Source organism: Micromonospora sp. NPDC005710, from assembly GCF_040630995.1.
GTDB lineage: Bacteria > Actinomycetota > Actinomycetes > Mycobacteriales > Micromonosporaceae > Micromonospora.
Genome location: NZ_JBEXYP010000012.1, coordinates 112471 through 169583 on the forward strand (window position 1 = coordinate 112471; position 57113 = coordinate 169583).

Genomic DNA, 57113 nt, shown 5'->3' on the forward strand with positions numbered 1-57113 from the left:
GCGGCTCGTCGTTGATCAGCGACTTCGGTGGTGCCGGCAAGCTGGTCCCGGTGCTCGCCGGGGTGCTGTTCTTCGCCGGTCTCGCCTCGCTCGCGCTGCCCGGTACGGCGCCGTTCATCTCCGAGTTCCTGGTGCTGATCGGCACCTTCACCGTGAACAAGCCGGTCGCGGTCATCGCCACGCTCGGCATCATCCTGGCCGCCGCGTACGTGCTGTGGATGGTGCAGCGCACCACCCAGGGCACTCTCAACCCGGCGCTGACCGAGGTCGACGGCATGCGCCGGGACCTCAACCTGCGCGAGAAGGTAGTGGTCGCTCCCCTGATCGCGCTGATCGTGCTGCTCGGCTTCTTCCCGAAGCCGGTCACTGACGTGATCAACCCGGCCGTCCAGGCGACAATGGACGACATCGGCAGAACCGACCCGGCCCCGTCCGTGGGTGGCACCGTCCAGGAGGCAGCTCGGTGAGCGCGAGGAGTGAGCTTGCGAGCCCCGCAGTCGCGAACGAAAGGTCGGCATTGTGACCGAGCTGAACCTGCCGTCGATCAACTATTCGGCGATCAGTCCGATCCTGATCATGCTGGGCACCGCGCTGCTCGGCGTGCTGGTCGAGGCCCTGGTGCCCCGGCGCTGGCGGCACGTGGTGCAGTTGACGCTGGCGCTGCTCGCGGTGCTCGCGGCACTGACCATGGTGGTCCTCAACGCCGACGAGCGGATCATCACCGCCGGCCAGGCCCTCGCTATCGACGGCCCGACGCTGTTCCTCCAGGGCGCGATCCTGGTGCTGGCCGCGATGGCGCTGCTGCTGATCGGTGACCGTTCGGTCGAGCGGGGCGGGGCGTTCGTCGCTCAGGCCGCAGTGACCGCCGAGTCGGCCGACGACCGGCGGCAGGCCGAGGGGCGCAACGGTCTCACCGAGGTCTACCCGCTCACCACGTTCGCGATCGGCGGAATGCTGATCTTCGTGGCCGCGAACGACCTGCTCACCATGTTCATCGCGCTGGAGGTCTTCTCCCTGCCGCTCTACCTGCTCTGCGCGCTGGCCCGCCGCCGGCGTCTGCTGAGCCAGGAGGCGGCGATGAAGTACTTCCTGCTCGGCGCGTACGCCTCCGCGTTCTTCCTGTTCGGCGTGGCCCTGATCTACGGCTTCACCGCCGGCATCCCGGGTCGCTCGGCCGGCGTGGACTTCGCCACCATCCACGCGGCGGTGGGCGAGTCGCCGGCCAGTCCGGTGCTGCTCTTCGCCGGCATGGCGCTGCTCGCCATCGGTCTGCTCTTCAAGGCCGCGGCGGCCCCGTTCCACGTGTGGACCCCGGACGTCTACCAGGGCGCGCCGACCCCGGTCACCGCGTTCATGGCGGCCTGCACCAAGGTTGCCGCGTTCGGTGCCCTGCTGCGCGTCTTCCAGGTCGCCTTCGGGGACGCCAACTGGGACTTCACGCCGGTCCTCGGCGCGGTGGCGGTGCTGACGATGCTCATCGGTGCGGTGCTCGCCGTCACCCAGACCGACATCAAGCGGCTGCTCGCGTACTCCTCGATCGCCAACGCCGGCTACCTGCTGGTGGGCGTGCTGGCGCCGAGCCGCGAAGGGCTCGCCGGGACGATGTTCTACCTGGTGGCGTACGGCTTCTCGGTGCTTGCCGCGTTCGCCGTGGTGACGTTGGTGCGGGACGACGACGGCGAAGCCACCCACCTGTCCCGCTGGGCCGGGCTGGGCCGACGGTCGCCGTTCTTCGCCGCGCTGTTCACGTTCATCCTGCTCGCCTTCGCCGGTATCCCGCTGACCAGCGGGTTCACCAGCAAGTTCGCCATCTTCGGGCCGGCGCTCGACGGTGGCCAGGCCTGGCTGGTGATCGCCGGTGTGCTGACCAGCATGGTGCTCGCGTTCCCGTACCTGCGGGTCGTGGTGATGATGTGGCTCTCCGAGCCGGGCGAGTCCACTCCCACCGTCACGGTGCCCGGTGGGCTCACCTCCGCCGCGCTGATGATCGGTGTGTTGGCGACCCTGGTCCTGGGCGTCGCGCCGGCGCCGCTGCTCGATCTGGCTGCCGGAGCCGCTGAATTCGTAAGATGAACGACTGTTCCATCACCGGGGGTCGGCGCGTGTTCACGTGCCGGCCCCCGGTGCGTATCCCCGGGCCGGAGCAGGTCGAACGGGTGTGGCATGGTTGATAGCGTGGTGAATCCGGCGGGCGAGCGTTCAGGTGCCTCCGGCTCCGGCGGTCGGCGGGGTCGGGCGAGCACGAGTCAGTTCGGCGCGCTTGGCCTCAGCCTCGCTGATCCCCGCGTCGAGGCGTCCGTGCTGGGCCTGCTGGACACGGTCGAGGTCGAGTTGCGGGCCAGCGTGGCCAGCGCCGACCCGTTCGTCACCGAGGCTGCCCGGCACCTCGTCGAGGCCGGCGGCAAGCGTTTCCGGCCGTTGCTCGTGGCACTCGGCGCCCAGTTCGGTGATCCGACCGCCAAGATGGTCGTCCCGGCCGCCGTGGTGATGGAGCTCACTCACCTCGCCACCCTCTACCACGACGATGTGATGGACGAGGCCGCCGTCCGCCGGGGTGCGCCGAGCGCGAACTCCCGGTGGACCAACTCGGTCGCCATCCTGGTCGGCGACTACCTCTTCGCCCGCGCGGCGGACATCGCCGCCGATCTGGGCCCCGAGGCGGTCCGGTTGCAGGCGCGCACCTTCGCCCGGCTGGTGCACGGCCAGATCGCGGAGACTGTGGGGCCGCGCGCCGACGACGACCCGGTTGCCCACTACCTGCACGTCATCGCCGAGAAGACCGGCTCGCTGATCGCCACGTCGGCCCGCTTCGGCGGCATGTTCGGCGGCGCGGCTCCGGAGCACGTGGAGGCTCTCGCCGGCTACGGCGAGACGATCGGCGTCGCCTTCCAGCTCTCCGACGACCTGTTGGACATCGCCTCCGAGTCGGTGCAGTCGGGCAAGACCCCCGGCACCGACCTGCGTGAGGGTGTCCCGACGCTGCCGGTGCTCTACGCCCGGGAGGCGGACGACTCCGACGCCTCGTCCGTGCGACTGCGGGAGATCCTGGCTACCGGCCCATTGACCGACGACGCTCTGCACGCCGAGGCGTTGGGTCTGCTCCGGGAGAGCCCAGCGCTCAAGCGGGCCCGGGAGACAGTGCGTAGCTACGCCGAGGATGCCCGCGCGCAACTCGCCCTGCTGCCGCACGGCCCGTCCCGCAGCGCGCTCGAGTCGCTCTGCGACTACATCGCCGACCGCACCAGCTGATTTACACCCCGGCCCGCCGTGGCGGCGGCACGGGTCAGCAGGCGGCTGCCGACGAGCATGAGGGCGGCGGCGAGCAGCATCGCCACCGCCGCGGTGGTCCACATGACCGGATAGCCGAGGTGGGCGGCGAGCGGCCCCAGGCTCAGCGGGCCGAGACAGCCGCCCGCGTACACCCCGGTCTGGGTGATCGAGGTGGCGGCGGCCGGTGACTGTGGGTGCAGCCGGACCACGGCGAAGTTCATCAGGCCGGGCCACGCCCAGCCCAGGCCGAAGCCGAGCACCACGCCGACCATCAGCGGCACCGAGCCGGTGAACGCGAGCAGGCCCAACCCGAGCGCACCGACGAGCAGCATCGCGGCGATGAGGGCGACGTGGCCGCTCTCGCGGCGATCGGCCAACCAGCCGGCACCCACCCGAGCGACAACGCAGACCGCGCTGCCCAGGGTCAGGGTCAGGCCGGCGAGGCCCGGCGACAGCCCACGGGCCGCCGAGGAGTCCACCAGGAACGTGCCCAGCGCGTTGGCCGCGCCCGACGCCAACGTCGCCGCCGCGCCGATCACCACGAGCGCCGACGTCGCCCGCCCGGCACGGGCGGCACCGGCCCGGCGGGCCAGGCCGGGCACCTCCCGGGGTACGGCGGCCAGCGTCGTCAGCGCGGCCACGGCGGCGGCCACGAACGCCCAGCGCCAGCCGGCGGTGAGCGCGATGGTCGGCACCGCCACCCCGGCCAGCAGGGTGGAGACCGGGATGGCGGCCTGCTTGACACCGAACGACAGCCCCTGCCGCCGGGCCGGCACGTGCTGGGTCAGCGCGGTGTTGCTCGCCAACTGGCCGAGCGCGTTCGCTGCGGCGCTGAGCGCCAGCAGGCCGACCAGCACCGGGTACGACCGGGCGACGGCGGCCACGGCGAGCATCGACCCGGCGGCCAGCAGGATGCCGCAGCGTGCGACGACTGCCGGCCCGTACCGCTCGACGAGGCGGCCGGAAGGCACCGAGGCCAGCGCGCTGACCCCGAAGTAGACAGAGACGGCGAGGCCCAGCCCGGCCGGGGAGAAGCCGAGGTCGGTGCCCATCTGCACGGCGAGACCACCGAGCAGGAAGACGGGGAGTACGCAGGCGACAGTGGTGACGACTGCGCCGGCGCTGGCCCGGACCGGGCGGGGTCGGGCGATCGCCGGATCGGGGGTGTGGGAGGTGTCGGTCATCGTTCGGCAAACCTACGTGAACCCCGCTCAGAGCACTCCTGGTGACCGGCGGGGCACTGCCCGTGGATGGTGATCTGGCATCCTCGACCCGAACAGGCATTTCGCACCGGGCCTGTTTTTCATATGGTGTAAGTCCACGGCGGCGGAGGTGGTTGTGCGCGACCCCTTGGCAGAACCTTCGGACCTGATTCGCAGCGTGTCCCGAGCGCTACGGGTGCTGGAGTCGGTCGGTCGTGCCCCGAAGGGCCTGACCGTCAAACAGATCGCCCGGCGCTGCGAGCTGACCGTGGCCACCACCTACCATCTGGTCCGCACCCTCGCCTACGAGGGCTACGTGATCCGTCGCGAGGACGGCACGTACATCGTGGGGTTGGAGGTGGCCGACCGGTACCGGGAGTTGGTGACGGCGTTCCGCGGCCCGCCCGCTGTCGGTGAGACGCTGCGGCGGGCCGCCCTTGACAGCGGCTACAGCCACTTCCTCGGTCGGTTCGTCGGCGGTCAGGTGGCACTCACCGCGGTCGCCGAGGGGCACCGGTCGCCCTACCTGGAGGATCTGGTCCCCGGCTTCGACGAGGGGGCGCACGCGACAGCGCTCGGCAAGTCGCTGCTCGCCACCCTGACCACCGACCAGCGCTACCGCTACCTGCGGGAGTACGGCATGCGCCCGTTCACCACCGCCACGCTGACCACCACCGAGAGCTTCGAGGCCGACCTGGCCGCCGGCGACAGACGCGGCATGCAGTTGGAGATGGGGCAGTTCCGGCAGGGGGTGGCCTGTGCCGCGGTGCTCGTCGCACCGGACAAGGACATGGAACGCCGCGTCGTGCTCGCCTGCGCGTTGCCGGCCAGCGAGATGATGACCTCCGCCCGGGTGGTACGCGCCAAGCTGCTCACAGTGGCCCGCAGCGTGGCCGACGGCATCGCCTCCGACAACTGACCGCCGAGAGGCCCTCTCCCAGGCTGGGAGAGGGCCTCTCGGGGCGGTCCAGCGCCGGACCGCCAGAGCAACGTCAGCGGTCTCTCGGCCCCCGGTGGAACGTCAGCTACCCACCGGGCCGCCGTCGAGGCGCCAGGTGACCACCACGCCCGGCTTGGCGTAGTCACCGTCCGGCCAGTTCGAGGCCGGGTTCTCCACCGAGGCCCCGGTGATCTCGCCCGGGTGCTGCACCGCGACGAACACCGAGCGGTTGTCGCCGGTGATGAACGGGCCGCAGGTCTCCGCGCCGAGCGGCACTGTCAGGAACTGCTTGAGGTGACCCCGCTCCGGGCCCTCCACGGCGGTGGCGAACAGGCCGTCGTTGCTGCCCAGCGCATTGCCGTCGGTGGAGATCCAGAGGTTGCCGGTGGCGTCGAACGCGACGTTGTCGGGGCAGGAGATCGGGGAGACCTTGGTCTTGTCGTACCCGGCGAAGAAGGTCGACGCGTCGGTCGGATCGCCGCAGACGATCGGCAACGACCAGGCGAAGGTCTCCGAGGCGTTGTCGTTGCGGTCCTCGACCAGCTCCAGGATCTGCCCGTGCTTGTTCGCTATACGCGGGTTGGCCTCGTCCGCCTTCGGGTTGCTGCCGACACCGCGGTTGGTGTTGTTGGTGAGCGCCACGTACACCTTGCCGGTGAGCAGGCTCGGCTCGACGTCCTCGGGGCGGTCCATCTTGGTCGCCCCGACCTTGTCACCGGCGAGCCGGGTGAAGGTGAGCACGTCAGCGGCGGTCATCCCGTCGACGAACGACCGGTTGCCGCTGACCAGCTTGACCCAGCGACCCCGCCCGTTGAATGCGCCATCGGTGGGGAGCTTGCCGGAGCCGTCGATCTCGGCGGCGCTGGTCTGGTCGAGCTTCGCCACGTAGAGGGTGCCGGACTCCAGCAGGGTCAGGTTGTGCTTGCGGGCAGCCCAGGAGTTGCCCTTCATGAACTTCTTGTCCGAGACGAACTTGTAGAGGTAGTCGAACCGCTCGTCGTCGCCCATGTACGCGACCACGTGGCCGTCCTTCGCGACGATCACGTTGGCGCCCTCGTGCTTGAACCGGCCCATCGCGGTGTGTTTGCGCGGGCGGCTCTCCGGGTCGAACGGGTCGATCTCGACGACCCAGCCGAACCGGTGTGCCTCGTTGGGGTGCTTCGACAGGTCGAAGCGCTCGTCCGCGCGCTCCCACTTGCGGCTGCCGCTCGGGTACCGGCTGGCGGTGCTGATGCCATAGCGGTCCAACTTCGGCTTCAGCTCGGCCGGGGCGCCGTCGGCGCCGACGAAGTACTGGTTGAAGTTCTCCTCACCGGAGAGGACGGTGCCCCACGGGGTGACACCACCGGCGCAGTTGTTGAGCGTGCCGACGACGGTGCGGCCCTTGGGGTCGGCGGCGGTCTTCAGCCAGGCCGAGCCGGCGGCCGGGCCGGTCAGGTCGAACTTGGTGCTCAGCGCGGTGACCCGCCGGTTGTACGGGCGCGGGCCCTTGTCGACGGGCTTCCACTGCCCGGTGCCGGCGACCCGCTCCAGCTCCACCACAGACATGCCGTGCGCGGCCATGGCGGTGCGCAGCTGCTCCACCGACAGCCCGTCCAGGCCGGGGAAGCCCGGGAACATCAGGTCCTCGTTCGTGTACTCGTGGTTGACCACGAGCAGCGCCCGCCTGCCCTGCTTGTCCAGCGGCAGCACGCCCACGAAGTCGTTGTTGTAGCCGAACTGCTTGGACTGCGCGGCAGCGGTCTGGTGGTGCAGGTTGAACTCCGGCGCGCCCGGCAGCACCGGGTCACCCCACTTGATCACCACGGCGTGGTCGTAGCCGTTCGGCACGACGAGGGTGTCCAGCTTGTTCGGTGGGATCGGCTTGAAGGTCAGCGCGCCGCTGCCGACACCGGTCCCGGGACGGCCGAAACCGAAGGCCTCCGGCACGTCCGGGGTGGTCGGGGCCGCCATGGCCGGGGCCGCGCCGGCGAGCGCACCGGCCGCCGCACCGCCGAAACCGAGCACCAGCGCGCCCACCGCGCCGGCCCGGACCACGCCACGCCGCGACACCTCGGCGTTCACCACGTCACCGAAGTACGCGTTGTCGGAGGTGTTCGGCACCGGGTGGTCACACGCGTTTCCGCACCGGTACAGGCAGGTCATGGCGTCACGGGTGCCATGGCGGGTGGCGTTCAACAGGGGGAGCAGCCGGGGACGGTCGCTCATGGGAGTGGCCTCCAGGGAAGTCGGTGGCACGACAGGCGGCGTACCAGCCGGACGCTAGGAGGACGCGGTGAGCGCCCGTCGGCCACGATGTGAACCGGGCGTGAACACCTTTCCGGGTCGTGCCACCAGGCAACCGGGCTGACCTCGGTCTGAACCGATCGGCGTGACGGCACGTATTCCCGAGCGGACGCACCGCCGGACGCGCGCCGGAAGCGAGGAGACCACCATCAGCGACCACGACGCCCAACTGCTGCGCGCGCTGCACGACGAGCACGCGGAGGCGCTGTACGCCCATGCCCTGCGGCTGGTCAACGGGGACCGGCAGCGGGCCGAGGACCTGGTGCAGGAGACGCTGCTGCGGGCCTGGCGACATCCGGAGTCACTCGACCCGAGGCGTGGATCGGTGCGGTCCTGGCTGTTCACCACAGCCCGCAACCTGGCCATCGACGCCTGGCGGCGGCGGTCCACGCGGGTCGGCGAGGTGTTCACCGACGATCTGCCCGAACCGCCCGAGGTGATCGACGAGGCCGAACGGGCCGTGGAGGCGTGGACCGTCGCCGAGGCGCTCAACCGGCTCAGCCCGACCCACCGGGAAGTGCTCGTCGAGTGCTTCTACCAGGGGCGTTCGGTGGCCGAGGCGGCGTCCCGCCTGGGCGTACCACCGGGAACCGTGAAGTCCCGCACCCACTACGCGCTGCGGTCTCTACGGTTGGTCCTGGCCGAGATGGGGGTGACGGGATGACCCGGTGCGAGTTCGCGTACGACGACGGCGCGTACGTGCTGGGCGCCCTGGCCCCCGCCGAGCGGGCGGCCTACGAGCGGCACCTGGGCGGCTGCGCCTCGTGCCGGGAGGCGGTCGCCGAGATCGCCGTCCTGCCCGGGTTGCTCGGGCGCCTCGACCCGGCCGGGTTGGAGCAGATCCTGCCGCCGCCGGCCCCGCCCCGGGTGCCGGCGCTGCTCGACGAGGCCCGCCAGCGCCGGCGTCGGGAACGCGCCGCGGACCGGCGACGGTACGCACTGACCACACTCGCGGCAGCAGGGCTGGCGCTGCTGGTCGGCGTGGGCACCGCCGTGGCGCTGCCCAGACCTGTCGACCCGTCCGGGCCGCCCGGTGCGCAGGGCACTCCCGCCCCGCGGGTGTCGATGGTCGCCATGCGCCCGGTCGCCGCCGGGCCGGTGCACGCCGATCTCGGGCTCACCGGCACCAAGTGGGGCACCGAGGTGACGATGCGCTGCGGGTACGACGCGCGGACGAGCTACGGCAAGGCGTACCCGTTCCGGCTGGTGGCACGGGGCCCGAACGGCGCCACCGAGCAGATCGGCTCCTGGCTGGCTGCCCCCGGCGACGACCTCAGTTTCACCGGTGCCACCAGGTTCACCGACGCCGAGCTGGTGAGCGTCGAACTGCAGAAAGCCGACGGCACCCCCCTCCTCACCTACGCCGTCCCGTAACGAGCCCGCACCCGTCCCAAGGCCCCGAGGTCCTCCGCGATCTTGCACTTTCTGTCCGTCCATAACGGGCGTCGAGGACATATCGACAACAGAAACTGCAAGATCGCGGGGTCCGGGGGTGGATCGCGGGGTCGGGGTGGATTGCGGGGTCAGGGGGTGGGGAGGGGGGTGGGGATCGCCCTGGGTTGGCGGGTGCGGCGGGAGGCTCGGACGGCGTCCGCGGTGAAGACGATCAGGGCCAGCCAGACCAGCGCGAAGCCGGCCAGCCGGGCCGGCGGCATCGGCTCGTGGAAGATCAGCACCCCGCAGCCGAGCTGAAGGACAGGTGCCAGGTACTGGATCATGCCGAGGCTGCTCAGGGGCAGTCGGTTGGCCGCCCCGGCGAACAGCAGCAGCGGAATCGCCGTGGCCGCGCCGGCCAGCACCAGCAGAGTGGTGTGTCCCGCCGAGACGTGCCCGAAGGTCAGGTCGTCCTTCGCCGTCAGCCAGATCAGGTAGCCCAGAGCCGGCAACGCCAGCACCGCCGACTCGACGAAGAGCCCTTCCGCCGCCGGCAGCCCGAGCCGCTTCTTGACCAGGCTGTAGCCGGAGAAACTGATCGCCAGCGTCATCGCCAGCCACGGCAGCCGGCCGTAGTCCACAGTGAGCACCACGACAGCGGACGCGCCGATCCCCAGCGCCACCCACTGCGCCGGCCGCAACCGCTCGCGTAGCACCACCACTCCGATCAGCACCACTACCAGCGGGTTGATGAAGTAGCCGAGCGCCGTCTCCACCACCCGGTTGGAGTTGACCCCGTAGATGTAGGTGCCCCAGTTGACAGCGATGAACGCGGCGGCGGCGACGATCCCCGCCACCGCCCACGGCCGGCGCAGCATTGCCCGCAGGAAGCCGACGTTGCGCAACGCCGCCAGCAGCAACGCCACGAACACCACCGACCAGACGATCCGGTGGGCCAGGATCTCCAGCGGGCCGGCGGGTCGTAGCAGCTTCAGATAGAGCGGAAAGAAACCCCAGAGCAGGTACGCGCCGAGGCCGTACAGGTATCCCAGACGGAGTGGCGTCACGAGTCCACCGTAAGGGGCGTAGTGCTGCTCTGTTCCTTTCCGGTGATCGGGGTCACCGGGGGCCGCCGGTCCAGCTGCATCCACCGTTGCGGCGCGTCCAGCGGGGTGAAGCCGACCCCCGCGTACACCTGGTGGGCGTCGTTGGTGCAGAGCAGGATCCGGCGTACGCCCAGCTCGTCCAGGTGGTCGCGGACCGCGCCGGCCAGCCACCCGCCCAGCCCGCGACCCCGGGCGGCCCGGTCGACGTACACGTCGCAGAGCCAGGCGAAGGTGACGCCGTCGGTGACCACCCGGGCCACCGCGACCTGACGGCCGTCGTCCGGCCGGTAGATGCCGAACGGTAGTGAGCCGGCGAACGCCCGCTCGGTGGTCTCCCGGTCTCGGCCGAGCGCCCAGTACGCGTCGGTGGACAACCAGTGGTGCACCAGGTCCAGGTCGATCCTCGCCGGATCGGTGCTGAGAAGGTGGCCGTCGGAGTGCGTGAGCGAGAACATCACGCGACGCTAACCGTCGAGATGGGCGGTCAGGCCGCCGCATTCCCGAAGTCTGGTCATCGGCCCGCCCGGGGCCCCGGCTCAGGTCGGAGCCCCGGACGGGCCGGGTCGGTGCGGACCGGCGGCGGTCAGTCCCGGTCGAGAACGGCGCCGAGGATCCAGGTCACGATGCTCACGAAGAGGGCGCCGAGCACGGCTGCCGGCCAGAAACCGTCCACCGAGAACGGCAGCCCGGCCTGGTCGGCGATCCAACTGGTGAGCAGGAACAGCAGCCCGTTCACCACCAGGGCGATGAGACCCAGGGTCAGCAGGTAGAAGCCACAACCGACGGTCTTGATGATCGGCTGGAGAACCGCGTTGACCACGCCGAAGATCACCGCCACCAGGAGCAGCGTGGTCACCGTGTCGGTGGCGGAGTTCGAATCCAGGGAGATTCCCGGGATGAGAAGCGTGGCCAGCCAGAAAGCCAGAGCTGTGCTGGCCAGCCGAATCAGCAGACCTTTCAGAAAACCCATGGCGGGGATCGTGCCACGGACACCGCACCGACGTAACCCGCCGGCCGACCCATCCGGGCGGATCAGCCGCGCGTCGGCGGCCCGATCAGCTGCGCCTCGATCGGAGTGGGGGAAAGCAGTGCCCAGCGCAGCGCCCGCCGGTTGACCACCGCCACCATGTTCTCCCGCATCCGGGTCAGCCACTCGGCCGAGCCGCCCAGCCCCAGAGCGGCTCCGGCCACTGTCGCCTCGTCGGCGGTCAACGGCTGGAGCAACGCCAGGTCGGCGCGGCTCAACGCGTCCATGTCGGCCGGGGTCAGCTCGTCGCGTACCACGAGGGTGGCCCGCCACGGCGGGCCCGGCGCGGCCTCGGCCGTCACCGGCCCGGCGTCGACGATCAGCAGCAACGGACGCAGCGCGGTGCCCACCCCGTCGGCGACCGTCCGACCGGGCGGCAGCAACGGGATCGTGCCGCCCGGCGCGCCAACCCCCCTGATGAACGGTTCCCAGGCGCGCGGCCGGGCGGTCTGCACCACCACCAGGGCACCGAGCGCCAACGCGCGCAGGGCCACCAGTTGGGCCGCGCGCACCCCGCCGACCAGCAGCACGCGGGTGCTCTCCGGGCGGAAGAGTCGCACGGTGACGGCTCGGCCGTGCCGATTGGTGCCGACCATCAGGCCCGCGTCACCCAGCGACAGCTCCCAGTCGGTTACCCCAGGGCCGGGCTGCGCCCCCGGTGCCGGTGAGCGGGGTGGGGCCCCGGGTGCCAGCAGCGCCAACGGCAGGGTGGCGGCCAGCCCGCTCAGGTGGGCGCCGTCGAGTCGGCGCAGCTCTCCGCCGAGGTCGGTCACCAGGCGGATCAGCGCCTCGGTCGCCGCCACCAACTCGGTCGCCGTCGCGGCGGCCAGGCGTACGGTCAGCTCGGTCGGCACTCCGGTGGTCGCCGGCGGACCCGACGCCGTCGACGTGGTCGCTGACGGACCCGAGCAGATCGACACCGTCGTGGCTGTCGACGGCAGCGCGAGCAGGCGGGGCACCAGTCGGCGTCCGGCCGCGGCACCCGCCTCGGGCCAGTGGATCAGTCGGAAGGTGGCCTGGATCAGGGCGCCGGACCGGATCGCCGGCCAGGACTCCCGGACCGGTTCGCCATCGTGGTGGGCCAGTTCGCCCAGGACGCGCAGCGCCGCGGGCACCCCGAGTGGCCGCGCCGCCAGCGGCCCGAGCCGGCGCACGATCCGACGGACCGTGCCGGCGAGCACCCGGTGCAGGTCCTCCTCGGACCAACCGTTGACCCGCAGCACCCGGACCGCCACCACGGCCCGTTCGCGCCCGGCGAGCCGCCCGTCGGTGAGTTGCCGGTACGACGTGCCGACAGTGCCGCCGGCGCTCGGCACCGGTGCCGGCGTACCGGCGAGCAGCAGTTGAACCACCAGCGGGGGATGGTCCGGCCCGGCCGACGGCAGCAACGCCGCCGGGGCGGGAACCGCCTGGGCCACGTCGCCCAGCAGGTCACCGGGGTCGCCAAGCTCCAGGAGCGCGACCATGCCAGTGGTGTCCTCCAGGACGGCCGCCGGCCCGCCGGTCAGCTCCGTCGAGTGGACGACGGTGCCCGGGGCGACCAGGTCGAGCAGCTCGGCCGCGCCGGACGGCCCGATCAGCGCCCGTCGGCGGGTGAGATGTGCGATGGCGGTGCCCAACCACTCGAAGAGCCATCGCCCCCGAACCGGCACCCAGGCGGCCGCCACCAGCAGCACGGCCACCAGTCCGGCTGCCGCGACGACAGGTGCCGGTCGGCCGAGGGCGACGAGGACGAGCGTCGCCGCGACCTGTGTGGCGACAAGTTGGCCGGCTCGCGCCCCAGCGCCCAGACGACGGCCGAGCGCGATCCAGCGGCCCACCGGCGACCGGGTGCGCTGACCGGCCGACCCCGCGACACGGTCGGTGGGCCGGCCTGCCCCGAGCGCCAGTGCCGGGGCGTCGGCCTCGGGGCCGACCGGGGGCGGCGCTCCGGTGGTGATCGCCGGCACCGTGCCTCCTCGACCAGTGGGGACCGGGTCGGGCGGCCGACCGCCCGTCGGCGGCCCGTCACGCGCCGCGACGTGGCTGCGGCACATCGTAAGCGACAGATGGCCGCTCCGGTTGTCCACAGGGGAGGCCGGTGGGGTAGCAGAACGGCTACGAGGTCGCTACCGTCAGCCACGAAGTCCTTCGCTGACCCGTGTCTCAGTGTTCGACGACCGGGCCAAGCGACGACGCGTCGCCCACTGTGGGCGCGTCGACGGCCAGGTGCGATCCGAGAGACGAGGTGACGTCCGGATGTCCCAAACCAAGGCAGAAGCAGCGGTCATGCAGCAGACCGCCGCGAAGTTCGAGCAGGTGGACCAGTCGCTGCAATCCATGCTGACCGGCCTGTTGGCCGAGCTGGAGGTGTTGCAGCAGGCCTGGCGTGGCGCTGGTGGCCGCTCGTTCGAGCAGGTCAAGCAGCAGTGGTCACAGGACCAGGCGGCGCTGCACCGGGCGCTGCGGGAGACCGCCGGTGCGATCCGCAGCGCCGGTCGCCAGTACGACGTGTCCGACGACGAGGTGTCCAGCCGGGTGGCCGGCACCAATCGCGGCGGCATCCAGCTGCCGCTCTGATCCCGCCGGGGAGGGGAATCCGATGGACAATGGTGTGCTGGTCGTCAACTTCGCCGCGCTTCAGCAGGCCGGCGCCGACATTCAGAAGGCGTTGAACACCCTCGACGCGCAACTCGGCCAACTCGAACGCGACGCCGCCCCGCTGGTGGCGAGTTGGACGGGCGAGGCGCGGCAGGCCTACGAGCAGCGGCAGGCCAAGTGGCGCTCCGCCTCACAGGATCTGCAGGGCATGCTCCGTGACATCAGGCTTGCGGTGAACGACTCCGCAACCGACTACCTGGACACCGAGAAGAAGAACACCGGGCTGTTCCAGTGAGCGATGTGGGCCGGGAGCGCTGACCGTGTCCGGGTCAGCGCCCCGCCCGCAGCCGGCCGAAGGTCAGGGCCGCGCGCGGGTGGGCCGCGCGCGGGCGGTTTCAGGCCGGGCCAGCCGGGCGCCAACGTCGACGCGCACCCCGGGGCAGCACCAGGGCGAGCAGCGCCACTGTGACCGCCGTCAGGCCGGCCACCGCGCCGACCAGCAGGGCCCGGTCCCGCGCGGCGGCCCGGCGGGCCTGGCGGGCGAGCTGCGCCGGGTCGGCCCGATCGTCGGCGAGCACGGCAACCGGCCGTGCACCTGCCGCACGGCCTCCGCTGGTCTCGGTGACCGCCCGGTACGGGTTCAACACCCCGGCGCCGTACCCGCCGCCGTGGCCCGCGCCCGGCGCCGGATCGGCGGTGGCGATGATCCGTTCCGCCACCTGGGCAGCGGTCAGCTCCGGCCGGTACTCGCGCAGCAACGCGGCGGTGGCGGCCACGAAGGGTGCCGCGTAACTGGTGCCTTCGACCCGGTGGTGGCCGGCACCGGGTGCTGCGGTCAGCACCGTGCTGCCCGGTGCCACCAGGTCGACGTACGGGCCGGTCTGCGAAAAACTCGCCAGCCCGCCGTCCGCCCCGATCGCGCCCACGCCGAGCACCCCGTCGTAGCCGGCGGGAAACGGCCGTGGGTCCCCGCTGTCGTGAAGGTTGCCGGCGGCGGCCACCAGCACCACGTCCCGGTCGAGTGCGTAACGCACTGCCGAACGGACCTCCGGGTCGTCCGCGTACAGGACCACGGACAGGTTCACCACGTCGGCGTCATTGTCGACGGCCCACCTGATGGCCCTGGCGAACTCGTCGGCGCTCACCGTGCGCCCCGACTCCCGCCCCTGCACCACCTGCTGCTCACTCACCCGCACCGGCAGAATCCGGACACCCGGCGCCAGACCGCGGAAGGCGACATCGGAGCGGGGTGCCGCCGCGATGATGCTCGCCACACCCGTGCCGTGCCCGGCGCAGTCCCGACCACCGTCCCCGCCGGGGTCGAGCAGGTCGGCGCCGGCCAGCACCCGCCCGGCCAGTTGTGGGTGCACCCGGTCCACCCCGGAGTCGATCACGGCTACCGTCACCCCGACGCCGGTGGCCAGCGGCGCGAGCCGCGCCGGGTCGTACCGTTGCTGTGGCCAGGGTGTGGCCGCAACCGGCCGGGCCGGGGCGAGTGCTGTCGTGCAGGCCGGTGCCTCCCGGAGCCCGGCGCTGGTGGCGACGGTCGGCAGGGCCGGTACGGTCAACAGGCTGGCGGCCAGACCTGCCAGCACCGGGCGCGTGATGGATCGGGACATCGGCACCCTCCGTATCGTGTCGGCTCCGGAACGGGATGTTATCGCCTCCTCCGCGCCCTGGCGGGCCGCCACCGGCCAGCCATTGTGATCTTGGTACCACCTTGTAGGTTGTACGCGATACCTGTGGCCTGTTCTCGGAAGGGGAGGTGGCCGTGACCGAATGGGAGCCGGCCACGGAGGCCGAGGTGGCGATGCGCGACGCGCTGCGCGCCAACGACCAGGAGCTCTACTTCCGGCTCCTGTCCCGCACCGATGTGCTGCTGCCGGTCTCCGCCCCGGCCCAACCCGGTCAGCCGCCCGCCGGATGGGGCACCTGGACCACCGGCGGCCGGACCCACGTCCTGGCCTTCACCTCCGCCGCCGCCCTGCGCGCCTGCCTCGGCGATCACGCCGGCAGCAACCGACGCATCCCCTTCGCCGATCTCGCGGCCAACTGGCCCAACCACGAGTGGTGGCTCGCCGTCAATCCGGGCCTGCCGGTCGAGGGTTACCTGCCGGCCTGGTTCGTGTCGCAGCTGTCCCGGGGCGACGTGCGACTGCCCGGCCGCGCCATGGGTGCGCGCGCTCGCCTGGAGCGGGCCGAAACCCTGGCACGCACCCGACCCGGCATGCCGGGTCGGGACTCCGCGCCAGCCGCTGGATCGCCGCCGGCGACGGGTGCGGCCTCGTCCGCGCCCGAGAGTTCCCCGCTCACACCCAGGAGGCCCAGTCGGAGCGCCGCCCCCCGGGTGGGTCCCCCGCCGGGCCCGGCGCCCCGGCCCCCCGTTCCCGCCGAGCCGCCGCGCCGACCCGGTGACGAGGGCCTGCCCGCTGCCGGTCAGCTACACCCGACCGAGCCGCCCCGGCCCGCGCCGGCCACCGAAGCCCTGCCCCGCAGCAGCCGGCCGTCCCGGTTCACCCCGTTGGCGACCGCCGGCCCCGCCACCGACCAGCCCGCACCGGGCCTGGGCTGGCCGGCAGCGACCCGGCCGGGCGACGCCGACGGCCCCGCCGCGGGCAACGGCAACGGTGGCCCCCAGGCGGCACCTCGGCGCTCCTTCTTCGACCCCAACACGGCCCGCGACCCGGCCCCGGGCGGCGGTCGTCCCGGTGACCGGGCGGCCCCTCCGACCCGGTTCGGGCGAGGCAGCCAGCCCTTCCCCCGCCGCCGCCCAGCCGATACGCCGGGCGACGAGACCACGACGCGGGCGTTCCCGATGTCAGCGGACCCGGCAGCCACCCCGCCGACCCGCCGGCCGGAGAGCGGCTTCGGCGCGTCCCGTGGGATGGGCGTACCGCCCTCTGGGGACGAGGTCACCCAGCCGCTGCCTCCGCGCCGGCACAACCCGCTGGCCGAGGAGCCCACCCGCGCGTTCCGGATGACAGGCGAGCGTCCACCGGCCGCTGCACCTGAGCGTCCCGGCTTCTCGGCGGAGGAGACGCAGGCGATCCCGCAGGACCGGCCGGGCCGGTTCGGGCCCGCTGAGGATCTACCGGTTTCCGCGGCGGAACCGGTCTCCGGGCCACCCGCGCCGCGCCGCGGCTTCACGCCCATCGTCATCGAGGGCACCGTCATCGAGTCCCGCGACCTCACCGACCCGGTCGAGAGCAGTGCTCCGGTCGAAGCGCCCCGCCGGCCCAGCCCCGCCGAGGCCGCCTCGCCCCCGTTCGGCGCGACCCCCTCCGGTCCCGGCCTGTTCGGTCCGCCTTCTTCCACGCCGGGCCCATCCGGGCCGGTGTCGTTCGACCCCGGTCCGCCCGTCCCGAGCCCGCCTGCGCCGAGCACCCACGTCCCGAGCCCGCCCGCGCCGAGCCCTTTCGTCCCGAGCCCGCCCGCCCCGCAGCCCGCCGGTCTGACCGATGCCGGTTACACCGGTGTGACCGGAATGCGGACCGCCGATCCAGTCGGCGCTCCGGACGGTGACGAACGCGGCGACGGTGGTTCGACGGCCGGTCAGACCGGTACGGACCGGGCCGGCAGTGCGGGCAGCGGCGAGAGCGTGATCCCGGGCGCTGGTCCGCGACCGCCTGTCGACGAGCCGGCAGTCGTGGAGTTCGAACCGGCCAACACGGTCGAGGAGGACCTGCTCAACGCCGCCGGCTCCGGCAGCACCGACACCTTCCTGTCCACCCTGTTGCTGGCCCGGGTGCTGCTGCCGGCGGCACCGGACTCGGCGCCCCGGAGCAGGCCGGGAGACCCCGGCTTCGTCTGGCGGACCGGGCAGCTCGACGGCGAGACGTACGTGGTGGTCTACACCTCGGCGGAGCGCCTCGCCGACCATGTCGAGGGAGACGTCGACACGGTCCGGGTGAAGTTCGCCCAACTGATCAGGCGCTGGCCCGACGAGGACTGGTCGTTCGCCGTCAACCCGGGCACCCCGGTCGGTGCCAAGTTGCCCGGCGAGCAGATCGTCGCGTTGGCCAACTGGGCCGCGGAGGTGGGGCTCGGCGACGACCTGGAAGTGGACCAGGTCGAAGCGCCGGCCGCGGCCGAACCCGCCGCCCGTCCCCGGTACGCCCCCGCGGCGGTCGACCCGACCAGACCGACGGTCATGCAGAAGGCGGTGGCGCCCAGCCAGCTCGCGTACTACCTGGATCGTGGATACGACCGGGTGTCCGGGTTCGTGCACCGGGCCGGTGAGCTGTCCCACCTGACCACACCGGTTCAGCTGCACGAGGCGCTGGGCCTCAGCTACCCCGGCTCACCGTTCGCCCCGGATGCCGAGGAGATCTACGTGCTGCGCTGGCCGGCGCATCGGCCGAGCCTCTACCGCATCCCGTTTGGCGGTCAGAACGAGCCGGCGATGCGGGCCATGGAGGGCTGGGTCATCGAACGTCCGCCGTTCCGGGGCAACGGCTTCGCCCCGGGGGAGAGCAGCGACGTGGTGGCGGAGTTCAAGGTGGACAGCGCCCGGCTGCCGCACGGTGCCCAGCTCTGGCGTATCGGCGCCGACGGCACCGAGCGGGTGGTCGCGGAGCTGAACACCGACTCGGTCACCTGGCTGCGGGTCGGGGAGGCGTGATGCGTGACGGTTACGTGGCCCGTTGGCGGGGCCGGGAATACCAGGCCAGCCCGGACGGCGACGACATCCGTCTCTACCAGCCCGAGCCGGGCGAGGGCTTCGAGGAGATCCGCGCAGGCCGCCACGTCCGGGTGCTCCCGGCGAGCGAGATCGAGGATCTGGCGTACGTGCGGACCACCTGCACCTGGAAGGGGCAGCCGTTCATCGTGCTCGGCGAGCACGACGCGTGGCTGCGGGTGGAATACACGGGCGGTCGCTGGCCGGTGGCCGAGGCGATGCGGCTGGAGGTCTTCGACTTCGGTGTCTACCAGGGCTGGGCGCCCGCCGCCGAGGTCACCGACCTGCGGGAGCAGCGGGTCTGACCGGTCAGGTCTTCGCCCACCGCAGGATCTCGCCGAGCACCAGCTCCGGTGCCTCCAGGTGCGGGAAGTGCCCCACCCCGTCGAGCAGCCGCCACTCGTACGGCGCGACGACGTACCGACCGGAGCCCAACGCGGTCCGCGGCAGGGAGGCGCTGTCCAGGGCTCCGTGCAGTTGCAGGGTCGGTGTGGTCAGCGGCTTCTGCATCAGGCGGACGAACCGGTAGCCGTGCAGGCGCAGCAGCGAGCGGAACGCCCAGCGGTAACCCTCCAGCGCGCAGAATGCGGCCTGCGGGATGCACATCGCCTCCCGGCACCGCTCGGCGTACGCCTCGAATGTCGACCCGGCCACCCACTGTGGCCCGCTCCACCGGCGCATGATCTCGCCGACGGCCGCCGCGCCGTCGCGGGTCAGCACGTGCTCGTAGCGGGGTAGCTGGAACTTCAACGCCGGGGTGGAAGCGGTGAACTGCCCGCGCGGGTCGGCGAAGATGGCGGTACGCAGTCGCAGCGGGTGCGGTGCACCGAGCACCACGAGGCGGCGGACCAGGGACGGGTGGAACGAGGCCACCGTCCAGGCCACCATGCCGCCGAGGCCGGCGCCGACGATCGTCGTGGAACGTTCACCGAGTGCGCGGATCAGCCCGGCGATGTCGGCGGCGAGGGTGTAACCGTCGTACCCCCGGGGTGGTTTGTCGCTGGCGCCGTAGCCGCGCAGGTCGACGGCGACCGCCCGGAAGCCCGCGTCGGCGACCGCCGGCAGCATCTGGTGCCAGGCCCACCAGTGCTCGGGGAAGCCGTGCAGGAAGAGCACCATCGGCCCGGTGCCGGCCTCGACCACGTGGAACCGGCTGCCGTTGGCGCCGACGAAGCGGTGCGTCCACGGCCCCTCGGTGAGGACACAGGACTCGTCGACGGCCCCGCCGCGCTGGTCGGTCATGGCAGACAGCCTAGGACCCTGTTGTCGCAGGCGACCGTGGTGGTCGCGTTGAACAGGGGAAAGCCCCGGGTTGCCCCGGACCCGGGACCGGGGGAGTCGGCTCGGCCGTCCCCGCAGAAGCGGGGCTCGGCCAACCGGGAGGGTGACACACAAAGGGCGACGCCCGGGCAGATGGCCTGCCCGGGCGTCGCGTGGTGGTGCGGGATCAGTGGTCAGCTGACCCGGATCTTCATCGAGGTGCCGTCCTGCTCCAGAACCTTGATCTTGACACCGGTCGCGGGAAGCTTGACGCCGTGGTTCGGCAGCTCCGCGTAGAAGTACTGCTTGGTGTCGTCGAACAGCGGCTCAGCGGCCTGGCCACGGATGTACTGCGGCTGGCTGTTGAGGTGCAGGGTGAACGAGTCGGCCTTGTTCAGGCTGAACGGTGCGTCGTACACCTGGATGCGGGCCCGCCACGGAGCGCCGGTGAGGTTGTAGATCGGGCGCGGGTGCGCGTCGATGTACAGGTTGCGACCCTCACCCGGGTGACCACCCGGGTTGGACGGCGACGCCGGGGCGGTGTTGTTGTCGGAGAAGCGGGTGTTCCAGTACGAGATGAGCAGGCCCTCCTGGTACGCGTAGTGGTCCACCCAGTCCGGGCGGGTGTTCGCGTAGCCGAAGAAGTACGGGCCGGTCTTCAGGTACTTGTCGTACGAGACGTACGACCGGTTGCCAGCGATGTAGAAGTTGTCGAACAGGCGGGTGTAGGTCGCCCCGACCACCTCGAACTTCGAGAGCGTCCAACCGGCGTCGGTCTCGGCGCCGTCGCTGAACACGGTCTGACCGTCGGCGGTCACGGTGATCGCGTCACCGAAGAAGCCGCCCTCGGAGACACCACCGTCGGTGACGTAGTGCAGGCGAACCTGCGCCACCTTGCCGGCGATCGAGGTGAGCGGGATGTTGATGTCGGCCCACGCACCGTTGCTGCTGCCGTCGAGGGCCGGGCGGCCGGCGCCGTCGACGCCGATCGGCTGACCGTTGACAGTGCCGTCCAGGTCGGCCCAGGTCTGACCGCCGTCCGTCGACGCCTCGAAGTAGAGGTAGTCGTAGGTCTCCTCGATGCTGTACTTGCCCTTGAGCGACAGTGCCGCCGTGGACTTGCCGGTCAGGTCGAACGTCCTCGTCATCTTGCTGTCGAGGTCGTCCTCGTTACCGGAGAAGTACTGCTTGGAGCCCTCGAACGGTGCGCCGTAGTTGAACGTGTACTCCCGCTGGGGAAGGACGACAACGGCGGCCTGTGCCTTCTCGGAGTTGTACTCCTGCGGGCCCAGCTCCAGCGAGCGCTTCTGCCCCGCCACGATCACCTCGTAGTCGAGCCAACCGAGCTGGAGCTTGTTCCACGCGCCGAGGTCGCCGCCCCGGTCGCCGATGCCGACGTCGTTCTTGGCACCGAGCCGGCTCTGGGCCATCAGGGTCCAGTGCTCGTTGTTGTTGTCCGCCGGGCCGTAGTCGTCCGGCAGGCCCAGGTCGTGGCCGTACTCGTGGTAGAAGACGCTACGACCGCCGTTTTCCGGCTGGATCGTGTAGTCGCGGATCCAGACGCCGGTGTTGCCGATCTGGGTGCCACCGATCGGGAAGTTCGGCGGGCCCACGGGCGAGCTGTTGAACGCCGACCAACGGTGGCTCCAGATCGCGTCCTCACCCTGCTGCGGGTCACCGTCGGCCTGGTCGCCGCCGGAGTGGACGATCTGGAAGTGGTCGATGTAGCCGTCCGACTCGTTGAAGTCGCCGTCACCGTCGTAGTCGAAGCGGTCCCACTGGTCGAAGGACTTCATCTCGGTGGCGATCTGCGCGTCGGTCTTGCCCTTGGCCTTCTGGTCGACGACCCACTGGTTGGCGGCGTCGCGGATCAGGTTCCAGGTGTTCGGGCAGACGTTGTCGGCGCAGACGGCGGGGTCGCCGGTCAGGTCGTCGTCGGCCTTCGGGTCGTCGGAACGACCGTAGCGGGCCTCGTTGTACCGGACCTTGACCCAGTCGGTCACCTCACCGTCGACGGTGTAGCGACCCGAGGACTGTGCCTCGTAGTACTGCTTGAGCGACTCGTCGCCCGGGTTGGTGCCGAAGTAAACCTGGCGGAAGTGCTCCGGGCTGAAGTCCGGCTGCCAGATCGTGGAATTGTCCACGGCCCGGTTGGGCTCGGGGATCTTGTTGTGCAGTGGACCCTGGAACGTCGACGGTCCGGCGATGTCCGGGTTCATGTCCTTGTCCGGGTAGGACGGGTGACGCTCGTCCCCGAACTCGGCCAGGATCACGAAGATCTTGTCGGTCCGCTCACGCTTGAGCTCGACGTACTGGTCCTTCGTCGCCTGGGCGCCCGCGGCGGAGCGCGCGTTGGCGTTCGTGGCCGTCTTACCGATCTGGCCGACCTTGACGACAGTGCTGCCGTTGCGCTCGATCGGCTTGCTGCGCCCGCTCAGCACGTCGGCGAGACCCTGCTCACGCAGCTCGCGGCGCTTGTCCTCGAGCTTGTCGGGGAGTTCGTCCTTCAGCGCCTGTGGTTCGGCAGCGGCCGGAGCTGCTGCCGGCAGTTTGGGCTGCGGGGCGGCCGAGGCGGACGGGCCGAACGCCAGGCCTGTCGCCGTCAGTGAGAGCCCGAGCAGACCCACTGCGACTTTGCGCACGTGGTACCTCCGGTGTGAGGGAACCGGCCCAACGGGGGTACGGGCCGGTAAGAGATCGATCCCACGAGTGGGACCATTGGTGAACATAGTTACTGGCGGGACGGGTGGGAAGACGAACGCGTCGATTTGTTGCAAGATTTTGTTGGGAATGCTTTTCACCGTCACACACCAGGTCTTCATCAGCCACGCTGACCAGCGATGATCGGCCCACTCCCGTATACAGCGACCCATTTCGATCAATTTGATCGATGTACGACTGAGGGGCCGGTGACGTCTCCGTCACCGGCCCCTCAGTCAGTTGTTGGTGCCTGAAACCGTTACTTCTTCGCCGGAGTGACGTAGATCTGGGCCGACGAGTTGTCCCCGGCCGCCTTCTTGATGGTCAGCGAGACGCCGTAGTTCACGCCCTGGTCGCCCGGGTTGCCGGTGCCCAGCACGATCGCGCCACCGCCGAGTGTCACGCCGTAGAACTCCGGCGCCGGGCTACCGTCCGGGTGGGTGACCCGGGTGGTGTACGGCGCGTTACCGCGCGACGGCAGGACCACCGACGCGTCGTTGTCCCGGGCGTAGGGGGAGCCGTCGCGCATCTCGATGCCCGGGTACCAGCCCTTGGCGTCGGTGAACGCCTTGACCGGCGGCAGCCCCTTGAACTTCGTGCAGTACGCGCTGTACGGCTCGTCCGCCGCCTCCAGGCACTCGGTGAACGGGTACGTCCGGTTCAGCGTGAACGCCGCGTTCGACGACTGCGGGCGGCTCGGCAGGTTGTCGGTCACCGACGGGTCCTTCACCGCCGCCTCGCCGGTGCGCCGCAGCGGGTCGAAGTGCGAGTCGACGATGAGCAGGCCACCCTTCGCACCGTAGCTGGGCAGCGCCGTCATCTGCCCGGTGACGTGGTTGACGTCGCCGAGCGCGGTGTCCCGGTACCAGACCAGCATGCCCGGGGCGTTGTAGGAGATCCGGTCGACCATCCACGCCTCGTGCGAGTAGATGGTGTCGTAGGCGTACTGAAGGCCCTTGTCGAAGCCGTCGAAGTTGCGCCACTCCGCCAGGTAGAACTGGGCGTGCACCTCGGTGCCGCTGGAGACCTTCCAGCCCGCGCCGGTGGTGTCGACGAAGGTGCCGCCGGTGGCCGTCCAGCCGTTGGCGCCGCCCTCGACGTCGTCACTCCAGGTGGTGGCGCCGCCGCCGGTGACCGAGAAGTCGTCAACGAACCAGTTGCGCTCCTCGAACGCCTCGTCGGTGGCCAGGCGCAACCGCACCTGCACCGTCGTCCCGGCGTACGCCGACAGGTCGACGTAGTCGTGCCGCCAGCCGTCGGTGCTGCCGGTCAGGCCGTACTTCTTGCCACCGAAGTCGTTCATCCGGCCGTTCGGGTCCGGGTAGCCGTCAGGCGTGGTGACGACAGCGCCGCCCTCGTCGTACACCTTCTGCTCGGTCCAGGTCGTGCCGCCGTCGGTGGAGAGCTCGACGAAGCCGTAGTCCCAGTCCTCTTCGATGATGTAGTTGTTCCACATCCAGAACTTCGAGTCGGCGGCAGCCGGCACGTCGACCGAGCGGCTCAACTTGACGTCGGCCCACTCCTGGTCGTTGTTGCTGTGCCACATCTTGGTGCCGCTGTGCGGGGTCGCCAGCGTCGTCACCTTGTCCGGCAGGTCGACCTTGATGCCGTCCTCGGAGTCGATCGGGGTGCGTGACGTCTGGCCGAGCTTCACCTCGCGCGGGTTCGACCCGGGGCGGATGGTGAGCGGGTCGGCCCAACCGAGCACCCACTTGTCCCAGATGCCCATGTGCGTCGGCAGCGCCTGGAAGATCTCACCCGAGTGCGAACCGGAGGCCATCAGGTCCCAGAAGTCCACGTCGGAGTCGGCGTTGCCGGACGTGTCGTACAGGTCCGGCAGGCCCAGGTCGTGGCCGAACTCGTGGGCGAAGACGCCGACACCGGCGTCCTCCGGCTGCACGATGTAGTTCGACGCCTTCAGGTTGGTGCCCGGGATGGTGTAACCACCGGCAACGGTGGAGGAGTGCGCCCACACGGCGTACACGCCCTGGTCGCCGCCGCCACGGGACTTGCCCTGGCCGGCGTGCACCAGCACGAGGTGGTCGATCACGCCGTCCGGCTCGAAGACGTTGCCGTCACCGTCGCGGTCGGCCTGGTCCTCGATGTCGTAGTCGGCCCACGGGAAGGTCGGGTCCTTCGCGACGAGCGCGTCGATCGCGTCGGTCGCCAGGCGACCCGCGCCGGCCGGGTTGTCCGGGTGGCCGTTCATCGACTGCTCACGGCCGGGAACCCACGCGCCGGTCTCGTCCTGGAAGCAGCGGTTGGCCGCGTACCAGCCCTCCGAGTGCGGCACGGTGATCCACGGGCTGGACTGCCCGTCCACCGTGTACGCGTTCTTCGACATCTCCAGGTACATGTTGTGCATGGTGCGACCGGACAGGTCGACACCCTTCTTGCCGTCCGGGCCCTTCAGATCCGTGCGAACCCGCTCGGTGATGCCCTTCTTGCTGTAGAGCATCTTGTTGTAGTGCTGCGGCGAGAAGTCCGGCACCCACATCGAGTTGTTGTCCTCGTGGGGCAGACGCGCCGGGTCCGGAATCTTGTTGTGCTTCGGGCCGTTCTGCACCGTGCCGGGGACGCAGGTGCGGTCCTCGAACACCGTCTTGGGGACCATCACGCCGGTGAAGTCGTCGTTGGCCTTGTCGTTGAACTCCACCAGCAGCGTCAGCAGCTTCGCCGTCTGGGTGGTCGGCGCCTTCTTGAACTTGCGGGGGTTCTGACCCGTCTTCAGCGACTTGGCCTCGTCCTTGGCCAGCTGCCGTGCGGTCACCGGGTTACCCCGGGCGTGCTTCTGGTCGAACGCGCGCGCGGCCTCCGCGGCAGGGGTGTACACGCCACCCTTGCCCTTCACCTCACGACCGGTGGTGTCCGGCTGCACCTCGGGCTCGGCGTAGTTGATGTAGTGCTCGTCGGCCCCGATCACCGCCTGGGGGGTGGCGGACCGCGGCTGGGCCGCCGCACTGCCACTCACGGTCAGTGACGTGGCCGCGAGGGCGATGACGGGCAGCGCGACGAGTAGTCGTCGCCGCGCCCTGGACTGCGGTTTGTGGTTCATGCCGCTCCGTTTCTCGGGCATGGGGAGAAGGACGTTGGCATGGTCGACCATCGAAGCGATGCGTATCGAACTCTTCCAACCTGCGTGAACCTAAAGCACAACCGGCCGAAAGGACAGCGGTGGCTGACTCCTGTGCCCGTTCAGCTTTCCCCGACTCCCCCGACCGACCGATGTGACACCGGTGCGGCGGCGCGAACCGTAGTCGTAAGACATGACGGAGGGTGGCGGCCCGCACGGACCACCACCCTCCATTGAGTACGCCTACCGTCAGTCCTCGTCGGACTTCGTACCGCTCATCCCCGACGAGATCAGGTCCATCACCGAGGAGTCCTGCAACGTGGTCACGTCGCCGAGCGACCGGTTCTCCGCCACGTCCCGCAGCAGCCGGCGCATGATCTTGCCGGAACGGGTCTTCGGCAGCTCCGCCACCAGCATGATCTGCCGCGGCTTCGCGATCGGGCCGAGCGTCTTCGAGACGTGGTTACGCAGGTCGGAGATGAGCTGCTCACCCGCGTCACCGGCGATGTCCGTGCTGCCCCGCGGAATGGCGAACGCGACGATCGCCTGACCGGTGGTCGGGTCGGTAGCGCCCACGACCGCCGCCTCGGCCACCGACGGGTGCGACACCAACGCCGACTCCACCTCGGTCGTCGAGATGTTGTGCCCGGACACCAACATCACGTCGTCCACCCGGCCGAGCAACCAGATGTGCCCGTCGTCGTCCTTCTTGGCACCGTCGCCGGCGAAGTACATGCCCGGGAAACGCGACCAGTACGTGTCGATGAACCTGTCGTCGTCACCCCAGATCGTGCGCAGCATCGACGGCCACGGTTCGCGCAGCACCAGATAGCCGCCCCCACCGTTCGGCACCGACTGGCCCTGGTCGTCCACCACGTCGGCCACGATGCCCGGCAGCGGCGTCATCGCCGAACCCGGCTTGGCCGCCGTCACACCCGGCAACGGCGAGATCATGATGGCGCCCGTCTCGGTCTGCCACCAGGTGTCCACCACCGGCAGCTCGCCCCGGCCGATGTGCTCCCTGTACCACATCCACGCCTCCGGGTTGATCGGCTCGCCGACGCTGCCCAACACGCGCAACGACGACAGGTCGAAGCCCGCCGGGATGTCGTCGCCCCACTTCATCATCGTCCGGATCAGCGTCGGAGCGGTGTACAGGATGCTCACCCCGTACCTGTCGACGATCTCCCAGAACCGGCCCTTGTTCGGCGTGTCCGGGGTGCCCTCGTACATCACCTGGGTGGCGCCGTTGGAGAGCGGGCCGTACACGATGTAGGAGTGCCCGGTGACCCAGCCGATGTCGGCGGTGCACCAGTAGACGTCAGTCTCCGGCTTCAGGTCGAACACCGCGTGCGTCGTGTACGACGCCTGGGTCAGGTAGCCGCCGGTGGTGTGCAGGATGCCCTTCGGGCGGGCCGTCGTGCCACTGGTGTACAGGATGAACAGCGGGTGCTCGGCGTCGAACGGCTGCGCGGTGTGCTCGGCCGACGCGGTCTCCACCGTCTCGTGCCACCAGTGGTCCTTGTCCGACCACGCCACGTCCTCGCCGGTACGGCGCACCACGAGCACGTGCTCCACCGACGGCGAGTTCGCCACCGCCTCGTCCACAGTGGGCTTCAACGCCGACGGCTTACCCCGCCGGTAACCACCATCAGCGGTGATCACCACCTTGGCGCTCGCGTCCTGGATCCGGTTGCTCAACGAGTCAGCGGAGAAACCACCGAAGACCACACTGTGCGCGGCGCCGATCCGGGCACACGCCAACATCGCGACCGCCGCCTCCGGGATCATCGGCAGGTAGATCGCCACCCGGTCGCCGGCCGTCACCCCCAGGTCGGTGAGCGCGTTCGCCGCCCGACAGGTCAACGCGTGCAGCTCGGCGTACGTGATGGTGCGGGTGTCGCCCGGCTCGCCCTCCCAGTGGATCGCCACCTTGTCGCCCCGGCCCGCCTCGACGTGCCGGTCCAGGCAGTTGTACGCGACGTTGAGCTGCCCACCCACGAACCACTTCGCGAACGGCGGGTTCGACCAGTCGAGCACCTCATCCCACTTCTTCGACCAGGCCAGCCGGTCGGCCTGCTTCGCCCAGAAGGCGAGCCGGTCGGCCTCAGCCTCGGCATACGCGTCGACAGTGACGTTGGCGTGCGCGGCGAGTTCGGCCGGCGGAGGGAACTGGCGCGTCTCGTTCAGCAGATTGGCCAATGCCTCGCTCATGCCGTGACTCCTCATCCTCGGGGTGACCTGGGTCTCGATGGCACGAGGGTAGTCGCGGGGCCAGCGACCGGCCACGGCTGCCCACCGCGTCGCGCCGAGTGGCCCCCGCCGCGCGCCCGGCGGCCCGCGCCCGGCGCGGAGCGCCTTGATCAACACGGGTTCCTTGAAAACGCGGTGTCCAGGCCAGGCGGACACCCCGACTTCAAGGAACGCGTGATGACCATGTCTCGAGCGGGTGCCGGCCTGACCGGGCGGCCGGGGTTGCGCCCGTTCCGGGCGGAGGGACTGGGTCCGGGTTGGGTGCCGTGCCGGGCGGGTGGTCCCTGTCGCGTTGGAGGCGGGTGCGGCCCGTCGCGCCGGGACGGGTCGTTAGCGTGGCGGGGTGACCACCGACCCGCTCGCGCCCCTGCTCACGCTCGCCGACATCGCCGCCGCCGTCGAGCACGCCCGCGAACGGTTCGACCAGGCGCTCGGGCACCGGGCGCTGCGCCGGCACGGTGGACAGGTCGCCGCCGAGGTCAGCCTGCGCTCCGCGGTGGCCAGCGCGGCCCTCGAAGGGGCCGGGCACGAGCGGGAGGCGGTCCGGGCGGGCACCGTCACCGACCCGGTGCTCCAGGGGGCGCTGCGGGTCGCCGGAGCACTGCCCGGTCTGAGCGAGCTGTGGCCGAAGGCGCCCCGCCAGGCGCTCGCCAAACTGCACGTGCTCGCCGCCCGGGACCTGGTGTCGGAAGCCGAACTGGGCCGCCCGGTCGCCGACCCGGTGGTCGCTACCCGACTGGACGGGCTGGCCGGCCTCGTCGCCGGCGGCACGAAGGTCTCCCCGCTGGTGCTCGCCGCTGTCGTACACGGGGAGTTGTTGAACCTGCGCCCGTTCGCCGGGCCGTCCGGCGTGGTGGCCCGCGGGGCCGCCCGGCTGGTGCTGCTCGCCAGCGGCCTCGACCCGCGCGGCCTGCTGGCCGTCGACGTCGGGCACCGCGAGCGGGAGCCGGAGTACGTGGGCGCAGCCGGTGCGTTCGCCACCGGCACCCCGGACGGGCTGCGCTCCTGGCTACGTCACTACATGGCCGCCGTCGAGGTCGGCGCCGACCAACTCACCACCATCGGCGACGAGATCCTCGCCGCCGCCTGAACGGCGACGGTCCGGCCGCCCTCAGAGCGACCGCCCCTACCGCGTCGATCATGCAGTTGTGGTGCCCTGCAAAAGGTGCGAACAGGCCCTGGTCGCCCACCACCCCTGCATGATCGATCTCAGCGGTGAGTCGGGGCGGAGGTTCAGGCCGTGGCGGCCGCTCGGGTGCGCCGGTGCCGGCCGTACCAGGCGATGCCGATGGCAACTCCCACCCCGACCCCCAGGGCCGCCGCCGCCACCGGAACCGCTGGCCGCTCCCGCAACCGCCGGCCCAACGGGATCGGGTGCCGGAACTCCAGCACCGGCCACGCGTTCTCCGAGGCCAGCTTGCGCAGCTGCCGGTCCGGATTGACCACACTCGGATGCCCCACACACTCCAGCAAAGGGCGATCGCTGTACGAATCGGAGTAGGCGTACGAATCAGCCAGGTCGTAGTCCCGGACGGTGGCCAACTCGGTGACCGCCTCGACCTTGCTCGGCCCGGCCGCGTAGAACTCGACCTCACCGCTGTACCGACCGTCGCGCACCGTCATCCGGGTGGCGATCACATCAGTCACCCCGAGCAGCTCACCAATCGGCCGGACCATCTCCTCGCCCGACGCCGACACCAGCACCACGTCCCGCCCGGCCGCCTGGTGCTCCACGATCAGGGCGGCAGCCTCGGCGTACACATAGGGGTTGATCAGCTCGTGCAGCGTCTCCGCGACGATCTGGCGGACCTGCTCCACCTGCCAGCCCTTGCAGAGCGCAGCCAGGTAGTCCCGTGTTCGGGCCATGGTCTGCTCGTCGGTGCCGCCCAGCCGGAACATCAGCTGCGCGTACGCCGACTTGACCACGTCACGCCGTGTGATCAGCCCATCCCGGTAGAACGGCCGACCAAACGCCAGGGCGCTCGACTTGGCGATGACGGTCTTGTCCAGATCGAAGAAAGCGGCACTTCGGCCCACGGCGCGAAAGTCTAGCCGGATGGTCTATCGTCGGCGGGTGCCCGGGGTCATGCCCTCCCCCAGACCTGCGGGCTGGCAGCACCATCTCCGCTCCGCGTGATCACGCTCACACTCTGCGAGGAGATTTTCGCAGTGAGTGGAGTCGGCACCACTCGACGTGACGGGCCCGCTCAGGCAGACTTGTCCGTACGACGAGCTTTCACATCCTCGAAACAGGCAGACCCTCAGCGGTTGCACCCCCCGTGACCGCTGAGTGGTTCGGCTCGACCCCCCCGGAGCCGAACCTCCGACGACCCCCGTCTCCCCCCGACGGGGGTCGTCCCTTTTCCGTGGGAGCGCGCTCGGCCAGGGGGAGGCACCTCTCCCCGGCTGTCGGGCTGTCGAGCCGAGGTCGGTAGACGTCAGCCGGATTCGCTCGGCTTGCCCCTCGGGCGCGCACCTCGCGCCGCGTTGGCCATCCGGCTCGGCCCTGGGGCGAAGTTGCTCTGCCATCGCCTCAGAGCGGTCTTCAGGCGGGCATTCTCCGCCCGAAGGCCGGCTTCCACGCCATCCCGCGCGGTCAGTTCGTCGACGACGGCGCGGAGGAAGGCGTAGACCTGTTCCTCGGCCAGGCCGCGCCGCCCGAGCTTCGTGCGACGGAAGCGGATTCGCTTCACCTGCTCGGGGCAGAGCCGGGCCAGGCGCGACGCCGCCCGGACGACGCCTACCGAATGCATGGTCATCGCAACCTCCTCGTAGTTGAAACCGTTGTGTGGGTCTTCCGGCTCGCGTGGCTCAGGCCGGCACGGGTTTGGGGAGCGGGTGGTATCCGCCGGGTGGCGGGAGCAGTGACCGGAGCGATCAGTCGCAACCCAGCGCGTTGCACGAAGATCTCTCGCCGGTCGACGGCATTGCCCGCGCGATCGAGTGAGTAGCCGGACAACCAGACCCAGCCCTCGTACGTCGGCCGGTCGCAGACTTTGATGACTCGGAAGATCAGGGAGCGGTCGCCGCTGAACTGCACGGACGCATCGCTGCCGAGGTGCAGGACGTCGCCCGGTTTTGGAACCATCACCGTCCGCCCTCGATCAGTGGATTGGCATCGAAGCAATGCACCCCAGATTGGCGCGGGTGCGAACAGGCGAGCGCCGTCTTGCTACGTGCATCTCAGCGTTCAGTACATGCACAATTGCGGTGGGTGAGACGTCCATGGTGGAGATAGAACACCCGGTGATGGAGACCGATCGAGGACCGAATCAGAACCTTTGACGGACCTCGGGCGGACACCATGAGGACCTGCGTTGTGCTCAGGACCTCGCGTAAGTGAGCGTGGAGATAGCCCATCAGGAAGGCGTCGACGATGGCCAGAGACCGCCACGAACCCCGCACCGTCCTGGAGCACCTGATCCAGTGCAGCGACCGTACGTACGAGGAACTGGCCGACGAGTTCAGCCGCATGGACTCCCGCGCGGCGATCAGCGCGCGGCACCTCGGGCGGCTGGCACGCGGCGAACGGGACCTGGCCTCATCAAACCCCGCCACCCGGCGCGCGTTGCAGGCCATGTTCGGCAAGCCGGTCGATGAATTGCAGCGCCCCTGGGCATCCCACCAGTTGACCCCTGCGCCGGCCCGACACCTCATCGTCGAGCCCACCGGCGCCGGCCCGGAAAGGAACCTCCTCGCCATGGCCGCACAACGCGCCCGCCAGTACGCAATGCTCGCCGCCGAAGCCACCTCCCCGGCAGCCATCGACCAGCTCACCGAGGACGTGCAACGCCTCGCCCTGGCGTACCCGCAGCGACCGGTCAGCCAGATCCTGCCGGACCTGGCCGAGACTCAGGACACCCTCTTCACGCTGCTCGAACGTCGCCAACAGCCCACCCAGTCGCGTGACCTGCACTTCCTCGCCGGCATCACCAGCGGCCTACTCGCCAAGGTCTCGCACGACATGGCCGACCCCCACTCCGCCATGCTGCAAGCTCGAACCGCCGTCCTCTGTGCCGACCAATCCGGCCACCCCGGGTTGCAAGCCTGGCTCCGCGGACTTCAATCGCTGGTCGCCTACTGGGCCGGCCGGTACGCCGAGGCGGTCCGCTACGCCGAGGCGGGACGCGAGTACGCGACCCGAGCAGGTGGCACCTCCGCTGTCTGGCTGCCTGTCAGCGCTGCACGCGCCTACTCCGCACTCGGTAATGCGGAACAGGCCAAGGCCGCCATTACCGAGGCAGAGGAAGCCTGGTCCCGGGTTCGCCCCGACGAGATGGACGCGATCGGCGGCATCTGCACCTTCAACCAGCCCCGCACGGCCTACTACGCCAGCGACGCTCTCGCCTGGATGCCCGGGGAAGCCGACGCCACCGAGCGATACGCCCTGCGTGCCGTCCACGCGTACTCCGACCGCTACGACCCGGCATGGGCCTTCGGCGACCAGGCCGGCTCCCACACCAACCTGGCCATTGCCCGTGTCGCCAGCGGAGAACTCGATGCCGCCGCTGATGCCCTCGTGCCAGTGCTTGATCTCCCCGCCGATCAGCGCATCAACGGCGTCATCCACTCCGTCCGGCGTGTCCACCAAGCCATCACCCGTGCCGGTCACGCCAACGACGCTCGTGACCTCGTCGACGGTATCGAGCACTTCACGCACACCCCTGCCAACGCCCTTCCTCGATAAGGCACCATCAGCACATGTACCCGATCACCATTCCGGGCCGCGTCATCACCCTTCGCGAACTGCGACCCGATGACGCGGCCGACGCTTTGACGGTCGTTGGTGATGACCGGGTCACGCAGTGGCTCTCGTTTGACAGCCGCGACCAGGCCGCCACTGTCGCCATGGTTGAGGGAGCGGTAAGCCGTGCGCAGCTCCACCCGCGCACTGAGTACTACCTAGCCGTCGCTGACACCTCGGACCGGATGATCGGCTTCGCCCGCCTCGGACTCACCGGGCACCAGGCCGCCAAGCTTGGCTACGCCATCGGCGCCGATCACTGGGGCCACGGCTACGCCACCGACGCAGCCCGAACCATCATCGACTACGGCTTTCGAGAGCTGAAGCTTCACCGCATCACCGCAGCTATCGGCCCCGACAACGCTTCCTCCATCGGCGTCGCCAAGCGGCTCGGGATGCAGTACGAAGGCCGGCTACGCGATCACGTCTTCACCAATGGGGCCTGGCGCGACTCCCAGCTCTACTCGATCCTCGCCTCAGAGTGGAACGAAATCGCCGGCTGAGTGGCCCAGGTCGCCCAGTACGAGCGCGAGCAATTCCGATCATGGCACCGGTACGATCGCCGCCATGCGCGACGCCGACACGCCGCCGCAGGAACCCGCCGACCATTTCCACGCTCGCGCCGAACTCACACCTCGCCAGCAGGCGGCCGCTATCCGAGCCGCCGCAGCCGAGGTGCGCCAGCGTGTGCAGGAGTGGCGCGACTCATCCGCGTGGCAGAACACACCGACGAACGCCCATCGGCACCAGGCGACCCTGGCCGGAGTCGCGGCGCTTGACGCCGTACCCGAGCCGACCACTACGGAGGAACTCACCGAGTTCGTCGATGCCGTCCTACCCCTAGTCGCTGAGTGGCGGCCGAGTCGACCTGGTGCCGAACAGCAGATCTTTGTCGCGGTCGAGCGGCTTCGGAAAGCGTGCCGGTAGCGCAGACCGCGCGGAGTTTCTGTACATCCTCAAGGGCCCTTGACGGGCCGCACGCGCCGCCGATTGGGCGTCGCGCTGCGCAGCGGGCAAGCCCAAAGCTGCGCAGCACGCCCAGGCCCATCGGCTGGCGCGGATAGCGGGAACCCGGGCCGCCGCAGACGGTAGCGCCGAGTGTGGTTGAAGTTCGTGGGCCGGCAGCCGGCCAGGACGCGGCGGCCGTCACACCGCCGCGCCGCAACCCCACCACGGCCTCGTCGCGGCACCGCCCTATCCCGGCGCGCGGGGGCCATGCGTCAAGGAGCCCTTGACGCGACTGCCGATCACGAAGTCACCCACAAGGCAGTCACGACAGGAGGGGTATTAGACCCACTCCTCGCCGTTCGGCTCGTTCGGTGGCTCGGCGTAATCCTCGTTACGAGTCGTTGAGTGAGTCGGTTTTGCCACGGTGAGCTTGTGTAGCTTGAGTCGGGACGATATGCCGCCGACGTTCCTGCCAAACTCGGTGCAGAGCTCGACCATGGAAGCTCCCTCTTGGAAACGACGGATCAGGCGAAGGTCGGCGTCGGCTGTCCACGGCTCGAACGCGTTGGGGTAAACCTTCCGGATCTCGTCAACGCCAGGATTGGCGTTCGGCGTTGCGAGCCCGAGCGCCACCGCGACACCGGCGATCGTGGCAGAGATCGCCTTCGCTGCCGTAAGAAGGTCGGCTCGGCGCAGAGTGCCGGTCATCAGGCCGACGACCTGCCCCTGGTCGTCGATGTCGAAGCCCACCTGCACTGCCTCGCCATCCACTGTCACTCGTACGGTGCAGCGGCAGCCGTTGATCAGCATGTCACGGACGATGTCAGTGCCATCCGCAGGACCTTCCTCGGCAGGGGCGCCGCCATGCTGCATCTTTGGTGCCATCAGTCGTCCTCGGCAGCCCAAAGGGAGACGCCGCAGTCGTGATCGTCTTTGTGCTTCTGCTCGCACACCAGCCGTTGATGGCCGGTGACGACGCAACGGGGAACCGGGCACCGTTCATCGTGTGGCTCGCCGCGTAGCTGGGAGCAGAAGCGGCAGTGGCCATGCGCGTCACGGTCGCTCGTGACGTCGACGACCAACCCGGACGCCTCCAGCGCGTGGTACATGCGAAGAAGCAGATTCTCTCGGGGGTCACGTCCGGCGATCGTTGGGGCCTCTGCGTAGGGGGCGACCGCTAGTCGTTCGGCGATCGCGTACCCGTTGGGGTGAGTCATGTAGCAATGATGCTAGAAAATGTTGCTCCCTGCGACCCCCAGATCACTCCTCGAAGCTGGACGCTCTCCTCATAATCAGCTTCCAACGGATGGCTGTGTGACGCAGGGCCGCCGGCAGGGGGCGACGAGTGAGAACTGCCACCAGACGCTGCTGAAGCAGCCTCGGCCTTTCCCGCAGTCGAGGCGTCCCCACTCGTCATGCTCAGTCGCGACTGAGTATCCCTTCGAGACAAAGGGGATCTATCGACGGGGATCGACTCCTGCGAGCAGCAGGGTGCAACGCCCGTTCAGGCCTCCACAGGCGTTCGAGGTTCCGGAATCCCCTGCATCGGAAAGGGACGAAACCACTCACGGCTCACGGCCGAGGTGATCAGTCTCGCTAAATCGTTCATAAACTGCTCGCACTTGCGTCTGTGGACATTGAACAGCCGAACATCGATGCGTGACTTGCGGCTGCCGTGCGCGATGTCGTTCCGGGTGCGCCTTACGAATTCTAGCGAGTGGAAGTAGCTACGGCTGACCTCCGACTCTGGGATTCCCAATCGGTATAGCGTTCGACGTAAAACGTCGGTCCCGAAGTTCATTTCCATGGAGGCCGCCACTTGCGGATCGATAGTGATCGTTGCTTCGTTGAGCTCTCTCACGCGCTGAACAAAATTGACCTGTCGTACAGCGCGCCGCGTCAAGATGCCATCGTCCGCAGATCCCTCGTCACTTTGGCCGGCGCCTGTTCGTAAAGCCTCGAATTCGGCGATACACGCAGCCGCGAAGAGATGAGGCTTAAGCTCAATAGCCTTCAGCCCTTTGGCATTTATGGCATCGATGTACAAGCTAAAGGCGTGCCTGGCGAAGCCTTCTAGGTGTGCGTATTGCATCACGAGGATAGCTCTTAGTGCGGAGACGGGCCATGATTCGGGGTCAGGGTTCGCCAACAGTTCATTGCGGAGATGTCGCAGTTCGTCGAGCCGCCAAGACAGATCCTCTTCCAGTTCTAGTCTGAGGTCCGAGAGTTTCAACTGATCGCCGCCTTAAAGGCATCGGAAAAGTACTTAACTCTGGCATTCAACTCGTTTCGCGAATTCTTTCCTCCTCCACAGTGATCGAGGAACTTCCGGTCGAACTTCCCCCGCATCACGGCCTGGCCAAGGCGTTCGACTTGGGCTGCGTCCTCAGGATCGACCTTGTCAAGAACTTGCTGCAGGCCGAGCACGATGCCCTCATAGTGGTAGACCGAGAACTGACTTCTGGGCTCAGGATAGCGCTGGTCCACTGTGCCGAAGATCTTCGAGTCGATGCCGAGATGATCGGATACAACGCGGAGAATCTGAAAGGTCTTATCGAATACTGCCCGCTCCTGACTGTAGTCAAATTCTGTCGGGTCGACCGGATCCGAGACCGCTTCCATGTAGTCGGTCAGGAAATTTGCGACGTCATGGCGATACCGAGCGCCATCATTCTTGTAAGAGAAAAACCTCAGGACGAGCTCTTGATCGAACTTCTGCTTCTTCTGGTTGTACGAAATGATATCAATGCAGTGAGCGAAGTTGCTTTCCTTGCTCAGTTGCGAGATGAAACTGTTGAAGCCATTGGACAGGAGGCGAATCGTTGCATTTCTCACCTCTTGCGCTTCGAGGGTCTCGCCGCCGGTATTCAGTCTCTTAAACATGTAGTAGCGCAAGCGAGGATCGCTTTCCTTCCGGAGAATCTCCGCCCGGATGTAGCTGCGCTTTAGCTTGATCTCCATCGCACGTGGCAAGTCTTGGTACGTTAAGCCGTTTAACTCTTTTACGATGTCACAGTCGGCGAGCACGAGGGGAGGCTGCAACTTGCCATCGATCTTCAACTGCCCGCGGAAGTTGAGGTACGACGATATTCGCTGGAGTCCGTCGATTAGTTCATATACCCGGTCTTCGCGCTCAATAAGGAAGATTGGGGGCACGGGCAGTTCTAGTAGGAGGGACTCGATAAACCTTGCCTGCGAACCCTCTGGCCATCGGAACATGCGTTGAAACTCGGGATCAATGATCAGTTCCTGATCTTTATACATATCCGCGAGTTCGTTAAAAGAGAAGTCGATACTCTGTGTGCGAACGGCGTTGACTTTTGAGTCAACCGAAGTGATTAGCTGGTCTGGGTCCAGAAGCATGGTTTGATTGGCCTTGCGCCTCGCCATAATCAGCCCTTCTTCAGAGTGACTACCGTTTCATTGACTTTGCCTTTGGGATACTTGCGAGCGGCTGTGTTCACAGCGGTAAGAAGGCGGGTGACCTCCTTTGGGCTCGCCGCATAGAGCTTCCACCCGCGCGCCTCTGCTTCTTCGATGCAGATTTCAGCTAGCCGAATGTGAATGTCTTTGTAATAAGAATCCTGAACGACTAGGGTAAGTGTTGCCTCGTCTTTGGTCACGCGCGTTATCTCGTCAAAGCTCGAGGATAGGTCGTCGAGATACTGCCGAACCTGCTTCAGGTAGTAGCCTGCCGACGCCTTGCTCTTGTGCTTAGAGACATCATTGACGAGGCTGGTGGCAAGTGTCCGGTAGCTGGGAACATTCGCTGTCTGCCCGGGCCTGATTAGAGTTGTTCCCATCAGGCTCGATCTAAGCGACCGATCCTTGGCGATGTCGACTCCCACAACCGCAAGCTCCCGAGCATACGCGACCGCATAGTCGATTCGGGTTAGGTAGGGAGGAGATGTAAGTACCACGTCAACCGAGCGATTTGCCAGCGGTAAACGGTTCGCCGACGCCGTGATTAAGGTGGCTTGTATTCCGCCAAGTTCGTCACTGCTGCGAAGGCGATTGAGGATGTACCGCTGATCCGCGACCAACAGCACATCTAGTTGATCGCTTTCTACATGCACCAATTGGTCGGGTGACGCCGCCCGCTTAACCCATGTTGGGTTGCTGCCCTCGAAGCGTTCTGTCAGTCTGCGCACGACCCGGAACAGCGAGACGTAACCCAGCGCCGATACGGGCTTTGCTTGGGATTGCAGATGATTCGTCCACTGGCGAACACGAAGCACAGTCTGGGGAGACAACCAAGAGAGAAGCGGATCCGTTGCCGTCGAAAATGATCCCGACGGTTTAGGGGGTGGATCCGATGCTTCGGTAACGGCGTGGACACCTCCACGCAGGCTTGCTACTAAGTTGGCGATCGGGTTGAGGTCGATGCCTACGGATCGGTGCCCATTTGAAGTCGCTGCCAGCGTGGTTGTACCACTGCCGTTCCAGGGATCAAGGACCACGTCGTCGTCATTGGGCGCGATGACACTCAACTGATCGCGTGCCCATTCGAACGAAAACCCCGCATAGTAGGGAAAAACATCCGCCAAGCCGGCCGTCTCCTCGCGTGGCCGCTTGGGAGAGCCCTTCGGTCCGGATGCCGAAGGGACCTTTAGATTTGGCAGGGCCGGCTGGTGTGTGAGCTGACCGGCTCTGGTACCCGTCACCCGGTCTCCCCGCCACGTGTTGGCCAAGTCTACGTACGACCACCCTTGTCGAGGAGACAGCCACGACGATCGAGCGAAGCAGCCCTCTGCTGCCGGTGGTGCAAGTAGTGCAGGTTAACAGCAGCACATGTTGGCCGGTAGATCAACCTCTTGGGAACTTGCTGACTTCGCTGCTTGGCTCGTTACCGCAGCGATGTCGGCCTAGGCCGCTGGCCACGGGCTGCCGAACGGCCACGACGACGGAGACGGCAGGCTGGGGCACGCTGACATGAACGAGATTCCGAGAATGCTGTCGTTCCCGGGCGTGTGCAGACGCGCACTACACCGAGCTTGTAAGCGACGCGACAGGCGGCGAGGCAGCAAGTAGGCAGCGCGAGCGTAGATGTAGATCGGCCCCGAGCGTCAAGGTTTGGCCCTCGGCACCTGTTCGTCGACGCGGGGTGCCAGGCGTTGGCAGTAGCCGACAACGTGGGTCCGCGTCCCCCCGACGGTGGTCATGCCCGGCTGCGAGGGCGACGGCCGCTCTGGGCAATGGAGGCGCGTCAGCCGCCGGATACATGCTGGTAATCCCACCCAGCCGGCGCGCAAACTAGACGGATGCACAGTCAGGCACTCCGGGCGTCGGCGCTTCCTCGCGTCGGCCCTACACTGCGCCCTCTTGCAGCGCCATGGCCGGCATTGGTTGTGGTTGCCGACACTAACGTCCTGGCTTCGCGTGCCTGCAATGCGGTCCGCAGAGGCCGCAACGAGGAGCTCTTCAGCGGGCTGGCGGGAAACGGCCGGTCAAACATCTATGTCTCTGCGCACGTACCTGAGGAACTTGTCGAGCACCTGCCGGCAATCGCCGCGTCAAGTGACGTCCCGGTGTCGGAGGCATCAGGGGTCTTGTGGAACGAAATCATGCCGGGGGTCCCTGTCGTCGACCTGGCGATTCGCGACTACCTCAGCCCACGCGTGCGCACGATGCTCTGTATCGACCGCGAGTTGCCGCGTCGGCTACGGGGGGACCCGGATGACATCGGGACTACTGCGCTTGCCGAGTTGCTTGCTCCGGCGGTGATCCTCAGCAGCGACAGTGTCTTCACGCGACTTGGGTTCGCCAACACTGACGCCGCGACCTGGGTCGGGTTGGCCTACGGCCTGTTACGGGCGGCCGGGTTCGAAGCACGGTTGGGTGACGCTGCCTTGCTCGCGGAGCTGACTGCTCGTACGGTCGCCGCAGCCGGCGGAGCCGCCGTCCGCGCCATTCGTAGCTACCCAGTGCCTGCCATCGGACTGCTTGCTGGTGCTGTAGTACTGGCCGGTCGCTTCGGCTATCTCGATCCAGCTCGATGGCGTGAGGGCTGGCATCGTTTCCGCGAGGCGATGGAGCCCTTGCGGGATGGGCTGACGGTTGCCCTTGAGGAACACCAAGCAGCTCGCGGGGCACTTCGCATCATTGAACCCGCAGGACGACCAACGGTCGAACAGGCCGCCGCTCGGCATCTCGCCCGCCGACGTGCCGCGCTGACCCCTCGCGAGCTGCGCGACGAGCTGTCAATGTCCGGCTTCACAGCCTCTGGTGCTGAACTCAGGCGCGGCATGCTCAGCCACTCAGCCTTCAAACGGCGGCCCGGCGACCGGTTTGAGTTGGGGCGGTGTTCGGTCTCGACGCTCGATTGCGTAGAGGGCTAGGCGATGGGCAACAGTGAGATCGAGCGCATTGCCATCGAGTACGTGATGGAGCTCGAACGCCGCAACGGTCGCGTACCGGAAGACGTACATCTCACGAGCGCTCCGTACGACGTCAGCAGCCCACCGCGGCAGATTGAAGTGAAGGCCTTCGGCGCGTCGGCTCGAAGCGCCTCAGTTCCGCTGGAGGGCCGACAGGTTCAGGCGGCCCGTCAAGAGCCCGAGAACTTCTACCTCTACGTCGTGGACAACGTCGTGCGAGCTGGCGAGGGATTGATGCGCGTCCGGATCATCCACGGTGATGTCCTGACCAGGATGCTCGACCGTACGAGGCCGCAGATCACCTACTGGCCGACGTTGCGTGCACAGGAGTACGACGACGCCGAGCAGCTCGGGCCGATCGGGCAAACGAATGCAGAGCCAGGCTGTGCCCATGATCCACGGGCACAGATCCGGTACAACTGACACCGGCAAGAGCTGTCAACCGCTGTAAGGCAACAGCAGAGCGGCCCAGGCCAGGCAGCCGATCCGCCCGATCCGGGTTGATCAGGAGCAGAGCGGAGGGGTTCAGGGTTCAAGTCTCAGCATTGCCGAAACGTTCTCTCTTGGATCAAGGCGGCCCGCAAGCGGGCCGCGCCGGCCCGGCCCCGGCCTGCTGGCGACCTCCGGCCGGCATCGGCCGGGCCGGCCGGCCACGCTTGGGAGTTGCAGGATCGGAAGACCTCGGGGCTCCGCCCCGAACCCCGACCCTCCTCAGAGATGCCGCCGCAGATCACCTCGTCGGGCCCCACAAGGGCTACCAGCCTCCCCGAACGGGGCCAAGGTCGTTCGTCCGGTAGGGCGCTCCACCTTCGCCCCGCCCGGGGAGGCTGGACGGTCTACGACTGCCCGACGAGGAGATCCGCTTAACCCAGGGAAGCCGAACTAGGAGAACAGGTTGACCATGAACCCGATGGGGATGGAGACCAACGCACCGGAGACGAAGTAGAGGAGCTGCTCGCGCCGCCCCTTTTTCCTTGCGATGTCTAGCTGCTGCTGGACAGAGGCCAACTTGTCTCGCAGCTCTCGTTGCTCATCTAGTAACCGCCCCTGGAGATCCGCGTGGGCACTCGCGATTGTGTTGTCGAGAAGCGCCCGTACGGCCGCTGCCTCTTCGGCGCTAAGCGCAGCCAATTGCCGACTCTGCTCTTCCTCAGCACGGAGCCGGTCGATGGCAGCCTTCCGTGTTCTGAGTTCGCCTTGCAGCTCCTGGATCAGTTCATCCGACTCTCTCAGGGCACCTGCAAGACGATCAACCCGTTGATCTATGGAGGCACGCGGTTCCCTCACCGCAGCGTCGGCGGCTTCCAAGAGGGCGGCGTCCAGGACGGCCTCGAACTGCTTCGCCGCGACTAGAGCGTTCCTGGCCCCGGATCGCGAGTGGAGCGCCTCTCGACCCGCCACCAGGCTGCCAACGACGCCAAGGACGACGCCAGCGATCTCCACCCAGGGGATGCTCCCCGCGTTCAATATGACCAACTCCTCGCGTGCCCGTTACGTGCCCGATGTGACGGACAAGCAGGGTGAACCAAGGTCATCGACAGCGGAACACGACAAAGGCCCCTGACAAGGTTTTCCGCAGGTCAGGGGCCTTGCCGTTGCCTGGTGGCGGGTAGAGGATTCGAACCTCTGAAGCTTCCGCGACGGATTTACAGCTCACCCCTATCCGCCTGTGCACCGTACAACAGTGTCGCCGCGCTTGCGGACTGCCCTGCGGGCGGCCTCCGGCCGTCCTCGGGCACCCGCAGCGCGTCATCCGAGAGTCAGCGGATCGTCAGCGAACGCCGTACCGCGCGGCGACTTTCGATCATGCTCGACGGCACGACCGCTACTTCTGACCACGCGGTACGCCACTTGATCACACTCGCTACTACGTCAGGTCACTTTCCCCCCGACGGGGGTCGTCCCTTTTCCGTGGGGAGCGCGCCACCGCAGCGGGAGGTTCGCTTGCGTCACGGCGGCTGGGTCCGTCGACGAGCGGTACTGCTCGGATGCGCTCCAGCCGACCTCGTCGCGGACGGTGTGACCGACGTCGGCCGTGTAACTTGCCGAACGGGACAGGCTGAGGGGGAACAGGTGGCTGCTGGCGGCTTCTCGTCCAAACGGCTGGCCCGGGTGCGCGGGTTCCTCGAGCACCAGGTGGAGTCCGGCTTCGTCCCGGGCATGGTGGTCGTCCTCGCCCGGCACGGCGAGGTGCACATCGAAGCGACGGGTCAGCTCGCGTTCGAGGGCGCAGGGTCGCAGACGCCGATGGCTGTCGACACGATCTGTCGCCTGGGCTCGATGTCGAAGCCGATCGTCGCCGCCTGTGCGATGACCCTCGTCGAGGACTGCACCCTCCGCCTCGACCACCCGGTCGACGATCTCCTTCCGGAGCTGGCCGACATGACGGTGCTCGCCGATCCCCACGGCCCACTCGACGACACAGTCCCGGCGGCACGCCCGATAACGGTGCGGGACGTCCTGGACGGCACCCTGGGCACCGGCATGGTCCCCGCCGAGCCGGGAACGGTGCCGATCGCCGACGCGCTGGACGCACTCGAATACCCGTCGGCGGACGAGTGGATCCGCCAGCTCGGTGACCTCCCGCTCGTGCACCAGCCAGGTGAGCGCTGGATGTACGACACCGCGGCCAACGTGACAGGCGTACTCATCGCCCGGGCTACCGGCATGTCCTTCGGGGATGCCATCCGTGAGCGGATCTGCAAGCCGCTGGGAATGGTCGACACCGGCTTTAGCGTGGCCGGCGAGAGCATCGGCCGGTTCGCTACGGCGTACGAGCAGGACAACTCCGCCACCGGCGAGCCGGTTGTCGAGGACGCCCCTGGCGGGCGGTTCAGTCGACAGCGGATGTTCGAGTCCGGTGGCGGTGGGCTCGTTGCGACCGCCCAGGACTACCTGGCCTTCGCCTCGGCGCTGCTCGCCGGCGGGGCCCACGGCGGCGAGCGGGTGCTGTCGCGGCCGGCCGTGACGCTCATGACGAGCGACCACCTGACCCCGAGGCAGAAGGCCGTCTCCGGGTTCTGGCCTGGATACTTCGACGCCATCGGCTGGGGTTTCGGAATGGCGGTCCGCACCCGCCGTACGCACCTCGGGCCCTCGGTCGGCAGTTACGGATGGCCCGGCTTCTACGGCACCGCCTGGTACAACGACCCCGCCGAGTACCTGACCACGATCGTGTTGATGCAACGGGCACACGCGGGTGACCAGCGGCTGCCGATGTGGCACGACTTCTGGACCACCGTCTACCAGGCGATCGACGACTGACCGCTCAGGCTGGCAGGCCACTGGCCTGGCCGCCGACTTGCGGGGTCGCTTCTTCTGGGAGCGACCCCGCTGTGTTTCCGGCAGCGGCGGTAGCTGCGGATTCGCCCGCGCTCGTAGCAGATCCACTGTCTCGGCGGGGGTTGTCCACAGGCCACCAGGTTGTCCACAGGCGACCAGATCCGGACGGCCCGGGGGGCGGATTCCGAGCAGGGTCAGCGGCATACCAGAACCGACCCGCTGGAGGCCGCGATGCCACCCCGTACCACGGTTCCGCCGATCCGCCGGCTTCCGCTGGTCGTCACCGGCGACGACGATCTGCTCGACGATGTGCTCCGGCTCGCCGCTGTCGGCGGGACCGAGGTGGAACTCGCCCGTGACCCAGCGGCTGCCCGCACCCGTTGGCTTCCCGCACCCCTGGTGCTGCTCGGCGCCGATCAGGCGCAGGCGTGTCTGCGCGCCCGACTGCCGCAGCGGCCCCGGCTGGTGCTTGTCGGCCGGGCCGGTCAGTTCGACCCGGGCTGGCAGATCGCCGAGCTGATCGGGGCCGAGCACGTCGCCATGCTGCCTGCTGCGGAGCCGTGGTTGGTGGATCGGTTTGCCGAGCATGACTCGGACCGTCCGCCCGGCGCCGGCGCCCGGGTCGTCGCGGTCCTTGGCGGTCGGGGCGGTGCGGGCGCGAGCGTGCTCGCCGGTGGTCTCGCGGTGACCGCCGCCCGGGCCCGGCTGCGCACTCTCCTGGTCGATGCGGACCCGCTCGGTGGTGGCCTCGACCTCGTGCTCGGTTGGGAGCAGTTGGAGGGCCTGCGCTGGCCGTCGCTCACCAGTGCCGACGGGCGGGTGGACGCCCCGGCGCTGGTGCAGGCCCTGCCCAGCCGTGGTGACCTCGTGGTGCTCTCCTGGGACCGCGGCGAGATGCTGGCGTTACCGGCGGCGGCGATGGCGGCGACAGTCGACGCGGCCCGGCGTGGGCGGGACTTTGTGGTGATCGACCTGCCCCGCCAGTTGGACGACGCGGCGGTGGTGGCGTTGCAGGCCGCCGACCACACGTTCGTCGTCGTGCCGGCCGAGTTGCGGGCCACCGCGGCGGCCACCCGGGTGGTGGCGGCCGCCGCACCGCACTGCGCCGCGCTCTCGGTGGTGGTGCGCGGGCCCGCCCCAGGGCGGCTGCGGGCCACCGAGGTGGCACGTGCGCTGGGCCTTCCTCTGGCCGGCACGTTGCGCCCCGAGCCGGGGCTCTGCCGAGGGCTGGAACGGGGCGAGGCGCCCGCCGCCGGTGGCAAGGGCCCGCTCGCCGCACTCTGCCAACGAATCGTCGCCGACCTCACCGGCGTGCCAGCTGCGGGTGCGGCATGAGCGCCGGGCCGGAGGACGGCACGCTTGCCGCCCGGGTACGGCAGCGGATCGCGGCCGCCTCCACCCCGGTCAATGCCGCGGCGATCGTCTCCGCGGTACGGGCCGAGCCCGGCGCCGCAGTGCTCGGTGATACCGCCATGCTGCGGATCGCCGACCGGGTACGCGACGACCTGGTCGGCGCCGGGCCGCTGGCGCCGCTGCTGGCCGACCCGGAGGTCACCGACGTCCTCGTCAACGGCGTCCGGGTCTGGGTCGATCGCGGGTCGGGGCTGCAGCAGGTCGCCGTGCCGGTGGGCTCGGTCGAGGACGTCCGTCGGTTGGCGCAGCGACTGATCGCCAGCGCAGGGCGGCGGCTCGACGACGGTTCCCCGTACGCGGACGCCAGGCTTCCCGACGGCACCCGACTGCACGCCGTGCTGCCACCGGTGGCGACCGAGGGCCCCTATCTGTCGCTGCGGACCTTCCGACACCGACCCTTCACCCTCGACGAGTTGGTCCGCCAGGGGACCGTCCCGCGACCGCTGGCACCACTGCTCGCCGCCGTCGTCGCGGCCCGCCTGGCCTATCTGGTGACCGGCGGCACCGGGTCGGGCAAGACGACGCTGCTCAACACCCTGCTCGGGATGGTGCCGGCCACCGAACGGATCGTGCTGGTGGAGGACGCCGCCGAGCTACGCCCGGGGCATCCGCACGTGGTGGGGCTCCAGGCGCGTACCGCCAACGTGGAGGGAACGGGCGTGGTCAGCCTGGCGGACCTGGTCCGACAGGCGCTGCGGATGCGCCCGGACCGGTTGGTGGTCGGGGAGTGCCGGGGCGGTGAGGTGGTCGATCTGCTGGCCGCGCTCAACACCGGCCACGATGGTGGCGCCGGCACGTTGCACGCCAACACGCCGTCGGACGTGCCGGCCCGGTTGGAGGCCCTGGGCATTTTGGGCGGGCTGCCTCGCGCCGCGCTGCACGCCCAGGTGGCCGCCGCGTTGCAGGTGCTGTTCCAGGTACGACGTGGCGATCAGGGTCGCGTCCTGGAGTCGGTCTGCCTGCTGCTGCCCGAGGGGCCCGAACGGTTGGTGACAGTGGTGCCCGCCTGGGTGCGCGGCAGAGGGCTCGGGCTCGCCGCCCGTGCCCTCGGGGCGCTGCTGCGGGAGCGTGGGGTGGCGGTACCGCCCATCCTCAGCGAGCCCTGGCCCGGCTCGGCGGGTCCGGCATGACCGGCGAGACGATGCTGGTGGCGTTGCTGCTCTTGGTCGCCGCCGCCCTGGTGGCCTGGCCAGTACGGACCGTTCGGGCCCGGAGACGTCGCATTTTGGCGCCGGGACGGAAGGCCGGCGGTGTCGATCCGGATGACGCCCTGGTGCAGTGGATCAGGGAACTCGGGCGCACACCAGACGGGCCGGTCGGCGACGCCGTCGCTGCCCCGACCTCAAGTCATCCGGTCGGCCTCGCTGAGGAGCAAGAAGTCACTGCGGGTTCCCGCGGCAGGCGGACGCCACTCGGCTGGTCCGAGCTGGACGTCTCCCGAAGCCCGAGGTGGCCAGGTGCGGTAGGCGGGTTCACGCGCCCGGACGGCCCGACGCGTCCGCCAGCCCGTCGAGATCCCCGGCGCCCGGCCGGCACCGACCGGCCCGAGGTGGCCGTCGCCGTGCTCGGTCCGGAACAACTGTCGGGGGGCGCGGTCGCGAGCGGCGTCAACGACGTGGTCGGTGGGAGCGAGGTCTCCGGCCCGGCGACCGCCGGTGGGCACGGCGCCCCGGACGTCGGCCGTCGGGGCGACGCGGCCGGTGTGGTGGTCGCCGACGGGCTTCCGATCTCTGCTTACCGCGACCACGGAAGCGGCGGCCCGACCGGCCGAAGGTCGGGTACCCCGCTGACGGCGCGTATCTCGCGATCGACGACCCGGGTGCTGCCGGTGGTCGGCCTGCTCGGCGGCGGTGTGGGTGCCGTGATCGGCGGGCCGGTGGCCGCCGTGGCGATAGCCGGATACGGCACGCTTGCCGTACGCGCCGCGCTGCGCTGGCGAGTGAACCGGAGTGCCGAGCGGAGCCGCCGACGTGGGCTGGACCAGCTCTGCGGCCTCGCGGCCGACCTACGGGCCGGTCTGCCCGTTCCCCACGCACTCGCGGTCGCGGCCATCGAGCACGACGGCGCGAGCCGCCTACGTCAGCTGACCTCGGCGGCGGTGCGGTTGGCCGACCGGACCGGCGCGCCGCTGGCGGAACTCGTCGAGCGGATCGAGGCGGACGCTCGGGCGACCGACAGGGGTCTGGCCGCAGCGGCAGCCCAGGCGGCAGGTGCCCGCGCCACGGCGTGGCTACTGGCGGCGCTGCCGATCGGCGGGATCGGGCTGGGATACGGCATCGGCGTCGACCCCCTGGCGGTGCTCCTGCACAGCCCGGTCGGCGGCACCTGCGCGGTCGTCGCGGTCGCCCTCCAGGTCGTGGGCCTCCTCTGGGCGGAACGGCTGGGCGCGACACCAGGACGAGCCGGATGACGGCCGGTGGCCGCGTCGGCCAGCCCAGCTCAACCAGGCCGCGGCGGCCGGACGTGATTCGGCTCGTGGCGGTGCTGGGTGGGCTCGCTATGGCCATCGTCGTCGAGGGCTGGCTCGGGCTGCTCAGCGCACTCCCCGCCGCGTTCCTGCTCGACGTCCTGCTCCGGCGGATCGAACCGCCAGCAGTGCGCAAGCGGCGGCAGCAGGAGGCCGCTGACCTGCCGCTCGCCGCGGACCTCCTGGCTGCGGCGATGCGGGCCGGCGCCCCGGTGGATCGTTCGGTGCTGGCCGTCGCTGAGGCACTGGACGGGCCGCTTGCCGGCCGGTTGGCCCGGGTTGGCCGGACGTTGCTGCTCGGTGGTGGCCCGGCGGAGGCATGGTCCGCGCTGGACGGGGTGCCCGGCGCCGAGCGGCTGAGCGCTGCGGCGTTGCGCTCGGCCAACAGCGGTGCCGCCCTGGCCGGCGCGTTGACCCGGCTCGCCGACGACCTGCGCGGCGACCGGGCCACCGCTGCGGAGGCATCGGCCCGCCGGGCGGGTGTGCTCATCGTCCTGCCGCTGGGGCTCTGCTTCCTGCCGGCATTCATTCTCGCCGGACTTGTGCCGGTGATCGTCGCCGTTCTCGGCGACGTGCTCTGACCCATCGAGAAGGGAAACAGTCATGCGCAAACTCATCGGCCGTCTGCGCGGCGATGCCGGGATGAACACGGCCGAGTACGCCGTGGGCACTCTCGCCGCGGTCGCCTTCGCCGGGATCCTGTTGAAGGTGCTGACCTCCGGAAACGTCCAGTCGGCGCTGACCGCTGTCATCGACCGGGCGTTGAAGTGATCGAGCGCCGGCGGGCTGGTCGCGGCCCAGGGCCGAGCGTTCCCGGGCCGGCGGCACACGGCGGGTGGAGACGTCGCGTCGTCGTGCGGGCTGCTGGCGGGGACCGGGGGTCCTTCACCGCCGAACTCGCGGCCGGCCTGCCGGCGCTGCTTCTGCTCCTGCTGGCCGGCCTGACCGCGGTCAACGCCGTCAGCGTCCAGGCGGGATGTCTGCACGCGGCCCGGGAGGCGGCGCTCGCCGCCGCCCGGGGCGCGGACGGCAGCGCGGAAGGTGGCCGGGCGGCGCCGCCGGGGGCGGCGGTGTCGGTGTCCGTCGACGGCGACCGGGCGCAGGCGACGGTACGGGCGCCCGTCCGGGCCCTGGGCGGCCGGCTGCCACGCATCACAGTGGTCGCCACCGCCGTCGCCGCTGTCGAACCGGGCACTCACGAGGGGAGTTGGTAGTGCCGAGAACTGACAACCCGTCGCACCACGCGGCTCACGCACCGGCCTTTGGCGGGCTCGTCGATAGCCAGCCGGACCGGCAACGTGGTGGCGCGACGGTCCTGCTGCTGGCGATGGGGCTCGTGTTCGTGATGTTCGGGACGTTCGGCGCCGCAATCGTCGCCGCCGGGATGGCGAGCCAACGGGCAGCCGTGGCAGCCGATCTTGGCGCGCTGGCCGGGGCGGGCCGGGCGCTCGACGGCGACGCGGTGGCCTGCGCGTCCGCGTCCGACCTCGCCGGTCGCAACGACGGCCGGATGGTCGGCTGCCACCTCGACGGGTTGGACGTGCTGGTGACAGTCGAGGTGGCCTTCACGCCACTACCCGGCCTGAGCCGGGTGGCTACGGCGAGCGCCCGCGCCGGCCCGGTGCGGGGCTGACCCGCACTGGTCGGCGCCGCCCAACGGCGGGTGGCGCAGCTCGGCGACCCGCTCAACTGCCCGGGGCCCTGGTGGTATTGGTGGGTGCTGTGGAGCTGAATCGGTTACGACATCAAAGGTGATGCGTTTACGACATCAGCTCCAAAGGGGGACCGGACCCGCAAGGGGCCGAGTCACCCAACGGCCAGCCTGCGGTCCAACGGCCTCCCGCGCGGGAGAGGGCGGTCCAACGGCTTGCCGGCCGGGACTGGTCGAGGTCCAGCTCCCGGTCGGCAACCGAGGAATGAATGGCCGCGACGGCGACCGCCGAGGGTCACCGCGGCACCCTGGTCCGGGCCCTCTGTGTCAGCGGGCCTGGAGTGCGTCGAGGGCGACGGCCATCGCGATGACCAGACGGCGGTCGATCTGCGGGTTCTGCACCTCGACGACGTACTTGTCGCGCAGGCCCCACTTCTTGACCACCGTGAAGACCGGCTGGCCGCCAGCGGTGAAGTCGAAGTGGTACGGCAGCCAGGACAGCGAGTCGACGAAGCGACGCAGCAGTGCCACCGGCATGCTGCGCTCCTGGCCCGTCACCTGCGGCAGTCCGGCCTGCTCGACGTGCCAGGTGGAGCGCAGCAGCGACTGGGCGAAGTCCTTACGGAACAGGCCGATCGGGGTGCCGGCCGCATCGGTGACGTCGTACGTGGCGCCGAGGTCGATGCGCTGGCGGGCCTTGAAGCCGAGCAGTGGCTGCTGCTTCGAGTCATCCGTGTAGATGGTCACCTGCTCCTTGAAGGCGAGCCGCTTCTGCTGCGCGAACGCCAGCAGCTCACCCTCGGTGCCGTCCGGGTTGACCGTCCGGACCTCGTACTGGTTGACCATCATGCGCAGTCGCTGGCGGATGTAGAACTGGTGCTGAGCCTGCACGTTGTCGAGCTGCATCTGATCTCCTCAGGGGTTGGTGCGCCGGAGTCTCGCACAGCCCGCCGAGCATCGCCCTCCCCGCCGCCCATTACCAGTTGCTGCTGGGTAGCCGTCGAGGCCGTCGGACGGCTACCCAGCACGGAGTGATCACTGGTGCCCTTGCAGGACCACTCCAGGAGACCTCAGCGAGTGTCGACGGAGGTCGCGGCCCGTAGCGCCCAGGTGTTGAGCACCTGGTGGATGCCGCGCAGCCGCTCGTTGATCTGTTCCAGTCGTTCCGCCTGGGCCAGGGCGGCCAGTGCCGACCCCAGCGCGATCTGCTGGTCGAGGGTGAGATTGTCCTGGTCGATTGTGTAAAGCAGGTCGACGGTCTCGGCGATGGTGTCGGCCACAGCTTCTCCTCGGGCACGGGGGGCGATCGGCAACAAGGACATCGATGGAAGCGCTCCCATGTCATTGTGCCCCGAGCCGGGCCGATTCATGCAAGGTGCTCAGTCCGGCAGGTTCGTGAGCACCACGTCGAGCACCCGGATCGCGTCCGGCTTGGAGAGCGGGTTGTTGCCGTTGCCGCACTTCGGTGACTGCACGCAGGACGGGCAGCCGGTCTCGCAGCCGCACTCCGCGATCGCGTCCCGGGTGGCCCGCAGCCACGCCGCAGCCGTCCCGTACGCCCGCTCGGCGAACCCGGCGCCACCCGGATGCCCGTCGTAGACGAAGACGGTAGGCGCCTCGGTGTCCGGGTGCACCGCTGTGGAGAGCCCGCCGATGTCCCACCTGTCGCAGGTGGCCATCAGCGGCAGCAGGCCGATCGCTGCGTGTTCGGCGGCGTGCAGCGCACCCGGCACGTCGGCCGGTTGGACCCCGGCGAGGGCCAACGACTGCGGTGAGAGGGTGAACCAGACCGCCACCGTGCGCAGCTCCCGGGTGGGCAGGTCGAGCGGCCGGGTGTCGATCACCTCGCCGGTGGCGATCCGCCGCCGCTGGTACGACACGACCTGGCTTGTCACGTCCACCTCGCCGAGGAACATGCCGACCGGCCCGGCGTCCACGTAGGAGCGCACCGACACCACGGACAGATCGGTGACGTCACGGGCGTGGGTGGACCAGTCGGGCTCCTCGGCGCGCACCAGCGCGCACCCGTCGGCCAGGTCCAGTTGGTCGACCACGTACGACACTCCCTGGTGCAGATAGACCGCGCCGGAGTGCAGCAGGAAGTGTGACGAGCCGCCGTCGACGGTCCCCAACAGTCGACCTGTCGACGACTCCACCACGGCGACCGGGGCACCGCCCTCGCCGCGCAGGTCCACCTCGGGGCGTTCCCGGTGCCGCCAGTACCAGCCGGTGGGCCGTTGCCGGAGCGCCCCGGCCGCGACCAGCCCGTCGACCGCCTCCTTCGCCCCCTCGCCGAAGAGCACCAGGTCGGCCGGGGTGAGCGGTGCCTCCACCGCGGCGCAGGCGAGCTGTGGTGCCAGCACGTACGGGTTGGCCGGGTCGAGGACTGTCGCCTCCACCGGCGCACCGAAGATCGCCTCCGGGTGGTGCACCAGGTAGGTGTCCAGCGGGTCGTCCCGGGCCACCAGCACCGCGAGGGCCTCCTGCCCGGAACGCCCGGCGCGGCCGGCCTGCTGCCACAGCGACGCCCGGGTGCCCGGGTAACCGCAGATCAGCACCGCGTCGAGCCCGACCAGGTCCACGCCCAGCTCCAGGGCGTTCGTGGAGGCCAAGCCGAGCAGGTCGCCGTGCAGCAGCGCGCGTTCCAGCTCGCGCCGCTCCTCCCGCAGGTACCCGCCCCGGTAGGCGGCCACCCGGTCGCCGAGCCCCGGCACCGCGTCGTCGAGCGCTCGGCGCGCGTTCGCGGCCACCACCTCGGCGCCCTTGCGGGAGCGGACGAACGCGAGGGTGCGTACCCCCTCGGCGACAGTGTCGGCGAGCAGGTCCGCGGTTTCGCGCAGCGCCGACCGGCGGATCTGCCGAAGGTCGTCGTGGCCGCCGGCCGCCTGGGCGGGCACCGAGGAGGAGTCGAGGGGAGCGGCGCCGGAGTCGGAGGGCAGCAGCGGAGGCTCCCAGAGCGCGAAGGTCACCCCGCCGCGGGGGGAGGCGTCCTCGGTGACCGCCGTCACCGGCAGGCCGGTCAGCCGCCCGGTGGCGGTGGCCGGGTCACCGGAGGTCGCCGACGCGAGCACGAACACCGGGGTGGCCCCGAACCGGGCGCACTGCCGGCGCAGCCGACGCAGCACGTGCGCGACGTGCGAGCCGAACACGCCCCGGTAGGTGTGGCACTCGTCGACCACCACGTACGCGAGTCGGCGCAGGAAACCGGACCACTGGGCGTGCCCGGGCAGGATGCCGTGGTGCAGCATGTCCGGGTTGGTCAGCACGAACCGGGAGTGCCGCCGGATCCACTCCCGCTCGGTGCGCGGGGTGTCTCCGTCGTAGCAGGCGGGGCGTACCCCCTCCAGCTCCAGCGCGGCGACGGCGCGCAACTGGTCCGCGGCGAGCGCCTTGGTCGGCGCCAGGTAGAGCACCGTGGCTCGGGGGTCGGCGAGCAGTGTGGCCAGGGCCGGCAACTGGTACGCCAGTGACTTGCCGGAGGCGGTGCCGGTGGCGACGACCACGTGCTGGCCCTCGTACGCCAGGTTTGCCGCCTCGGCCTGGTGCTGCCAGGGCGCGACCACGCCGCGCCTGGTGAACGCCTCGCGCAGCTCCGCGGTTGCCCACGACGGCCACGGCGCGGGCACCCCGGCGCGGGCCGGCACCCGCTCGACGTGGGTGACCGGGTCGGCGGCACCCCGGGCGCGTAGCCGGCGCAGCAGGTCGGCCGGCGCTGGCCCGGGGCCGGGACCAGCGGATACGGTGGCCGCGGACGACGACTCCAGGTCGTGGCGCGGCGTGCCGCGCGGGGAGCTGGAGTCGTTGGAGGTCACGCCCTGCACTCTCGCACTGGTGTTCGGAGATGAAAAGTCGGACACCGGGGTATGGGGAAGCCTCCGCTGGCGTCCGCAGGCCGCCTCGGCGGTAGTGGTTAGATGCCCACGAGAGTTTACGGCTCTGGCGAGGAGGACCGATGGAGCTGTCACTGGCGACCCGCACTGTGGGTGAGCACACGGTGCTCGAGGTTGGTGGTGAGGTGGACGTCTACACCGCGCCCCGGCTCCGTGAACGACTCCTCGAGCTGGTCGACGGTGGCGCGCGTCACGTGGTGGTCGACCTTGGTCGGGTGGACTTCCTCGACTCCACCGGCCTGGGCGTGCTGGTCGGCGCGCTCAAGCGGCTCCGCTCGGCGGGCGGTTCGTTCGCGCTTGTCTGCGACAAGGAGCCGCTGCTCAAGATCTTCCGGATCACCGCGCTGGACCAGGTGTTTCCGTTGCACCCGACGGTCGACGCGGCGATCAGCGCCGACTCGGCGGGCGCCGGCGCGTGATGGCGACTGTCAAGCTCTCCTTCTCGCCCGCCCCGGTGCACGTGCGTACCGCCCGCCTGGTCGGCGTCGCCGTCGCGCGGCGGGCCGGGGTGCGGGAGGACCTGCTGGACGAGGTGCGCCTGGCCATCGGTGAGGCGTGCACGCGGGCGGTGGCCCTGCACCGGCAGTACGGCCTGGCCGACCCGGTGCTCGTGGAGATGTCCGACGGTGGTTCGTACGCCGTGCGGGTGGTGGATCGGGCGCCGATCGAGGCGGGCATCGGTCTGACCGCGCTGCCGCCGGACGAGTTGGCCAACGAGTCGCTCACCGATGAGGCGCTGACCACCGGCGTCGGGTTCGCGCTGCTCGCCGGCTTCGTCGAGGATCTGCAGGTGCGCCCGGTCGACGAGGGCATCGGCACCGAGGTGCGGATGGTGTGGCCGGTCGGTCGCTGACCACGTTCCGCTGCGTAGGTCGCATCCCCAGCTGGGGATGCGACCTTCTTTGCATGGATCGGGCCCTATATCAGATTTCGTTTCATAACACAGCGATGAAGATCATCGCGACACGGTGCCACCTGGGTGTGACCTCCAACACTGCGGAGGGCTACAGTACCCGGGTTGTCAGCAAGTGACCCATCCCGCAGCCAGCGGGTATGGGTGTTCATCGCTGGTCCGCTGGTGGGTTGGCGCGCGCTTGCGAGTCCGCATCCAGGCGTCGGTCAGTGCGTCTCCACTCACCGGCGCGATTGTTCGGTAACAGGAGGACACAGATGTCCGAGACCTTGGCCGCCGACGGCGGCGGGCTTTCCCTTACCGGAAGCAATGTCACCTACGTCGTCATCGCCGCGGTTGTCGCGTTGGTGGCGCTCGGTTTCGCTGCCGCCCTGACGAAAACGGTGCTGGCCGCTGGTAAGGGCACCGAGAAAATGCAGGAGATCTCGGGGGCCGTCCAGGAGGGCGCCTCGGCGTACCTGCTCCGACAGTTCCGCACCCTGGCGATCTTCGTCGTCATCGCCGTCGTGCTCCTCTTCCTGCTTCCGGTGCACGACACCGACGGCAGTGAGCTCGCGGTGAAGATCGGCCGCTCGCTCTTCTTCGTGGTGGGCGCCCTGTTCAGCGCGTTCATCGGTGGCGCCGGCATGTGGCTGGCCACCAGGGCCAACCTGCGGGTGGCCGCTGCCGCGCGGGAGCGGGCAGGCGGCCGCGAGGCGGCCATGAAGATCGCGTTCCGGACCGGCGGAGTCGTCGGCTTCTTCACCGTCGGTCTCGGCCTCTTCGGTGCCGCGCTCGTCGTTCTGCTCTACCGCGGTGACGCGCCAACGGTGCTGGAAGGCTTCGGCTTCGGTGCCGCGCTGCTCGCGATGTTCATGCGGGTCGGCGGCGGCATCTTCACCAAGGCCGCCGACGTGGGTGCCGACCTGGTCGGCAAGGTCGAGCAGGGCATCCCCGAGGACGACCCGCGCAACGCCGCCACCATCGCCGACAACGTGGGCGACAACGTCGGGGACTGCGCCGGCATGGCCGCCGACCTCTTCGAGTCGTACGCGGTGACGCTTGTCGCCGCGCTGATCCTCGGCCGCGCCGCGTTCGGCGAGGAGGGCCTGGTCTTCCCGCTGATCATCTCCACCATCGGCGTGCTGATCGCGATCGTCGGTGTCTTCATCACCCGGCTGCGCGCGTCCGACCGCAACGCCCTGACCGCGATCAACCGGGCCTTCTACCTGTCCGCCGTGCTTTCCGCGGTGCTGGTGGCGATCGCCGCCTACGCGTACCTGCCGGCGACCTTCGGTGAATTCGACAGCGGGCTCACCGACGCGCCCGGCAACCCCCGACTGGTAGCCATCGGCGCAGTGGTGATCGGCATCGTGCTGGCCGCCGCGATCCAGGCGCTCACCGGCTATTTCACCGAGACCAACAGGCGACCGGTGCAGGACATCGGCAAGAGCTCGCAGACCGGTGCGGCCACCGTGATCCTGGCCGGCATCAGCATCGGCCTGGAGTCGGCTGTCTACTCGGCGCTGCTGATCGGCGCCGGCGTCTTCGGGGCGTTCCTCCTCGGTGGCAGCTCCATCACGTTGTCGCTGTTCGCTGTGGCACTGGCCGGCACCGGCCTGCTCACCACCGTCGGCGTGATCGTCGCGATGGACACCTTCGGGCCGATCTCCGACAACGCCCAGGGCATCGCCGAGATGTCCGGTGACCTCGACGAGCACGGTGCTCGTACGCTCACCGAGCTGGACGCCGTCGGCAACACCACGAAGGCGATCACCAAGGGCATCGCGATCGCCACTGCGGTGCTCGCGGCGACCGCGCTGTTCGGCTCCTACACCGACTCGCTCCGCAGTGCGTACGCGACGGCTGGGGTGGGCGACGTCGGGACGGAGATCCTCAACTCGCTGAACGTGGCGAACCCGCGCAACCTGGTCGGCCTGATCATCGGCGCGGCGGTGGTCTTCCTGTTCTCGGGGCTGGCCATCAACGCGGTGTCCCGCTCGGCCGGTGCCGTGGTGATGGAGGTCCGCCGGCAGTTCCGTGAGCTGCCCGGCATCATGGACGGCACCCAGCGCCCGGAGTACGGCAAGGTCGTCGACATCTGCACCCGGGACGCGCAGCGCGAGCTGATGACCCCCGGCCTGCTCGCCATCCTGGCGCCGATCGCTGTCGGCTTCGGCCTCGGGCCCGGCGCGCTGGCGGCGTACCTGGCCGGTGCGATCGGTGCCGGCACCCTGATGGCGGTGTTCCTGTCCAACTCCGGTGGGGCCTGGGACAACGCCAAGAAGCTGGTCGAGGACGGCGCGTACGGCGGCAAGGGCTCCGAGTCGCACGCCGCCACTGTCATCGGCGACACCGTCGGTGACCCGTTCAAGGACACCGCCGGCCCGGCGATCAACCCGCTGATCAAGGTGATGAACCTGGTCTCGCTGCTGATCGCACCCGCCGTGGTGGCCTGGAGCGTCGGCGACGACCGCAACGTCGGCCTGCGGGTCGGTATCGCGCTGGTCGCGACGCTGATCATCGTGGCGTCGGTGGTGTTCAGCAAGCGCAAGGGCATCGCGATGTCCGATTCGGACGCCGATGGCAACACCGGTGCGGGCAGCACCGATCACCGCCCGGAGACGGTCAACGCCTGACCTGGAACGGTTCGGGGTCCCCGGTCGACGTAGCCCGTCGACCGGGGACCCGGCCGTCCGGCCCGGTGCCACGCCTGGCCAAAGGCCGTACGCTGCAACGCATGCGTACGTGCCGGGCGTCTGCCGCCGGAAAGTTCACGGTGGTCCTGGCCACGATCGTCGTCCTGGCCGGCTGCGGCGGTGGCCCCAGCCCACGGGCCTGGGCGGCCTCGGTGTGCGGAGCGCTCACCCCGTGGCGCTCCGAGATCAACAAGCTGACCAGCAGCACTGACGAGCAGATGACCGCGCAGACCACACCGGCGCAGGCCAAGGAGAACCTGGTGCGGCTCTTCGACGGGGCGGAGCAGGCCAGCGAGGCCGCCCGCCGCAAGGTGGAGAAGGCGGGCGTCCCGGAGGCCGAGAACGGCGAGGCCATCTCCGCGGGTTTCCGTGGTTCGCTGGGGAAGATGCGGGACGCGTACGGCCGTGCCCGGGACACCATCGACGGCCTGGCCACCGGCGAGCCGACAACCTTCTACGACGGTGTGCGGGCCGCCGTGGAGACCCTCAACACGGAGTACGACGCCAGCGCGCTGGACACCAGCAAGCTCAACTCCGAGGAGTTGAAACAGGCATTCGACGAGGTGCCGGAGTGTCGCTGAGCGGGCTCGGTGACACCGGGAAGGCCCAGCCGCCCCCGGCGCTGTTTCCCGCGCCCGAGTCCGACCCGCCCACTCCCGGGCGACGCCGTGGCGGCGCGCCGCAGGACGGTTCCCCCCAGAACGGCCCGGCCCAGGGTGACGACGCGGGCCGTCAACTTGTCTTCTTCGGGGCGGACGCGGCCGAACCGACGGTCGCCGACCTGGCCGGGCTGCTCGCCGGGCCCGGTGAGGTGGTCCGGATGGGCGGCACCGCCCGCCTCTCGGTGCAGGTCGACGCGGCCTGGCGGGTGCACGTGCTCGTCGCCGAGCTGGCGTCGCGCGGGCTCGCGGCGAGCTGGGAGCCGGCCGGGGACGAGCGACACGCCGTCCGGACGTCGTACACCCGGGTGTTGAAACCGCTCGCGGCGGCCTGGCTGGACG

Annotated in this window: 51 protein-coding genes, 1 tRNA gene and 1 pseudogene (2 of these 53 only partly in view); 29 read left to right on the top strand and 24 right to left on the bottom strand. The window is 69.6% G+C overall.

Annotation, left to right across the window (positions count from 1 at the left end; genetic code table 11):
- The 3 genes from ABZ406_RS18140 to ABZ406_RS18150 form a co-directional block, all read left to right on the top strand.
- Positions 1-467, top strand: partial view of an NADH-quinone oxidoreductase subunit M gene (locus tag ABZ406_RS18140; RefSeq protein WP_357762591.1) — the 3' end only. Its footprint begins 1069 nt before the window's first position; the window shows 467 of its 1536 coding nt (coding positions 1070-1536); its start codon lies beyond the left edge, outside the window; its stop codon occupies positions 465-467.
- 52 nt (positions 468-519) lie between these two features.
- Entirely contained in the window at positions 520-2073 is a 1554-nt protein-coding gene (nuoN, locus tag ABZ406_RS18145) for an NADH-quinone oxidoreductase subunit NuoN (RefSeq protein WP_357762594.1), read from the top strand.
- 90 nt (positions 2074-2163) lie between these two features.
- Entirely contained in the window at positions 2164-3249 is a 1086-nt protein-coding gene (locus tag ABZ406_RS18150) for a polyprenyl synthetase family protein (RefSeq protein WP_357762597.1), read from the top strand.
- Here the strand turns inward: ABZ406_RS18150 and ABZ406_RS18155 are convergent.
- A complete protein-coding gene (locus ABZ406_RS18155; RefSeq protein WP_357762599.1) occupies positions 3225-4454 on the bottom strand; it encodes an MFS transporter in 1230 nt (409 codons plus the stop codon). The two genes, ABZ406_RS18150 and ABZ406_RS18155, sit on opposite strands and share 25 nt — an antisense overlap.
- 154 nt (positions 4455-4608) lie before the next feature.
- On the opposite strand from ABZ406_RS18155, the gene ABZ406_RS18160 reads away from it, so the two are divergent.
- Positions 4609-5391 (top strand): IclR family transcriptional regulator C-terminal domain-containing protein, encoded by a 783-nt coding sequence (locus ABZ406_RS18160; protein WP_357762602.1) that lies wholly within the window; start codon positions 4609-4611, stop codon positions 5389-5391.
- Positions 5392-5493: 102 nt separating this feature from the next.
- On the opposite strand, the gene ABZ406_RS18165 is transcribed toward ABZ406_RS18160, so the two are convergent.
- Positions 5494-7620, bottom strand: a complete 2127-nt coding sequence (locus tag ABZ406_RS18165) for a PhoX family phosphatase (RefSeq protein ID WP_357762605.1) — start codon at positions 7618-7620, stop codon at positions 5494-5496.
- 226 nt (positions 7621-7846) lie between these two features.
- Here ABZ406_RS18165 and ABZ406_RS18170 point away from each other — a divergent pair, with 226 nt between their 5' ends.
- Both ABZ406_RS18170 and ABZ406_RS18175 read left to right on the top strand, forming a co-directional pair.
- Positions 7847-8362, top strand: a complete 516-nt coding sequence (locus ABZ406_RS18170) for a sigma-70 family RNA polymerase sigma factor (RefSeq protein WP_051708644.1) — start codon at positions 7847-7849, stop codon at positions 8360-8362.
- Positions 8359-9072 (top strand): zf-HC2 domain-containing protein, encoded by a 714-nt coding sequence (locus ABZ406_RS18175; RefSeq protein ID WP_357762608.1) that lies wholly within the window; start codon positions 8359-8361, stop codon positions 9070-9072. The genes ABZ406_RS18170 and ABZ406_RS18175 overlap by 4 nt, the downstream gene beginning before the upstream one ends.
- A 149-nt stretch (positions 9073-9221) precedes the next feature.
- Here the strand turns inward: ABZ406_RS18175 and rarD are convergent, their stop codons facing one another.
- From rarD to eccE, 4 genes are all read right to left on the bottom strand, one after another.
- The gene (gene rarD, locus ABZ406_RS18180) at positions 9222-10139 is read right to left on the bottom strand and encodes an EamA family transporter RarD (protein ID WP_357762611.1); all 918 of its coding nucleotides are present in this window, start codon (positions 10137-10139) and stop codon (positions 9222-9224) included.
- Entirely contained in the window at positions 10136-10633 is a 498-nt protein-coding gene (locus ABZ406_RS18185; RefSeq protein WP_357762614.1) for a GNAT family N-acetyltransferase, read from the bottom strand. The genes rarD and ABZ406_RS18185 overlap by 4 nt, the downstream gene beginning before the upstream one ends.
- A gap of 128 nt (positions 10634-10761) precedes the next feature.
- Complete coding sequence (locus tag ABZ406_RS18190) at positions 10762-11148, bottom strand: phage holin family protein (RefSeq protein WP_124815468.1); 387 nt, start codon at positions 11146-11148, stop codon at positions 10762-10764.
- 62 nt (positions 11149-11210) lie between these two features.
- The gene (eccE, locus tag ABZ406_RS18195; RefSeq protein WP_357762618.1) at positions 11211-13154 is read right to left on the bottom strand and encodes a type VII secretion protein EccE; all 1944 of its coding nucleotides are present in this window, start codon (positions 13152-13154) and stop codon (positions 11211-11213) included.
- Positions 13155-13443: 289 nt separating this feature from the next.
- Here eccE and ABZ406_RS18200 point away from each other — a divergent pair, with 289 nt between their 5' ends.
- Both ABZ406_RS18200 and ABZ406_RS18205 read left to right on the top strand, forming a co-directional pair.
- Positions 13444-13764 carry a WXG100 family type VII secretion target gene (locus tag ABZ406_RS18200; protein ID WP_357762620.1) on the top strand — a complete coding sequence of 107 codons (321 nt, stop codon included), beginning with the start codon at positions 13444-13446 and terminating at the stop codon, positions 13762-13764.
- 22 nt (positions 13765-13786) lie between these two features.
- Complete coding sequence (locus tag ABZ406_RS18205) at positions 13787-14080, top strand: WXG100 family type VII secretion target (RefSeq protein ID WP_357762623.1); 294 nt, start codon at positions 13787-13789, stop codon at positions 14078-14080.
- 100 nt (positions 14081-14180) lie between these two features.
- On the opposite strand, the gene mycP is transcribed toward ABZ406_RS18205, so the two are convergent.
- Positions 14181-15404 carry a type VII secretion-associated serine protease mycosin gene (gene mycP / locus ABZ406_RS18210; protein WP_357762626.1) on the bottom strand — a complete coding sequence of 408 codons (1224 nt, stop codon included), beginning with the start codon at positions 15402-15404 and terminating at the stop codon, positions 14181-14183.
- A 152-nt stretch (positions 15405-15556) separates the two neighbouring features.
- Between mycP and ABZ406_RS18215 the strand changes: the two genes are divergently transcribed.
- Both ABZ406_RS18215 and ABZ406_RS18220 read left to right on the top strand, forming a co-directional pair.
- Positions 15557-18406: an SseB family protein gene (locus ABZ406_RS18215; RefSeq protein ID WP_357762629.1), complete on the top strand. Its 2850-nt coding sequence runs from the start codon at positions 15557-15559 to the stop codon at positions 18404-18406.
- Positions 18403-18768 carry a hypothetical protein gene (locus ABZ406_RS18220; protein ID WP_357762632.1) on the top strand — a complete coding sequence of 122 codons (366 nt, stop codon included), beginning with the start codon at positions 18403-18405 and terminating at the stop codon, positions 18766-18768. The genes ABZ406_RS18215 and ABZ406_RS18220 overlap by 4 nt, the downstream gene beginning before the upstream one ends.
- A gap of 4 nt (positions 18769-18772) precedes the next feature.
- On the opposite strand, the gene ABZ406_RS18225 is transcribed toward ABZ406_RS18220, so the two are convergent.
- The 4 genes from ABZ406_RS18225 to acs all read right to left on the bottom strand — a co-directional run bounded on the left by ABZ406_RS18225 (position 18773) and on the right by acs (position 27710).
- A complete protein-coding gene (locus tag ABZ406_RS18225) occupies positions 18773-19705 on the bottom strand; it encodes an alpha/beta hydrolase (protein ID WP_357762635.1) in 933 nt (310 codons plus the stop codon).
- Between the two features lie 212 nt (positions 19706-19917).
- Positions 19918-22350, bottom strand: a complete 2433-nt coding sequence (locus tag ABZ406_RS18230) for an immune inhibitor A domain-containing protein (RefSeq protein ID WP_357762850.1) — start codon at positions 22348-22350, stop codon at positions 19918-19920.
- 332 nt (positions 22351-22682) lie between these two features.
- The gene (locus tag ABZ406_RS18235) at positions 22683-25478 is read right to left on the bottom strand and encodes an immune inhibitor A domain-containing protein (protein WP_357762638.1); all 2796 of its coding nucleotides are present in this window, start codon (positions 25476-25478) and stop codon (positions 22683-22685) included.
- A 267-nt stretch (positions 25479-25745) separates the two neighbouring features.
- The gene (acs, locus tag ABZ406_RS18240; protein WP_357762642.1) at positions 25746-27710 is read right to left on the bottom strand and encodes an acetate--CoA ligase; all 1965 of its coding nucleotides are present in this window, start codon (positions 27708-27710) and stop codon (positions 25746-25748) included.
- A gap of 382 nt (positions 27711-28092) precedes the next feature.
- Between acs and ABZ406_RS18245 the strand changes: the two genes are divergently transcribed.
- Positions 28093-28839 carry an oxidoreductase gene (locus ABZ406_RS18245; protein WP_357762645.1) on the top strand — a complete coding sequence of 249 codons (747 nt, stop codon included), beginning with the start codon at positions 28093-28095 and terminating at the stop codon, positions 28837-28839.
- 143 nt (positions 28840-28982) lie between these two features.
- On the opposite strand, the gene ABZ406_RS18250 is transcribed toward ABZ406_RS18245, so the two are convergent.
- From ABZ406_RS18250 to ABZ406_RS18260, 3 genes are all read right to left on the bottom strand, one after another.
- A complete protein-coding gene (locus tag ABZ406_RS18250; protein ID WP_357762648.1) occupies positions 28983-29786 on the bottom strand; it encodes an HAD-IB family hydrolase in 804 nt (267 codons plus the stop codon).
- Positions 29787-30187: 401 nt separating this feature from the next.
- Positions 30188-30508 carry a DivIVA domain-containing protein gene (locus ABZ406_RS18255; protein WP_357762650.1) on the bottom strand — a complete coding sequence of 107 codons (321 nt, stop codon included), beginning with the start codon at positions 30506-30508 and terminating at the stop codon, positions 30188-30190.
- Positions 30505-30837 carry a hypothetical protein gene (locus ABZ406_RS18260; RefSeq protein WP_357762653.1) on the bottom strand — a complete coding sequence of 111 codons (333 nt, stop codon included), beginning with the start codon at positions 30835-30837 and terminating at the stop codon, positions 30505-30507. The genes ABZ406_RS18255 and ABZ406_RS18260 overlap by 4 nt, the downstream gene beginning before the upstream one ends.
- 288 nt (positions 30838-31125) lie before the next feature.
- Between ABZ406_RS18260 and ABZ406_RS18265 the strand changes: the two genes are divergently transcribed.
- The 3 genes from ABZ406_RS18265 (at position 31126) to ABZ406_RS18275 (ending at position 33420) form a co-directional block, all read left to right on the top strand.
- On the top strand, positions 31126-32436 hold the full coding sequence (locus ABZ406_RS18265) for a hypothetical protein (protein WP_357762655.1): 1311 nt from the start codon (positions 31126-31128) through the stop codon (positions 32434-32436).
- A 14-nt stretch (positions 32437-32450) separates the two neighbouring features.
- Complete coding sequence (locus ABZ406_RS18270; protein ID WP_357762658.1) at positions 32451-32996, top strand: GNAT family protein; 546 nt, start codon at positions 32451-32453, stop codon at positions 32994-32996.
- Positions 32997-33060: 64 nt separating this feature from the next.
- Positions 33061-33420: a hypothetical protein gene (locus tag ABZ406_RS18275; protein WP_357762661.1), complete on the top strand. Its 360-nt coding sequence runs from the start codon at positions 33061-33063 to the stop codon at positions 33418-33420.
- A 360-nt stretch (positions 33421-33780) separates the two neighbouring features.
- On the opposite strand, the gene ABZ406_RS18280 is transcribed toward ABZ406_RS18275, so the two are convergent.
- The 5 genes from ABZ406_RS18280 to ABZ406_RS18300 all read right to left on the bottom strand — a co-directional run bounded on the left by ABZ406_RS18280 (position 33781) and on the right by ABZ406_RS18300 (position 38105).
- Positions 33781-34326 (bottom strand): hypothetical protein, encoded by a 546-nt coding sequence (locus ABZ406_RS18280; protein ID WP_357762664.1) that lies wholly within the window; start codon positions 34324-34326, stop codon positions 33781-33783.
- Positions 34326-34658 (bottom strand): hypothetical protein, encoded by a 333-nt coding sequence (locus ABZ406_RS18285; RefSeq protein WP_357762667.1) that lies wholly within the window; start codon positions 34656-34658, stop codon positions 34326-34328. Before ABZ406_RS18285 ends, ABZ406_RS18280 begins: the two co-directional genes overlap by 1 nt.
- A 287-nt stretch (positions 34659-34945) precedes the next feature.
- On the bottom strand, positions 34946-35674 hold the full coding sequence (locus ABZ406_RS18290) for an MAE_28990/MAE_18760 family HEPN-like nuclease (RefSeq protein ID WP_357762670.1): 729 nt from the start codon (positions 35672-35674) through the stop codon (positions 34946-34948).
- Positions 35671-36831, bottom strand: a complete 1161-nt coding sequence (locus ABZ406_RS18295; RefSeq protein ID WP_357762673.1) for a DUF262 domain-containing protein — start codon at positions 36829-36831, stop codon at positions 35671-35673. The genes ABZ406_RS18290 and ABZ406_RS18295 overlap by 4 nt, the downstream gene beginning before the upstream one ends.
- A 2-nt stretch (positions 36832-36833) precedes the next feature.
- A complete protein-coding gene (locus ABZ406_RS18300) occupies positions 36834-38105 on the bottom strand; it encodes a DNA methyltransferase (protein WP_357762676.1) in 1272 nt (423 codons plus the stop codon).
- Positions 38106-38789: 684 nt separating this feature from the next.
- On the opposite strand from ABZ406_RS18300, the gene ABZ406_RS18305 reads away from it, so the two are divergent.
- Together ABZ406_RS18305 and ABZ406_RS18310 are read left to right on the top strand one after the other, a co-directional pair.
- Positions 38790-39779, top strand: a complete 990-nt coding sequence (locus ABZ406_RS18305; protein WP_357762679.1) for a hypothetical protein — start codon at positions 38790-38792, stop codon at positions 39777-39779.
- 3 nt (positions 39780-39782) lie between these two features.
- Entirely contained in the window at positions 39783-40241 is a 459-nt protein-coding gene (locus ABZ406_RS18310) for a DUF3883 domain-containing protein (protein ID WP_357762681.1), read from the top strand.
- A gap of 459 nt (positions 40242-40700) precedes the next feature.
- On the opposite strand, the gene ABZ406_RS18315 is transcribed toward ABZ406_RS18310, so the two are convergent.
- Positions 40701-41261, bottom strand: coding sequence for a hypothetical protein (locus tag ABZ406_RS18315; RefSeq protein ID WP_357762684.1), 561 nt, complete (start codon positions 41259-41261; stop codon positions 40701-40703).
- A gap of 157 nt (positions 41262-41418) precedes the next feature.
- Positions 41419-41486, bottom strand: a tRNA-OTHER gene (locus ABZ406_RS18320).
- Positions 41487-41891: 405 nt separating this feature from the next.
- On the opposite strand from ABZ406_RS18320, the gene ABZ406_RS18325 reads away from it, so the two are divergent.
- The 8 genes and pseudogenes from ABZ406_RS18325 (at position 41892) to ABZ406_RS18360 (ending at position 48613) form a co-directional block, all read left to right on the top strand.
- Entirely contained in the window at positions 41892-43082 is a 1191-nt protein-coding gene (locus tag ABZ406_RS18325) for a serine hydrolase domain-containing protein (protein ID WP_357762687.1), read from the top strand.
- Positions 43083-43331: 249 nt separating this feature from the next.
- Positions 43332-44435 carry a septum site-determining protein Ssd gene (ssd, locus tag ABZ406_RS18330; RefSeq protein WP_357762690.1) on the top strand — a complete coding sequence of 368 codons (1104 nt, stop codon included), beginning with the start codon at positions 43332-43334 and terminating at the stop codon, positions 44433-44435.
- Positions 44432-45643, top strand: coding sequence for a TadA family conjugal transfer-associated ATPase (locus ABZ406_RS18335; protein WP_357762693.1), 1212 nt, complete (start codon positions 44432-44434; stop codon positions 45641-45643). Before ssd ends, ABZ406_RS18335 begins: the two co-directional genes overlap by 4 nt.
- A 692-nt stretch (positions 45644-46335) precedes the next feature.
- Positions 46336-46923: pseudogene (locus tag ABZ406_RS18340) on the top strand (hypothetical protein); the annotation flags it as partial.
- A complete protein-coding gene (locus tag ABZ406_RS18345; protein WP_357762696.1) occupies positions 46920-47561 on the top strand; it encodes a type II secretion system F family protein in 642 nt (213 codons plus the stop codon). The pseudogene ABZ406_RS18340 and the gene ABZ406_RS18345, both read left to right, overlap by 4 nt.
- A 22-nt stretch (positions 47562-47583) precedes the next feature.
- Positions 47584-47751 (top strand): DUF4244 domain-containing protein, encoded by a 168-nt coding sequence (locus ABZ406_RS18350; RefSeq protein WP_151492073.1) that lies wholly within the window; start codon positions 47584-47586, stop codon positions 47749-47751.
- 83 nt (positions 47752-47834) lie between these two features.
- Positions 47835-48194: a TadE family type IV pilus minor pilin gene (locus ABZ406_RS18355; RefSeq protein WP_357762699.1), complete on the top strand. Its 360-nt coding sequence runs from the start codon at positions 47835-47837 to the stop codon at positions 48192-48194.
- Positions 48195-48307: 113 nt separating this feature from the next.
- Positions 48308-48613, top strand: coding sequence for an Rv3654c family TadE-like protein (locus ABZ406_RS18360; RefSeq protein WP_357762853.1), 306 nt, complete (start codon positions 48308-48310; stop codon positions 48611-48613).
- A gap of 345 nt (positions 48614-48958) precedes the next feature.
- Here ABZ406_RS18360 and ABZ406_RS18365 read toward each other — a convergent pair whose 3' ends face one another.
- The 3 genes from ABZ406_RS18365 to ABZ406_RS18375 all read right to left on the bottom strand — a co-directional run bounded on the left by ABZ406_RS18365 (position 48959) and on the right by ABZ406_RS18375 (position 52395).
- Positions 48959-49537 carry a hypothetical protein gene (locus tag ABZ406_RS18365; RefSeq protein ID WP_357762702.1) on the bottom strand — a complete coding sequence of 193 codons (579 nt, stop codon included), beginning with the start codon at positions 49535-49537 and terminating at the stop codon, positions 48959-48961.
- Positions 49538-49701: 164 nt separating this feature from the next.
- Positions 49702-49911 carry a hypothetical protein gene (locus ABZ406_RS18370; RefSeq protein ID WP_357762705.1) on the bottom strand — a complete coding sequence of 70 codons (210 nt, stop codon included), beginning with the start codon at positions 49909-49911 and terminating at the stop codon, positions 49702-49704.
- 99 nt (positions 49912-50010) lie between these two features.
- On the bottom strand, positions 50011-52395 hold the full coding sequence (locus tag ABZ406_RS18375; protein WP_357762856.1) for a DEAD/DEAH box helicase: 2385 nt from the start codon (positions 52393-52395) through the stop codon (positions 50011-50013).
- Positions 52396-52583: 188 nt separating this feature from the next.
- Between ABZ406_RS18375 and ABZ406_RS18380 the strand changes: the two genes are divergently transcribed.
- From ABZ406_RS18380 to ABZ406_RS18400, 5 genes are all read left to right on the top strand, one after another.
- Complete coding sequence (locus ABZ406_RS18380) at positions 52584-52940, top strand: STAS domain-containing protein (protein WP_357762708.1); 357 nt, start codon at positions 52584-52586, stop codon at positions 52938-52940.
- A complete protein-coding gene (locus ABZ406_RS18385) occupies positions 52937-53374 on the top strand; it encodes an ATP-binding protein (protein ID WP_030334228.1) in 438 nt (145 codons plus the stop codon). The genes ABZ406_RS18380 and ABZ406_RS18385 overlap by 4 nt, the downstream gene beginning before the upstream one ends.
- 317 nt (positions 53375-53691) lie before the next feature.
- The gene (locus ABZ406_RS18390) at positions 53692-56052 is read left to right on the top strand and encodes a sodium-translocating pyrophosphatase (protein WP_357762711.1); all 2361 of its coding nucleotides are present in this window, start codon (positions 53692-53694) and stop codon (positions 56050-56052) included.
- 101 nt (positions 56053-56153) lie between these two features.
- The gene (locus ABZ406_RS18395; protein ID WP_357762714.1) at positions 56154-56693 is read left to right on the top strand and encodes a hypothetical protein; all 540 of its coding nucleotides are present in this window, start codon (positions 56154-56156) and stop codon (positions 56691-56693) included.
- Positions 56684-57113 carry the 5' portion of a hypothetical protein gene (locus ABZ406_RS18400; protein ID WP_357762717.1) on the top strand. It continues 302 nt past the right edge of the window, so 430 of the gene's 732 nt are visible here — the first part of the coding sequence; its start codon is at positions 56684-56686; its stop codon lies beyond the right edge, outside the window. Before ABZ406_RS18395 ends, ABZ406_RS18400 begins: the two co-directional genes overlap by 10 nt.

Bases quoted from the DNA above. Each gene is read 5' to 3' on its own strand.
- ABZ406_RS18150 (WP_357762597.1), top strand. From the start codon at position 2,164: ATGGTTGATAGCGTGGTGAATCCGGCGGGCGAGCGTTCAGGTGCCTCC.
- ABZ406_RS18155 (WP_357762599.1), bottom strand. From the start codon at position 4,454: ATGACCGACACCTCCCACACCCCCGATCCGGCGATCGCCCGACCCCGC.
- ABZ406_RS18165 (WP_357762605.1), bottom strand. From the start codon at position 7,620: ATGAGCGACCGTCCCCGGCTGCTCCCCCTGTTGAACGCCACCCGCCAT.
- ABZ406_RS18175 (WP_357762608.1), top strand. From the start codon at position 8,359: ATGACCCGGTGCGAGTTCGCGTACGACGACGGCGCGTACGTGCTGGGC.
- ABZ406_RS18185 (WP_357762614.1), bottom strand. From the start codon at position 10,633: ATGTTCTCGCTCACGCACTCCGACGGCCACCTTCTCAGCACCGATCCG.
- ABZ406_RS18190 (WP_124815468.1), bottom strand. From the start codon at position 11,148: ATGGGTTTTCTGAAAGGTCTGCTGATTCGGCTGGCCAGCACAGCTCTG.
- ABZ406_RS18200 (WP_357762620.1), top strand. From the start codon at position 13,444: ATGTCCCAAACCAAGGCAGAAGCAGCGGTCATGCAGCAGACCGCCGCG.
- ABZ406_RS18205 (WP_357762623.1), top strand. From the start codon at position 13,787: ATGGACAATGGTGTGCTGGTCGTCAACTTCGCCGCGCTTCAGCAGGCC.
- mycP (WP_357762626.1), bottom strand. From the start codon at position 15,404: ATGTCCCGATCCATCACGCGCCCGGTGCTGGCAGGTCTGGCCGCCAGC.
- ABZ406_RS18225 (WP_357762635.1), bottom strand. From the start codon at position 19,705: ATGACCGACCAGCGCGGCGGGGCCGTCGACGAGTCCTGTGTCCTCACC.
- ABZ406_RS18235 (WP_357762638.1), bottom strand. From the start codon at position 25,478: ATGAACCACAAACCGCAGTCCAGGGCGCGGCGACGACTACTCGTCGCG.
- acs (WP_357762642.1), bottom strand. From the start codon at position 27,710: ATGAGCGAGGCATTGGCCAATCTGCTGAACGAGACGCGCCAGTTCCCT.
- ABZ406_RS18255 (WP_357762650.1), bottom strand. From the start codon at position 30,508: ATGACCATGCATTCGGTAGGCGTCGTCCGGGCGGCGTCGCGCCTGGCC.
- ABZ406_RS18260 (WP_357762653.1), bottom strand. From the start codon at position 30,837: ATGGTTCCAAAACCGGGCGACGTCCTGCACCTCGGCAGCGATGCGTCC.
- ABZ406_RS18265 (WP_357762655.1), top strand. From the start codon at position 31,126: ATGGCCAGAGACCGCCACGAACCCCGCACCGTCCTGGAGCACCTGATC.
- ABZ406_RS18270 (WP_357762658.1), top strand. From the start codon at position 32,451: ATGTACCCGATCACCATTCCGGGCCGCGTCATCACCCTTCGCGAACTG.
- ABZ406_RS18275 (WP_357762661.1), top strand. From the start codon at position 33,061: ATGCGCGACGCCGACACGCCGCCGCAGGAACCCGCCGACCATTTCCAC.
- ABZ406_RS18280 (WP_357762664.1), bottom strand. From the start codon at position 34,326: ATGGCACCAAAGATGCAGCATGGCGGCGCCCCTGCCGAGGAAGGTCCT.
- ABZ406_RS18285 (WP_357762667.1), bottom strand. From the start codon at position 34,658: ATGACTCACCCCAACGGGTACGCGATCGCCGAACGACTAGCGGTCGCC.
- ABZ406_RS18295 (WP_357762673.1), bottom strand. From the start codon at position 36,831: ATGGCGAGGCGCAAGGCCAATCAAACCATGCTTCTGGACCCAGACCAG.
- ABZ406_RS18310 (WP_357762681.1), top strand. From the start codon at position 39,783: ATGGGCAACAGTGAGATCGAGCGCATTGCCATCGAGTACGTGATGGAG.
- ssd (WP_357762690.1), top strand. From the start codon at position 43,332: ATGCCACCCCGTACCACGGTTCCGCCGATCCGCCGGCTTCCGCTGGTC.
- ABZ406_RS18335 (WP_357762693.1), top strand. From the start codon at position 44,432: ATGAGCGCCGGGCCGGAGGACGGCACGCTTGCCGCCCGGGTACGGCAG.
- ABZ406_RS18345 (WP_357762696.1), top strand. From the start codon at position 46,920: ATGACGGCCGGTGGCCGCGTCGGCCAGCCCAGCTCAACCAGGCCGCGG.
- ABZ406_RS18350 (WP_151492073.1), top strand. From the start codon at position 47,584: ATGCGCAAACTCATCGGCCGTCTGCGCGGCGATGCCGGGATGAACACG.
- ABZ406_RS18360 (WP_357762853.1), top strand. From the start codon at position 48,308: ATGGGGCTCGTGTTCGTGATGTTCGGGACGTTCGGCGCCGCAATCGTC.
- ABZ406_RS18365 (WP_357762702.1), bottom strand. From the start codon at position 49,537: ATGCAGCTCGACAACGTGCAGGCTCAGCACCAGTTCTACATCCGCCAG.
- ABZ406_RS18380 (WP_357762708.1), top strand. From the start codon at position 52,584: ATGGAGCTGTCACTGGCGACCCGCACTGTGGGTGAGCACACGGTGCTC.
- ABZ406_RS18390 (WP_357762711.1), top strand. From the start codon at position 53,692: ATGTCCGAGACCTTGGCCGCCGACGGCGGCGGGCTTTCCCTTACCGGA.
- ABZ406_RS18395 (WP_357762714.1), top strand. From the start codon at position 56,154: ATGCGTACGTGCCGGGCGTCTGCCGCCGGAAAGTTCACGGTGGTCCTG.